Source organism: Micromonospora sp. M61 (assembly GCF_018070245.1).
GTDB lineage: Bacteria > Actinomycetota > Actinomycetes > Mycobacteriales > Micromonosporaceae > Micromonospora > Micromonospora zamorensis.
The window spans coordinates 1-47,225 of record NZ_JAGPYA010000056.1 but is presented as its reverse complement, the minus strand read 5'-3'; the positions used below and the strand labels follow the sequence as shown (position 1 = coordinate 47,225).

Here is a 47,225-nt window from a genome sequence, read left to right as displayed (position 1 = left end):
GGGGTAGCTCCTTCGGGGGTAGGAAACACCCGCACCGCCAAGGGGGGTCGGCGACGCAAGGGTGTGAGCACCTCGTCCGGCGCTGCATCAAACAAAGGGGAAAAGTCTTAGGGAGATCGGCACCAGTTAAGCCGGGGGGCTTGCGGGGGCCGGGTCGGCGACCTGCGAGCCGGAGAGCTCGGGCGCCGGGTCCATGTGTAACGACCGGGGGTCGGGGGTCATTCCCGGGTGGCTCCCCGACGTCCGCTCGTGCGATGCGGTAGTCGGGTGGTCGCTCGTGGGGACTGCAACGACCGGGGGCCCGGGGTCATTCCGGGGGCCGGGCCATCCCGTGACACCCGATGGAGCGCGGGTGCTGGGAAGGCTTCAACGATGCGGCCCGGGGCGGCATTCCAACCCCGCTACCAGCGGCTCCAACCCCGATTGGGCGGCAGGTTAACCGGTAGTCCTGCGATCGTCAGAGTGTGTAACGACCCCGCCCCGGCCATCATTCCGACCCACCGGTGCGACCGGTCACAGGCCAAACGCCCCGAAGGCCGCAACCCCTCGTACCGGGCCCATCGGCGCTCTCGCCTTACCCCCTCAGACCGGACAAAAGCCCCCAGCCTCGGGCGTGGTCGGCCCTCAGGACGCTAAATCGGGCTTGATCGACTCGGCTTCCTGAAACCCGGGGTGTCCGAGACGGCATGACACCGCGACTTCAAGAAACCCGAGTCGATCACGGAGACCTCAGCGTCGCAGGCGAGGGCAAACCGGACAAACCTCCGTGGGAGGATGCCCGACCCAGGCAATTGGCGGCCAGTTGGCCTGGGCTCGGCGAAGCACCGTCAACAGCCTGCGGCAGGGCGCAGGGATCGTCTTGAGCGACACCGGCTCGGGTGGGCGTTACCCTGACACCATGCAGGCCGTCTCCCCCACCGCGACCGGCGTGGCCTTCCTGGCCCGACCGGGTCGCCCTGCCGTGGTGGCGCGGACACTCGTCGAGCTGGCCGGGCCCACTCGCGGCGTGGTGGAGCTGCCGGTGCGGTTGATGTGGAACGCCGAGCGCACCTTCGACCTCGCCGACCCCGACCAACTGCTCTGGATGTACGAGAACGTGCTGCGCGAGACGACCCGCATCGAGGACCTGCGCGTCCTGATCAACGGGCGGACGCTACGCCGGGTGTGGCGACTGCTCAACCTGCCTCGGGGCGTACGGCAGGCGTGGGAGAGCCGGCACCGCGGCCTGCGCGCGGCGTGACCGAGCCTCATCTGCACGACTTCTACCGGGAGGTGGCCCGGGTGGCGCTCACCGCCGCCGGACCGTACCGGTTCGTGTTGGGTGGCGGGGTGGCCTGGGCGGCGCACGGGTTGGTCGCCCGCCCGACGGAGGACGTCGACCTCTTCGCGGACGTGGAGGGTGCCGCCGCGGCGGCCTCCGCGGGGGTGCGCGGGGCGTTGGAGCGAGCCGGCTTCCTCGTCACCGACGCCGACCCGGACAGTGAGCTGGGCGAGCTGTTCGACGGGTACGAGCAGGACATGAAGGACTTCGTGGTGACCCGGGACGGACGGCAGATCCGGCTCAGCCTCGCCCGGTTGGACCGCCAGCAGAGCCCGGTGGTGATGGACCTCGGCCCGGTGATGGACGTCCGCGACCTGGTGGCCAACAAGATCGCGGCACTGGTCAACCGGCGGGAGGTCCGTGACTTCATCGACGTGGCGGCGGCGTTGGAGCATTACGACGTGACCGAGCTGCTGGTGCTGGCACGGCAGGTCGACCCCGCGCTGGACCCGGACGACGTGCGCGCCGCCGGCCGCTACCTGGACCGCCTGCCTGAGCAACGCTTCGGACGTTACGGCCTGAGCGCCGCCGACATCGCCCAGGTCCGGCAGCGCTTCGCCGCCTGGCCGCGCTGACCCAGCCGCCGTCGGCGAACCACGCAACGAGACGGGCAACGCCCTTTCGGCGGTGAGCTGGTCGGCGGGTCCGCCCGCGCAACGAACCACGCACCGAGACGGGCCGCCGGCCCAGCGCAGCGCCCGGAGGCCGGATCACGACTCACCGGACCGAGCCGCGTCGGGGCGGGCGCCCGAGCAGCGCCCGCCCCGACGGCGGATCACTTGGTCGGTCGGCCGCCCGTGACGCCCAGGATCTCGCCGGTGACGTAGCTGGATTCCTGCGAGGCGAAGAAGACGTACGCCGGGGCCAGCTCTGCCGGCTGGCCGGGGCGACCCTCCGGGGTGTCGGTGCCGAACTGCTTCACCTTCTCCTCCGGCATCGTCGACGGGATCAGCGGCGTCCAGACCGGGCCCGGCGCGACCGCGTTGACCCGGATGCCCTGCTCGGCCAGGTCGGCCGCGAGGGCCTTGGTGAAGTTGGCGATCCCCGCCTTCGTGGTCGCGTAGTCCAACAGCTGCGGCGACGGGTCGAACGCCTGGATCGACGCCGTGTTGATGATCGCCGACCCCTCGGCCAGGTGCGGAATGGCGGCCTTGCACAGCCAGAACATCGCGTACAGGTTGGTCTTGAGCACCCGGTCGAACTGCTCGGTGCTGATCCCGAGGATCCCCTTGTCCTGCGACATCTGGTACGCCGCGTTGTTGACCAGGATGTCGATGCCGCCCAGGTCGCGGACCGTCCGGTCGACAAGCTCCTGGCAGTGCGCCTCGTCGGTGACGTCGCCGCGGACCGCGATCCCCCGCCGGCCGGCGTCCTCGATCAGGCGGATCGTCTCCTGGGCGTCGGCGTCCTCCTCCTCGCTCAGGTACGAGATCAGCACGTCGGCGCCCTCCCGGGCGAACGCCAGCGCAACGGCCCGGCCGATGCCCGAGTCACCGCCGGTGATCAGCGCCCGTTTGCCGTCGAGCTTGCCGCTGCCCCGGTACGACTCCTCGCCGTGGTCCGGCTTCGGAGTCATGTCGGCGGTCGAGCCGGGCGGTGACTGCTGTTGTGCGGGCTGGCCGGACTGCTGGCCGTACTGGCTGGTGGGGTCCTGCTGGGTGTGCTGGTCCTCGCTCACCGATCTCTCCTCGCGCCGCGCGGGAAGCGGGGGCTGCCCCGCGAATGTCGTCCCTGACCGCCGTACCCTGCGCCGGCCTGCGGAAACCGCAGCAGCACCTGGGGCTGGCGTGGCAGGAGTGTCCGCTGCTGGTTATGGTGCGCAAGGCGCTCACGAGGCGCGTCCACCCCCATGGAAAGGCACGTCATGACCTCTCCCTCCGGCCCGTCGCGTCGCCAGGTGCTCGTCGCCGCGGCGGCGGCCGCGACCGCCCCGCTGATCGCCGCCGCGCCCGCGCAGGCGGCCGGCGCGGCCCGGCCGCGCACCTGGGACCTCACCCTCCTGGGCACGTCGGACACGCACGGCAACGTCTACAACTGGGACTACTACCGCGACGCCGAGTACGACGACAGCAAGCAGAACGACATCGGCGTCGCGAAGCTGGCGACTCTGATCAACCAGATCCGTCGGGAGCGGCGCGGCAAGGCGACGCTGGTGCTCGACGCCGGCGACACCATCCAGGGCACGCCGCTGGCCACGTACTACGCCAAGCAGGAGCCGATCACCGCCACCGGCGAGAAGCACCCGATGGCCCGAGCGATGAACGTCATCGACTACGACGCGGTGACGCTGGGCAACCACGAGTTCAACTACGGCCTGCCGTTGCTGGACCTGTGGATCCGTCAGCTCGGCTTCCCGGCCCTCGCCGCGAACGCGGTCAACGCGAAGACCGGCAAGCCGGCCTTCCTGCCGTACGTCATCAAGAAGGTCTCCCTCGGTTTCGCCGCGCCGACCCTGCGGGTCGGCATCCTGGGGCTGACCAACCCCGGTGTTGCCATCTGGGACAAGGGCAACGTCGAGGGCAAGCTGCGCTTCGACGACATGATCGCGACCGCAGCGAAGTGGGTGCCGATCATGCGGGCCCGCGGCGCGGACCTCGTGCTGATCTCCGCGCACGGCGGTGACAGCGGCACCTCCAGCTACGGCCCGGAGCTGCCGAACGAGAACCCGGTAGCGCTGATCGCCCAGCAGGTGCCGGGGATCGACGCGATCCTCTTCGGTCACGCGCACAACGAGGTGGTCGAGCGGTTCGTCACCAACGAGCGGACCGGCGCGCAGGTGCTGCTCTCCGAGCCGTCGAAGTGGGGCCAGCGGCTCACCCGGATGGACTTCACCCTGACCCGCGAGCGCGGCCGGTGGACGATCACCAAGAAGGCCGCCAGCATGCTGAACACCAACACCGTGGTCGAGGACCCGAAGGTGCTCGCCGCCGTGCGGGCCCAACACCAGAAGACCATCGCGTACGTGAACCAGGTGGTGGCCCAGGCCACCGTCGAGATGTCCACAGTGGAATCCAGGTACAAGGACACTCCCATCCTGGACTTCATCAACCACGTCCAGGCCGAGACCGTCACGAAGGCGCTGGCCGGCACGCAGTACGCCGACCTGCCGGTGCTGTCCCAGGCGTCCCCGTTCAGCCGTACCGCGGTCTTCCCCGCCGGGGACGTGAAGATCCGTGACGTGGCAGGGCTCTACGTCTTCGACAACACGCTCGAGGCGGTCGTGCTCAGCGGCGCGGAGGTGCGCACCTACCTGGAGTACTCGGCGAAGTACTTCCGGACCCTCGCTCCGGGCGCCCCGGTCGACCCGGAGAAGATCAGCGACTCGCCGGCGGTGCCGGACTACAACTACGACGTGATCTCCGGCCTGGACTACGACATCGACATCTCCAAGCCGATCGGGCAGCGGATCACCCGCCTGGTGCTGGCCGGCACCGACACTCCGGTGGCGGACAACGCCCAGTTCGTGATGGCGGTGAACAACTACCGGCGCAGCGGCGGCGGCAACTTCCCCGGCATCGTGAAGACCCAGGTCTACAACGCGCAGCAGGAGATCCGTCAACTGCTCATCGACTGGGCGCAGGCCAAGGGGACGATCGACCCGGCCGACTTCTTCCAGCAGAACTGGCGACTGGTACGCGAGGGCGTGCCGGTCTTCTGACCCCAGCACATCGCTAACGGGCCGTGGGTGGCGACACCCGCGGCCCGTCGTGCGTTCTCAGCCCTGCACGTTCCAGCGGATCGGGTCCTCGGCCTCCTCAGGGCGGTCGCGCCCGGGGTCGGTCTCGGTCAGGGCGACGCGTTCGTCGGGACGCACCGCGAGCGGCAACTCGCCGAACCGCGCGTGGCGCAGGAACGCGTACTCGTCATCGGTGAACGGCTGCTCGGCCATCTGCACCTCCCACTCCCCCGCCATTGTCCAGCGGGTGGGCCACTGGACACCAGTGCGTGGTCACACCGCGTAGAGCATCCTAGGATCCTGGGTGAATGAAAGGGGCCCGGCGCGGGGCTGGCACCCGATCCAGCACCGCGAGGGCCGCCCGGATGGGCCGACGCCGCAGCATTTCGTCGAAGCTCGCCCGCCCCTGGCAGAACTGGACGAACATCCGCCAGCCCGGCGGCGTCGCCAGCAGGGCGTGGAACACGTCCGGGCGGCGGGTGAACACGTCCAACAGCCGGAAGCCCGCCCGCATCTCCGGCACAAGCCCCTCGGCGACCGCCCGCTCGTACCCGGACAGGTCACCGGCCGCGACCGCCGCACCGGCCAGCCCACCGGAACGCAACGCGAAGCTGATGCCCTCCCGGCTCCACGGCTCCAACAGCCCCGCCGCATCCCCCACGACCAGCACCCGGCCGTTGCGCAACGGCGAGTCCTCCTCCCGGCACCGGGTCAGGTGCCCGGAGTCGTGCTCCGCCGGCAAGCCGGTCAGCCCCAACCGGTCCACGAACCGCCGCAGGTACTCCCGGGTCCCCTCCCCCGCGCCCCGCCCGGCGATCACCCCGACAGTCAACCGGTCACCCTTCGGAAAGACCCAGGCGTACGACCCCGGCATCGCTCCCCAGTCCAGCAGCAACCGCCCCCGCCACCGCTCCTGCTCGGCCGGGGGCACCGGGATCTCCAGCTCCAGACCCAGGTCCACCTGCCGGTACCGGACCCCCACATGCCGGGCGGTCACCCCCGACGACCCGTCCGCCCCGATCACCGCGCGGGCCGCGATCGTCGCACCGTCGGCCAGCCGCAGGCGTACCCCCTCGGGGTCCTGCTCGATCGCGCGGACGGCGACCCGCTCCCGCATCTGCGCGCCCGCGGCGACCGCCGCCGCGCGCAGCCGGTCGTCGAACTCCTCGCGGCGCACCATGGTCACGACCGGGCTGTCGCTGCGGCGGGTGAACTCCCGACGGCCGTCGCGGGTGAACGTGACCCGGTCCACCCGGTCGTGCGCCGGCACCTCGATCCGATCCGCGACGGCCGCCAGGGAGGTGCCGATCAGGCCACCACCACAGGTCTTGTAGCGCGGATGCGCGGCTCGCTCGACAACAAGGGTGGAGACACCGGCGCGGGCAGCGGCGTGCGCCGCGGAGAGCCCGGCGGGGCCGGCGCCGACGACGACGAGGTCCCAAACGATCACGAAGGCAGCCTAGGGCACCACCGAAGGCCCGGACCGTACGCCACAGCCGACACCGACCGCCCGATCGGGTGTGCATCTTCGGTCACCCAGGGGGTAACCCGCGCACGGCAGCCGCCGCACGACGGCGGACGAACGAAGGAGGAAGCATGCAGCAGGTGCAACTGTCGGAGGCCGAGCAACGCGTGTACCAGGCGGTCACCACCCTGGAGGCACGCGGGCAGGTGCCGTACCCGGACCTCATCGCCGAGGTATCAGGGCTGACCCAGGAGCAGGTGGACAGCCCCCTGCACCTGCTCACCGAGAAGGGCCTGCTGCACCGCGAGGACTCGCCGATGGCCGGCCTCGACTTCGGCCCCCGGTTCTGCGCCCGCCAGATGGCGTGAGGGCACCGAACAATCCATGACGATTCGCCCCCCGATGCTCCGGGTAGCGATCAGCAATGCGTGATCGACGGTCAACGGGGGGCGCGATGAGTGCGGCGCAGACGCCGCAGCCGGTGACGGCGGCCGAGAACCGACGACGCTGGCAGGCGGTCGGTGTCGGGTTGGTCGCCGCGTTCATGACGCTGCTCGACGTGAGCATCGTCAACGTCGCGGTGCCCTCCATCGACCGGGCGCTGCACGCGTCGCCGAGCGACCTGCAGTGGATCCTCTCCGGGTACGCGCTCACCTTCGGCCTGGCGCTGGTCCCCGCCGGCCGCTTCGGCGACGCACGCGGTCGGCGCAACGCGTTCGTCTTCGGCATCTCGCTCTTCACTGTGACCAGCGCGCTCGCCGGCCTCGCCACCTCACCGACGTGGCTGGTCATCGCCCGACTGCTTCAGGGTGCCGCCGCCGGCGTCGTCAACCCGCAGGTCATCGGGCTCATCCAGCAACTCTTCCGGGGGCCCGAACGGGCGCGCCCGTTCGGGCTGCTCGGCGCAACCATCGGAATCTCCACAGCGGTCGGGCCACTGCTCGGCGGGCTGCTCATCGCCATCGGCGGCGAGGAACACGGGTGGCGGTGGGTCTTCTTCGTCAACGTGCCCGTCGGCATCCTCGCGGTGATTCTCGGCTGGCGTCTGCTGCCCGGCCGCCCCGCCGGCCAGGTCGGCTGGCATCGACTCGACCCCGTCGGTGTCCTGCTGCTCGGTGTGGGCGTCGTCCTCGTCCTGCTTCCGCTCGTGCAGGAGCAGCAGTGGCAGACCCCCTGGAAGTGGGCGCTCATCCCGGTCGGCCTGGCCGTGCTGGTCGTCTTCGGGCTCTGGGAGCGACGCTTCGCACGCCGTTACGAACCCCTGTTCGACCTTCGACTGTTCAGCCTCCAGTCGTACACACTGGGCTCGATCCTGGCGCTGGTCTACTTCGGCGGCTTCACCGCGATCTTCTTCATCTTCACCCTGTTCCTACAGATGGGTCTCGGTTACAGCGCGTTCATCGCCGGCCTGGCCATCACCCCGTTCGCCCTGGGATCGGCGGCTGCCGCCGTACTCGGTGGCCGCGTCGTCAACCGCTTCGGCCGACCACTGGTCGCCATCGGTCTGCTCACCGTGGTGATCGGCCTGGCCGCAACGGTGGTCGCGCTGAAACTCGCGCCGGACGCCCCCGCGCCCTGGGTTGCCGCCGGTCCACTGCTCGTCGCCGGCATCGGCAGCGGGCTGGTGATCGCCCCCAACCAGACGATCACCCTCTCCGAAGTTCCGGTAGGGCAGGCGGGCAGCGGCGCCGGGATGCTCCAGACCGGTCAGCGCATCGGCGCCGCGGCCGGCATCGCCGCCGTCGGTTCGATGTTCTTCTCGTCGCTGGCCGACAGCCGCGGCAACTGGACCAGCGCCTTCGAGCGATCGCTCCTGCTGGCCACCGGCATCATCGTGCTCGCGCTGATCTGCGCGCTGATCGACATCGTCCGCACCCACAACCACCACAAGAACTGACATGGGTACGCCGCTGGCCGGCACCCCGGGTGGGGGTGCCGGCCAGCGGTCGGGTCGTTCAGTGCTCGTGTTGGTGTCAGCTGTTCCAGTACTGGGCGACCAGGTCGGTGGCCTGCTGCTCCCACTGGGCGTACGCATCCGGGTAAGCCGAGACCTGCACCGTCTGCGCGGCGTCGGTCAGCGCCATGTCCTGCCACCCGTCAACCTGGCGCAGGCCCTTGAGGAACGCGGTGGTGGAGTAGGCGGGGTCGGTGATCTGCTCCGGCGTGCCCCAACCACTGGTCGGGCGCTGCTGGAACAGGCCCAGCGAGTCATGGTCATTGGCGTCGCCGAGGTGGCCCAGGTTCTCCAGCTTCGACTCCTGCAGGCTCGTCGCGATCGAGATCACCGCGGCGCGCTCGGGCAGGCCGGCCTTCTTCGTGGCGGCGATGATCGCCTTGACGTTCGCGGTCTGCTCATCATTGAGCGTGATGTGGGACTGGTCGCCCTGGGGCTTCGGGGCGGCCGACTGCACCGCCACCGCAACCGGCTTGGCATCCACGGCCGGGTTGGCAGCGTGGGCGGCGATCGGGCCGGCGAAGACACCACCGGCGAACGCGAGACCAGCAACAGACAACATGCTCTTACGGAAGATCGTGTTCATGGGGATAGCTCCTTCGGGGGTAGGAACACCCGCACACCGCTCGGGGGAGACGGTGGCGCAGGGTGTGAGCACCTCGTCCGGCGCTGCATCAAACAAAGGAAAAAAGTCTGGGGGAGATCGGCACCAGCCAGGCCGGGGGCTTGCGGGGGCCGGGTCGGCGGCCTGCGAGCGGAGGGCTCGGGCGCCGGGTCCATGTGTAACGACCGGGGGTCGGGGGCCATTCCCCGGTGGGCCCATCCGCCGACACCGGTTCGTGTGAAGCGGTGGCGGGGTGGTCGCTCGTGGGGACTGCAACGACCGGTGGCCCGGGGTCATTCCGGGGGCCGGTCCATCCCGTCGCACCCGATGGAGCGCAGGTGCTTGGCAGGCTTCAACGATGCGGCCCGGGGCCGCATTCCAACCCCGCCACCAGCTGTTCCAACCCCGGTGGGCGGGGCGGTTACCGGTGGTCCTGCGATCGTCAGGGTATTCAACGACCCCGCCCCGGCCATCATTCCGACCCACCGGTGCGGCCGGTCACAACCCAGACACCCCTGAAACGGACAAACTTCGCGTCAGCCTGTCCCCGGCAGCCCGGCAGCCCGGCAGCCCGGCAGCCCGGCAGCCCGGCAGTCCGGCAGTCCGGCAGTCCGGCAGCCGCGACAAAACCACCCGAGCCGGGCGTGATCCACTCGGGTTCACGGATAACGCGGTAACCGGGACGGGTTGACACCCCGACTTCAAGGAAACCGAGTCGATCAAAGAGGCCTCGACTGCGCCGAGCCGGCTAGACCCGGACAAATGACCCCGGACGGGCTGACGAAGAGCTGGCGCCCGTCGGAGTGGTCCGACGGGCGCCAGCTTCAGTGCGAACCGGGCGTTGCCCGGTGGTGCGGGTTAGTGCGCAGCACCGCCGAGGCGCTGGCGGCGACGCCAGGCCAGGGTCAGCAGCAGCATGACCGCTCCGGCGCCGACCAGGCCACCGCCGAGCTTCATGGGCGTACCCATGCTGTCACCGGTGACGGGCAGCGGCTGCTTCTTGTGCAGCACCCGCAGCTGCGTGCTGGCCGTACGGCCGGACTCGCGACCGGTCGCGGTGAAGGTCAGCAGACCCGTCACCGACGGCTTGTAGCTCCTGGTGAAACGACCCTGGGCGTCGGTTCGCGCCGTGAAGGTCAGGGGCGCGCTCGCCTGGTGGGCCACCGGGGCCATGGCGACGGTGCTGCCGTCGCTGCGGCGAGCCGGAGCCTGGCCGCCGGCCGGAGCGGCGAACGGGGTCACCGTCACCACGATGTCGACGGTCTCGTTCGGACCGAAGCCGGTGCCGGTCAGGATGACCGTCTCGCCGAGGTAGATCGTCGGCCGGTTGACGGTGAGCGACGCGGCGGCCGGTGGGTACGGCGGCGGCTGCGGCGGGTCAGTGGTCGCGGTCGCGCTGGGCGTCGGCTGCGGCTGTGCCGCCACCGCTGCCGTCGGCACGGCCACCACGGCCAGGCCGACCGTGAGCGCCATGATGATGCGGGATAGCCGCATGATTGGTTCCCTCCTACTGGTCACAGCTTGGTGCGGAATGAACTTGGGTGGTCCAGGGGCTGGCGGTGGGGGTCAGTCGCAACTCGGCCTGGCCGACGCCGGTCTTGGCCGTCAGCACGGTGACCTCCAGCGCCCTCTCGGCACCGGGGCCGACGTCGACGCTGGCCGTCGCCACCTGGCGGTGGCGTTCGGTGCCGCTGCCAAGCGCCGTCTCGGCCCCGTCGAGCCGGGCGTCGAGCACCGCCCCGCCGGCCGGGCTGAAGATCGACACCAACGTGCGGGCGGTGTACGGATCGCCGGCCAGGCCGAGGCCGAGGACCGACTCGCTAAGTCCGGACTTCGGCGCCGTCGAGCGCAGGGTCACCCGCAACCGGAGCTCACGGCGTCCGTCGGGTCGGCATTCGCCCACCGTGAGGTTCGCCGTCGGCCGCAGGTAGTAGCCGAGCTTCGCGCCGCTGCCGTCGTTGAGGAACACGCCGACGGTCGGCACGGTGTCCTGTTCCGGAAGCGTCCCGGCCATCCGGCTGTCGCCGAACGTCCGCTGTTCCTCAGGTCGGGCACTCCAGAACAATATCCGCCGTTCGGTGATAGCACGGTCAAATGCGGACAACAACACCCGTGGGTTGACATTCTTCTTGAAGAAGGCATCAAACACCGCGGCTGCTGATGAGGCGAAGAATTCGTCCTGCTGCTTCACGTCCAGCCGTTGGTAGCTGTCGTTGAGCAGGGTCTGCACGACCTTCTCGCTGGCGAGCGGGACCCCGCCGGGCACCAGAACCGGGCCGGTCGCCTTGAGCAGATAGGACAGCACCACCGGGTCCACGGCGAGCACACCGTCGACTGTGGTGCCCGTCTTACGGCGGAACATCTCGCGGTACAGCGCGGCCGCGGTCGGGAAGTGCGGGGAGAGATTGACGTCGGCCGGGTAGATGCCGGGCAGGTCGGTCCAGAGCGCGCGGGTCTCGGCGGGCAGCTTCAACGCCGGGGTGAACTGGCCGAGCGAGGCACTGCTGCCCTGCTTGCCCATCTTCACCTTGCCGTTCTCCGCCTCCATGATCGCGTACGCGCCGAACATGCCGCCGGTGGCGCGCAACTCGGCGAGGTTCTGCGAGACCAGCAGGTAGCGTCGCGGGCCGCTCGCGCCGAGCAGTGGCGGCAACAGACGGGCTCCCTGGTCGGCGGCCGAGGTGAGGCTGGCCAGGCGGTCGATCTCGCCGCGCAGGTCGATCAGCGCCTGCCGGACCTGACTGACCAGACTCTCGGCGGGCACCGCGGCCAGGTCTCGACGCGTCCGCTGCACCGACTCGTCCGCGCGGGTCAGTTCGGCGGAGACGTCGCCGAGCCGGGCCAGGTCCAGTCGACCACCGGTCGGCACCAGGCTGGTCAGATCCGTCCGGAGCAGGGTCGGGAACGCCTGCCGTGCCAGCTCGTCGATGGCGATGGCGATCTGCCGGACCGCGTCGAGGTCGTCGCCGGCGATCGGGGTACGCCGACCGAGTTGCCAGCTCGGGTCGCCCGTCGCCTTCCGGGCCGCGCCCGACTGCGACTGCAGAGCGGCGAGCGTCCGCAGAGCCCGGTCGGTGTCCCCACCGACGACCTGGGCGCTCAGCTCCCGAGCCAGACCGGCGGCGTTGAGCAGGTGGGCACGCGCCTGCCAGCCGCGGAAGCCGACCCACCCGCCGACCGCCAGCAGCAGCGAGCCGACCACCAGGGCACTGAGGAGGACACGTCGCAGTCGGGCACGCCGACGACGCCGGGACCGGCTCCGCCGCCGGGTCGGCCGTTCGCTTTCCGTCACACCACACTCCCGTTCGCGGAATCGGACAGATGGTCGATTCCCTGACGTTCTTAGCACGCGCCGGGGAACTTCGTACCGTTATTGCAAGTCTTGCCCTTTAAGCGAGGTTTTCTCGCGAGTTGCCGGCCGGCTCCGCGACTCGTCCTGCCGCCTCATGCAGCAGTCGCTCGATCCGGTCCACACCGGCGGGCAGCGACATCTCCCGCAGGTACGCCGCCCGGCCGCGCCGACCCATCTCGGCCCGGGTCGGCGGAGGAATGGTGGCGGCCAACCAGAACCGGTCGGCCAGAGCCGCCCAGTCCTCCGGCGGGCAGGAGAGCCCCGCTCTGGCTCGTTCGACAAGCTCGGCTGTGTCCCCGCCGGCCGACGCCACCACCGGTGCGGCACACGAGAGCGCGGCCTGGAGCTTGCCCGGCACCGTGCCCCGCAGCTCCGGAAGGTCACGCAGCATGACCAGCTGGTAGTCGGCGGCGGCGTACAGCTCGGGCATGTCGACGGGCGACCGTCGCTCCATGAAGCGGACGTTGTCCGCGCCCAGCTCGGCGGCGAGCCCCCGCACCCGCCGCTCTTCAGCGCCCGAACCGACCAGGACCAGATCCATCGTCCGGTCCAGTGCCGCCGCCGCCCGGACAGCGGTCTCCAGCCCTTGCCGGGCGCCGATGGTCCCGGCGTGCATCACCACGCACCGGCCGTCCCGGCGAACCAGCTGACGGGCAGCCGCGCCGGGCGTCACCGGATGGAAGATCCGCTCGTCGGTCCAGTTCAGCACCAGTCGGACCCGGGTCGGGTCGGCGCCCGCGGCGACCACCAGGTCCCGCATCGACGGTGCGGCTACCGCGATCCGCGCCGCGGCCCGGTAGATCCGGGTCATCGCGCTGCCCATCCGCACCGCCCAGCGACCCTCGCCCGTCTCGTCGACGCCGTCCGAGGCCCAGACATCCTGCACATGCAGCACCGCCGGCACCCGGCCGAGCAGCCGGAGCACCCCGGCGGTGGCGAACGTCGTCGCCGGCAGTTGAAAGACGTAGAGCGCGTCCACGTCGCGGAAGTACCGGCGCGCGGCCAGCGTCGCGCTGCCGGCGAAAGAGAGGTAGCTGGCCATCCGGGTACCGGTGGACGCGGCACGCCCGGGGTAGCGCGGCACCCGGCGGACGGTCAGCCGTTCGCTGTGCGTCTCGTGGTGCCAACGCTGCCGCCAGCCGGGATAGACGTGCCCACCGGGATAGTCCGGAAAGCCGGTGAGCACCCGGACCTCGTGCCCCCGCGCGGCCAGTTCCTCGGCGAGGCTGCCCGGGATGAACGCCGGCTCGGGCGGAAAGTGGTACGACAGGATTCCGATCCTCACCGCAGCGCCCCCGTCCGGCGTGGATCGACGTCGACCGGCGCGGCACCACGACCGGCAGGCGCCCGGCCCGCGTACGATGCCGACAACCCCTCCCCGCGCGGCCTCCGGCGTCGACGCACCGCCCTCGCGGTGCGGACACCCGCGTCCGCATCGATGAGAGGGGCACCGATGGCTGATCGCGTGTTGTTCGTCTGCCACGCCAACCTGTGCCGGTCGCCGATGGCCGAGTTCCTGGCCCGCCGACTGTTGGCCGACCGGCCCGTCACCGTGGCCAGCGCCGGCACCGACGCGATCGACGGGCTGGCGATGCACCCGTACGCGATGGAGATCGCGGCCGACAACGGCGCCGACCCGGCGGAGTTCCGGACCCGGGGGTTGCGCCCCGAGTACCTGGCCGACGCGACGCTGGTGCTGACCGCGACCCGACGCCAGCGCTCGGTCTGCACCGCGCTGACACCGGCGGCGCTGCACCGGACGTTCACCGTGCGCCAGTTCGGCCGGCTGGCCGCGGCGGCCGAGCCACTCGACGGATCGAGCGACGACCCGTTGGGCGCGGCGATCGCCGCCGCCGCCCAGGCCCGGGGACGGCTGCAACCTGCCGCCCCCGAGGCGGACGACCTTCGGGACCCGATCGGCGGCACCGCCGCCGACTTCCGACGCTGCGCCGAGGAGATCGAACGGTCGCTGCGACCCCTCGCCACGCTCATCGGGGCAACCGGGTGAGTTCCTGGGTGTGGTCGGGGACGCCGTTGACCCCGTCGGTGGTCGCGACGTGCCTGCCGGACGCGGCCCGGTCGGCCGGCACCGACGCCGTGGGCGTCGAGGCGACCACCCGGTAGGCCTCGTACTGGTACGCCTCGGCCTTGGCCACCTTCGCCATGTTCAGCACGCAGCCGAGCAGCCGGACCGAGACCGAGTGCAGCGAGCGGGCCGCGGCGGCCACCTGGGTCCGGGAGGTACGGCCCTGCTGGGTCACCAGCAGGGCACCGTCGGCCTGCACGGCGACGACCACGCCGTCGGTCACCGCGAGCAGCGGCGCGGTGTCGATGATCACGATGTCCGCCGACTCGCGCAGCGCCAGCAACAAATCCGACATCGCCTTGGAGCCGAGCAGCTCGCTCGGGTTCGGCGGGGCCGACCCGCTGGGCAGCACCAGGAGCGACTTGTCCCCCCAGCGCTGCACGACATCACCGACCTGCACGTCGCCGACCAGCACGTCGGTGAGACCGACACCGGCGTCCAGGCCCAGGTAGTCGTCGACCTTCGGGCGGCGCAGGTCCGCGTCGACCAGCAGTACCCGCCAGCCGGCCTCGGCGAGTGCGATGGCCAGGTTGCAGGAGAGGGTGGTCTTGCCCTCGCCCTGCAGGGCGCTGGTCACGGCGATGACCCGGGCCGGCTCGTGGACATCGACGAAGCGCAGGTTGGTCCGCAGTTTGCGAACCGCCTCGGCACGCGCCGAGGTCGCGGCCTCGCCCACGATCAGCGGCGCGGTGCGGGCGCTGGCCTCGAACGGGATCTCGCCAAGCAGCGGGCTGCCGGTGGCGCGTTGCAGGCCCGCGGAGTCGCGCAACCGTACGTCGGCGATGCCGCGCAGGATCGCCAGGCCGACGCCGAGGAGCAGCCCGATCAGGCCGCCGAGGGTGAGGTTGCGGACCGGCTGCGGCGAGACAGGGTTGGCGCTCACCCGAGGGCCGCTGACCACTTCGATTTTGATCGGCGCCTTACCTTCGGGCGTCGTCTCGACCTTCTGCACCAGTTCGACGAACTTCGCGGCGAGGGACTCCGTCACCCGCAGCGCGCGGGTCTGGTCGGTGTCGGTGACCGACGCCCGCAGCAGAACCGTGCCGGTCTCGGTCGAGGTGGTCACCCGGCGCTGCACCTCGTCCGCGGTCAGGCCCACCGGGGTCTCGGCCACCACGCTCTGCGCCAGCCGGTCGCTGCTGAGCAGGTCGGCGTACGACTTGACGCGCTGCTGGAGGAAGAGCCCGCCCTGGTAGGCGTCGCTGATGCCCGCGTTGGGGGTGGTGACGAAGAAGGTCACCGAGGCGACGTACCGGGGTTGGGCCCGCACGGTCAGGAACGCCGAGACGCCCAGAGCCACCATGATCGTGACCAGCGGTACCCACCAGTGCCGACGCACGTGACGCAAATGGCGGAGCAGGTCCATCAGGAGCGCCTCCGTGCCGGTCCGGTTACGCCAATAAACTTCACGAAAACCCCCAAGGTCGTCTCTAAACTCGTGAAACCATTAAAGCGGTTGATGCGCCTTATGTCCGGAGTTATGTATTTTCCGCAGTGCGAAGTGCATCCGGATGACCAACCCGACAAACACCCATTCGGCAGCGGCGACAACGCGGAAAAGGTCGAAAGCCGATCAGGTGGCGTCCGATCGGCCCAGCGCGCGCCGCCCGGCGCGAAGCCGGATAGGGTCGGTGAAGGTGTGCCGGGAAGTCTGGTCGGCGAGTGGATTCCTGCTGTCCTGACTCCCGAGGTGACCCCGCACATGACCTCCCGCACCCCGCCGTCCGAGCAGCGCCCGCCGAGGGTCCGGCTGTTCTCGCGCTCATCCTGGCCGCAGGCCCGACACCTGGCCGACGTGCTGCGTACCGAGACCGTCGGCGGAGCGCTGCTGCTGCTCGGTGCCGTGGTCGCGCTGACCTGGGCAAACTCGCCCTGGTCCGACTCGTACACCCGGCTCGGTGCCTGGGTGCCCTGGCCCGGCGGCGCGTCGGCGCACCTCGACCTGACCCTGGCCACCTGGGCGGCGGACGGCCTGCTGGCCGTCTTCTTCTTCGTCGTGGGTCTGGAACTCAAACGGGAATTCGTCGCCGGGGAACTGCGCGACCCACGCCGGGCGGCGCTGCCCGTGGTGGCCGCCCTCGGGGGAATGCTGCTGCCGGCGCTGATCTACGTGGGGGTCGTTCTGAGCGCCGGCGGGGACGGGTTGCGCGGCTGGGCCATCCCGACCGCGACCGACATCGCCTTCGCGCTGGCCGTGCTCGCGGTGGTCAGCTCACACCTGCCCCAGGGCCTGCGCGCCTTCCTGCTCACCCTCGCCGTGGTCGACGACCTCTTCGCGATCACCATCATCGCGGTCTTCTACACCGCCGACTTCCAACCTCTTCCGCTGCTCGCGGCGCTACTGCCGATCGGGCTCTTCGCCCTGCTGGTGCAACGCGGGCGCACCTGGTGGTGGGCGCTGATCCCACTCGCGGTCGCCGCCTGGGCGCTGGTGCACACCTCGGGTGTGCACGCCACTGTGGCCGGTGTCCTGCTCGGTTTCACGGTCCCGGTGCTGGCCCGCCGCCCAACGGTCGCTGGTGGCCAGCCGGCCGCCGCATCGGACGAGGGCGGGCTCGCCGAACGCCTGGAGCACCGGTGGCGCCCGGTGTCGGCCGGCTTCGCGGTGCCGGTCTTCGCGCTGTTCGCCGCCGGGGTCACGCTGCGCGGCAGCGACCTCGGAGCCCTGCTGACCGACCCGATCGTGATCGCCGTCGTCGCCGCCCTGGTCTTCGGCAAGAGCATCGGCATCTTCGGATCGACGTACCTGCTGGCCCGATTCACCCGCGCCGAACTGGACGAGGACATCAGCTGGTCGGACCTGCTCGGGATCGCCCTGCTGGCCGGCGTCGGGTTCACTGTGTCGCTACTCATCGGCGATCTGGCCTTCGGCGCCGGCAGCACGACCGACGGTCGGGTCAAGGTGGCCGTGCTGCTCGGGTCGGTGATCTCCGCCGGCCTGGCCGCCACGGTGCTCGTCCGCCGCAACGCGACGTACCGCCGGGTGGCGGAGCGGGAGCGGCTCGACGCCGACGGCGACGGTGTGCCCGACGTCTACCAGCGACCCGCAGGCGCTTGAACGGATGGCCGCGCGGGCCGGCGAACGGCCGACCCGCGCGGCGTGCCGCCTCCGTGCCGTACGACGGACCTCCGGTCAGCGGCGACGATCGGCGGGCGGCGGCTCCTCGGTCTCCTCGACCACCGCCTCGACCGCCGGGGCGGTGAGGTCGTCGCCCGGCACCGCCACCGCCTCGACGCGATCCTGCTCGTCAGGCTTCCCGCCGGGCGGCGGCTCGGGAGCGGTGGCACCGCCGGAGAAGCCGTACTCGTTCGGTTCGTCGTGCCGGCTCATGTGGTTATCCTCCCGTTTTCCCGGTTCCACGTCTCAAGGCCAACGGTAGGTGGTGATCGTCCCCGGCGCAGGGTGCCGGGGATTGTCGCCCGGACCACGGCGGCGGAGCGCTCATCGCCGCACCGAGCAGTTGCCGCAGGGCGATGATCGCGACCGCGCCGGCCAGGCCGTTCCAGCCAGGATCGCCGGCCAGCCGCAGCAGGCCGGCCGCGGTCAGCAGGTCCAACAGCAGCCGTACGCCGGTTCGCAGCGCTCCGGTGCTGAGCACGGTGACCACCCCGACGACCAGGGCCAGAGCGGTGACCACCGTGAGCAGGACGTCCATCACCGGGACTGCTCTGCCTCGGCCACCTGGCGCTGCTCCTGACGGATCTCGCGGCCCAGGAAGTAGTTCAACGCCGTTCGGATCGTGGCGATGGCCGCCAACTGGCCGATCTGCTCGAACGACGGCGACACGGCGGTCCGCAGCACGTCGGCCGCCAACTGGAACTCCAGGCCGAGGGTCAGAAAGCGGCCAAGGGAGAGCCGGATGGGCGTGAAGAGAGCGGCGGAGCGGTGTCGTAGCCCTTCGACCACGAACCGCACCGCCGCCCAGACCGCGCCAACGAAGATCACCAGTGCGCCGGCCACCTCCACCACGGCCACCAGCACCTGGTCGCCCTGACGCAACAGCTCGGCCGGCTCCACCCCGGGCCGTTACCCGCACTCGGGGCAGCTAGTCGACACTCAGGTCAGCTCGTTCACCGCCTCCAGGATCAACCAGAGACCGGAGATGGCGAACAGGATCGCGGCACCGTACTTGATGGCCTTCTCCGGCAGCCGACGACCGAGCATCCGGCCGACCAGGATGGCCAACGCGTCCGCCGCCACCATGCCCAGCGTGGAGCCGAGCCAGGTGCCGAACCAGCCGTACTTGGTGGCGAGCGTGATCGTGGCGAGCATCGTCTTGTCACCCAGCTCGGCCAGGAAGAACGCCACCGACACCGCCACCAGCGCGGTCTTGTTGGTCTTCTCAGCCTTTCGCTTTTCGTCCTCGGTGAGTTTGTCCCCGCGCAGGGTCCACGCGCCGAACCCGAGGAACGCCACACCGGCCACCAGGGAGATCCACTCGGTCGGCAACACCGCCCCGAGACCCGCGCCGATGGCGACCGACGCCAGGTGCACCACCGCCGTGGCGATGGTGATGCCGATCAGCACCGGGATCGGCTTGAACCGCGTGGCGAAGGTCAGCGCCATCAGCTGGGACTTGTCCCCCAGCTCGGCGACGAAGATGACGCCGAAGCTGACGACCAGCGCGGCGAAAAATCCCTCCATGACGTCCTTCCCGCTCATGCCGGGAGGAGGTACAGGGGCGCCCTCGACCCGGCTGCAACAGCCTGAGTCGAAGGTCTCGCCCGCCTCGGAGACCGAGGCCGCGTGGCCGGATGCGGAACGCACCAGTATGTCGACCACGACATTGGGGGCTACTCCCCTTCGCCCGGTCAGCCTATCCGATCATCGGCTGGCCGGTTCTCGGCGGGTGGACAGGCTCACCGGGCTCGCGCCAACGTGACCCCGAAGAGCCCATCCGGGTCGGTCCAGAACTCCGTCGTGTCGAAGCCCGCCGTGGCCAACTCCGCGGCGATCCCCTCCGGGTGGAACTTCGCCGAGACCTCGGTGCGCAGGTCCTCCCCCGCCGCGAAGTCGACGGTCATGCCCAGCACCCGCACCCGCATCGCCCGGGTCGCCCGCAACCGCATCTCGATCCACTCATGGTCCGGGTCCCAGAGGGCGACGTGCTCGAACGCCGCCGGGTCGAAGTCCGCACCCAACTCGCGGTTGATCACCCGCAGCACGTTGCGGTTGAACTCGGCGGTGACCCCGGCCGCGTCGTCGTAGGCGGGCACGATCACCGACGGATCCTTCACCAGGTCGGTGCCGAGCAACAGCCAGTCGCCGGCCTCCAACGCGGCGCGCATCGCCGTCAGGAACCCGGCCCGCTCGGCGGGCAGCAGGTTGCCGATGGTGCCGCCCAGGAAAACCACCAGCCGTCGGCCACCGGTGGGCAGCCGGTCCAGTTGCCGGGTGAAGTCCCCCACGATGCCCCGAACCCGCAGGCCCGGATAGTCGGCGGCGATCTGGGCGGTGGACCCCCGCAGCGCGCTGACCGACACGTCGAGCGGGACGAACGTGCCCAGCCCGCCCTCACTGGTGAGGGCGTCCAAGAGCAGCCGGGTCTTCTCCGACGAACCGGAGCCCAACTCGATCAGGGTCTTGGCCGAGGTCAGCGCCGCGATGTCGGAAGCCCGCTCGGCCAGCACCGCCCGCTCGGCCCGGGTGGGGTAGTACTCGGGAAGTCGAGTTATCTCCTCGAACAGCTCACTGCCCCGGGCGTCGTAGAACCACTTCGGCGGCAGCCACTTCTGCCCGGCGCTCAGCCCGGCCCGGACGTCGTCGCGCAGGCCACGCTCCAGATCGCGCTCTTCGAGGTAGATCTCCAGCGGTTCCGCGGTCATCGGTTCGCCTCTCTGCTCGATCAACTCTGCTCGATCAACCGTTGCGTGCCCGACCGGTGCGACTCACCGGGTCGGCAGGGGACGTGTCCGCACCTCGTCAGCGGTGGCGACGACCAGATGCCCCTCCGGCACCGCCCGCCACCCGGGATCGTCGTCGTGCGGCTCCGAGGCGAGCAGCACCGAACCGGGCCCCTCGCGGACCGACAGCGCGTGCCCGGCCACGCTGGCCACCGCCCGGTGACCGTCGGTGAGCAGCAGGTTGAGCCGCGACCCGGGGGCGGCCGCGGCGACGTCGGCCACCGTCTGCCCGACCGCGTCCGCCGGGTCGTCGCCGGCCCGCAGCCGATGCCGCACCAACGCCCAGAGCACCGCCGAGTCGGTGGCGGCGTCCAGGGTGAGCAGGTCACGGACCGGCAGGCCGGCCGCGAGTGGCACCACGGTGTCCGGCCAGCCACGAACCACCCCGTTGTGGCTGAACAGCCACCGCCCCTCGGCGAAGGGCGCGGCGGCGCCGTCGAGCACCGCCATCCCGACGGTGGCCGAGCGCACCGCCGCGAGCACCGCACCGGAGCGGGTCACCGACGCGAGCTGGGCGATGGTCGGGTCGCTCCAGATCGGCTGCGCCCGCCGGTAGCGCACCGGCTCACCCTCGCCCGGGTACCAGCCGACGCCGAACCCGTCAGCGTTGATCGTGCCGCCGCCGCGCATGTCCCGGGGCGCCCAGGACTGCCGCACCAACGAGTGCGGCGGGTCGAACAGGACCTCGGCCAGGGTGACCGGCGGCCCCAGGTAGGCCAGGTGACGACACATCAGCGCGCCCAACCCGCCGGGCCGCCGACAACGCAGTGGATCACCGGTGCGACTCGTCGGGCCGAGCGTCGCGGGCGCAGCGAAAACCGCTGAAGATCTGCCGGCGGATCGGATGGTCCCAGTTACGGAAGGTGCCCCGGCAGGCAGAACGGTCGGTGCCGAACGAGCCACCCCGCAGCACCCGGTAGTCGCCACCGAAGAAGACCTCCGAGTATTCGCGGTAGGGAAACGCGGTGAAGCCGGGATGCCCGTCGAACGTGCTCGACGTCCACTCCCAGACGTCACCGATGAGCTGGTGCACCCCCAACGGCGACACACCGGCCGGGTACGCGCCCACCGGCGCCGGCCGCAGGTGACGTTGGTCGAGGTTGGCGTGCGCCTCGGTGGGGTCGTCGTCCCCCCAGGGATAACGGCGCGAGCGCCCGGTCGCCGGGTCCCAACGGGCCGCCTTCTCCCACTCCGCCTCGGTCGGCAACCGCTTACCGGCCCACGCCGCGTACGCCTGCGCCTCGTAGAAGCACACGTGCACCACCGGCTCGTCGGCGCGCACCCGGCTCCACCGGCCGAAACGCTGGTAGGACCATTCGTCGCCGTCCCGACGCCAGTGCATCGGCGCCTCCAGCCCCTCCCGGAGCCGATGCACCCAGCCGGCCGGACTCCACCAGCGCTGATCGCGGTAGCCGTCCTCCGCGATGAACGCCGCGAACTCCCCGTTGGTGACCGGGGCGGCGTCGACGACGTACGCCGGAAGGTCGACCCGGTGCGCCGGACGTTCGTTGTCCAACGCCCACGGGTCGGTGTCGGTGCCCATGGTGAACTCCCCGGCCGGCACCAGCACCTCCCCACCCACCCGCGCGGACGGCTCCGGCGGCGGCGGGGCGTGCAACACCGCCGGCCCCGAGCGCAGTTGATGGGTGGCGAGCATGGTCTCGTCGTGCTGCTGCTCGTGCTGCACGATCATGCCGAACGCGAACCCGTCGGCGACCAGCGGCCGCTCGGTGAAGGTCACCGCGTCGAGCAGATCGTGCACCTTGTCCCGGACCGTGCCCAGGTAGGCGCGCGCCTCGGCGGGCGGCAGCAGGGGCAGCGCCGGGCGGTCCCGGCGCGGCTGCTTGAACGCGTCGTACAGCTCGTCGATGTCGCACCGGACCGGCTCGCGCCCCCCGACATCGCGCACCAACCACAGCTCCTCCTGGTTGCCCACGTGGGCGAGGTCCCAGACCAGCGGCGACATCAGCGGAGAGTGCTGGCGCATCAGGTCGGCGTCGTCGACCACCTCGGTCAACAACGTGGTGCGGGCACGGGCGCGCGCCAGCTCCACCGCGATCCGCTCGCGCAACCGCTCGCCGTCGACGTGCCCCATGGCGCCGGCGGGCACCGCCTCCCCCTTCACACTCACCGCGTCCCTCTCCGTTCGCGACTGCGGGGCTCGCAACCCCGGCTCACTCCTCGCGCTCACCGGTCGTCTCCCCTCTGGGCGGCGGCCAGCCGCCCTCGTACGCCTCGCTCGATGTCGTCGTGGGTGCCGGCCGGCAGGTCCAGCCGGGGCAGGGTGGTCAGGGCCAGGTCGAGCAGGGCGGCCGCGGCGGCGGCCAGCGCGGCGTCGGCCAGACCGTGCCGGGCGGCAGCCGACCAGCGGTGCGCCACCGGCGCGGCGATCGCGTACGCCCCGCGCAGCGTGCCCGGGTCGTGGAAGAGGGCGCTCAGCACCGCCAGCGGGAGCCGCCAGTCCCGGTCAGGTTGGGCGTCCAGGTAGCGCAACTCCAGGTAACCGCGCGGCCGCACCGGCGGAAAGAGGGTGCTGACGTGGTAGTCGAGGTCATCGGTGGTGGGTGGTTCCGGCAGCGCGCCGTCGAGCCAGTCGGCGAAGGTCACACCGGCCGGCGCGGTCCAGTCCGAGCCGTCCCGACGCCGGCACAGCAGCGGCGCGGCCAGCACGTACCGGATCCAGGCGGCGGTCGGGTCCTCATCGGCGTGGCCCGGCGTCCAGACCGGGCGGGTGCGGGCCGGGTCGATGGCGAGCCAGGTGGCCATCCGGGCGGAGGCCCAGCCGGTGCGCCGCCCGGCGTGTCGGGCGGCGGATGCGAACGCCGCGAGCAGCGGCGGCCCGACGGCGTGGGCCGCGGCCCAGCGGTCAGCGACCTGGTCCGGCTCACCGGCGTCCAGACAGACCTGGAGGCCGGCGGTGCTGTACATCATGGTGCGGCCGGCCGGACCGCGCCGGTCGAAGGCACCGCGCATCGCGCGGTAGCGGGGAGTTTCCAGCACCGGGCGGGGCCGTCGGTGTGGGTCGATGCCGCTGCGGCCGAGAATCAGCCCGGCGGTGGCCAGCAGGCCGGTGACCTGGGCGATGTCGGCCTCGGTGGCTCGGATCAATGCGGCGGTCGAGGCGCGGGGCGGGGTGGAGATCTCCAACTGGCCACCCGGCTCCAGCGTCACCATGCCGCCGTGCCGCAGAGGCTCGGAAGGGCTGGTGGGATCCAGTGTGACGGGGCTGTGCCGCCCCAGCGCCGCCCGCAGCCTTGTCGGATCGACGGGGCGGACGGGGTCGGCGGCGTCGTGCACGGTCCATTCCAGTTCGACGCCGGTGTGTGTCGGTGGACCGGTCTTGAAGCAGATCCGGGCGAGGTGCCGGCCTGCGGCTGCGGACTCGCGCAGAATGGCGCTGCGGTCCAGCTCGGGCGACGTCACCAACGGTCAGGCCCCCTCTCGTGTGCCGCCTTCGCGACACTGCGCCACCGTAAACCCACCCACCGACACCGTCGGGGGCGTGCACGGCGCCACCAACCTCTGTCTAACAGACGAATTTCCGACGCAGGGCGGAACAGACCGCCCCCGGCCGCCGGCCGATCACTGCGGGGTGGGGCGGCCCGAGGGTGGGGGTGGCGGGCTGACCTTCGCCGGTTCCGACCGCTTCTCCTCGGGCACCAGCCGCCGGCAGTACTCCTCGACCTGGCCGGCACTGCCCGCGGCCGTCACCAGCCTCTCGTAGGCCGGCGTTCGCAGCGCCTTGTCCCGCTGGTCGGGCTTCTTGGCCAGCCAGGAGCGGCACAGACCGTGCAACGACCCGCCAGGCGCGGTCTGCGCCGATGGTGTACCGGGGGCAGATGGCGTGCCGGGCGACGGCGGGCGGGGCGACGGGGTGCCGGCCGACGGGGTGCCCGGGGAGGAAGGCGATCGACCGGGCTCGCCGGACCGGGGAGAACCCTGGCCCGGGGTTGGTGACGTGCGGGTCGGCTCCGGTGCGCCCGGGTTTGGCACCCAGTCCTGACTGACGGCGGCGAAGGCCGCACCCGCCGTCGCGGTGACGGCCACCGCACCGATCCAGGCCGCCGCGCCAGCCGTCAGACGGCGACCGCGCGGCCGGTGCGGCACCGACGGCGTCGGGTCTGCTCGGGCCGCCAGGAACGCGGCAACGGCCGCGTCCTCGCCGGCCAACTCTCGCGGGAGGCCCGGGCCGGCGGCCGCGGCGAGCAGCCGCGCCACCGGCTGGGCGGGGGCGGACCCCGGGACGGACGTCGAGGGGGTGTGGGCCTGGCCCGGGGCGGTGTCGGAGCTGCCGTGGGCGGAGTCGAGCAGCCGGTCGGTTTCGGCATGGTCGGCCCGCCGGAACGGGTTCATCGGAAATCCCCTCACGTCAGCCGTCCGCCGGCTCGGTGTGCGGCGCCCGCAGGGCTGGACTGCTGGCGGGGCGGGGCGCCGGCACCCCCTCGACACCGACGGACAACCCGGCCGGACCCTCGCGCTCCAGCAGTGCCGCGAGCCGCCGCAGGCCCCGGTGGGCGGCGGTCCGAACGGCACCGGCCCGACGACCCAGCACACGGCCCGCGGACCCCGCGTCGAGCCCGATCACCGCCCGCAACAGGACGGCTTCGGCCTCGCGGGGAGGCAGGGTCGCGATCAGCGCCAGGGCGGTCTCGGTGCCGATCGTCTCGCTGGCCCCCTCGGCGGTGTCCGCGTCGCTGGCGAGGTCGGCGAGCGCCTGCACCGGGACGGGAAGTGACGGGCGGCGGCGCATTCGGCGCAGGTGGTCCATCGCCCGGTTGCGGGCGATGGTGACGGTCCAGGCGCGGAACTCGCCGCCGGTGAAGCTGGGCAGGTCACGGGAGATCTGCAGCCAGGTCTCGGAGGCGACGTCCTCGGCGTCCGCGCCGACCAGCGCGGTCAGATAGCGCAGCAGGCCCGGCTGGAGGCTGCGGTAGAGGAAGCGGAAGGCCTCCTCGTCCCCGCTCTGTGCCGCGCCGACCGCTTCCGACAGGTCGCCGGTCATCCGCAACCCGTGCACTGCCCGGGGCGCGTCGGCCCGATCCGCCGGGCAAAGGCAGACCACGCGGTACGAGAGGACCCGCCGACCAACTCCCGCACCCGCACCGCCCCCCGCCGATCTGATCGCGCCCGCTACCGGAAGTGGCCCGGGCGGGACGTCCGGGGCCGACGCCAGGGTGGGCGACGCGGCTCGACCGCGCGCCGAGATCGCCGGGCGGGCCCGAGCCGGGCTAACGCTAGGAGGGGGACCACCGGCGAGCAAGTCGGCACCGTGTCACGGAAGAGTGACAATTATCAACCCGGCGGGACGGCGCGTTGCCGTAACAGGCAGTCGCCGGGAGGTGCGCTCTGTGCCCGACGGCGGTTTTTTGCGACCATCCAGCGTTCCCATGCCGAAAGATGTCAGTTTTCGTCACACCCCGTCGCGGCGTGGTCACAGAGACGCAGCGTCCACAGAGGTCAAGCCGGATGACCCGACGTGTATGACCCGATCGACCGGCCGGCCGCGGCGCGCCGCGCGGCGCCGCTCTAGGTACGGTAATGCGGTGTTGTCATCGGAGGTCGTGCTCAGCGGTCGGTACCGCCTGGACGAACGTGTCGCCACCGGCGGTATGGGCGACGTCTGGCGTGCCTCCGACCTGGTCCTCGGCCGGCAGGTCGCGGTCAAGGTCCTGCTGCCGGCGCTGGTCTCCGACCCCGACTTCATCGCCCGGTTCCGGGCCGAGGCCCGGATCATGGCGGCGCTGCGGCACCCCGGCATCGTGCAGGTCTTCGACTGCGGCGCGGATGATCTGCCCGACGGCGGGCGGGCGGACTACCTCGTCATGGAGTTCGTCGCCGGCGAGCCGTTGTCCAAGCGGATCGAGACGGCCGGCCGGCTCGACGTGGCCGAGACGATGTCGATCGTGGCCCAGGCGGCGGCCGCGCTGAACGCGGCACACCGCGGTGGCATCGTGCACCGCGACGTCAAGCCCAGCAACCTGCTGGTGCACGAGGACGGCACTGTCGTCCTGGTGGACTTCGGGGTGGCCCGTTCCACCGACATCACCAGCATCACCAGCGCCAACGCGGTGCCCGGCACCGCCCTCTACATGGCCCCCGAGCAGGCCGCCGGCCGGCCGGTCAGTGGCGCCACCGACATCTACGCGCTGGGTGCGGTCACCTACTGCTGCCTCACCGGCAGTCCCCCGTTCACCGGCGACAACCCGCTCCAGGTCGCCGTGCGACACCTGGACGACGAACCACCCGAGCTGCCGCACGATATCCCGGAGGCGGTCCGGGCCCTGGTGTCCCGGGCCCTGGCCAAGGACCCGCTCGACCGGTTCAGCAGCGCCGCGGCGATGGCCGAAGCCGCCCGGACCGCGGTCACCGGCGGCGAGCCGCCGACGGCGATGGCAGCGGCGGTCCCGTTGCGCGACGCCGGCCCGGGCACCCGCACCGACGTGCCGGCCGGCGCGGCGGTGGCGAGTGGGGCGCAGGCCGGGCGTCAGCGTCGGCGAGGCCCGCTGGTCGGTGCGGCGGCGGCCATGCTGGTCGCGCTGGTCGGGCTCGGTGCCGCACTGGGCGCGGCGCGCAACGCCGCCGATGAGGACCCGGCGGTCAATCTGCCGACCACCTCACCGACGGTGCGGCCGAGCGGGCCTCTGGACCTGCCGGCCGCGAACGAGCAGGTCGCCACCGCCGACCCGGGCCGACCCGATCGGGGCCCGATCCCCAACACCTCCCCGTCGGCCCGGGTCTCCGCCACGCCGAGCATCCAGCCGAGCCAGACGACCACCCCGCCAACGCCGGCGCCGACGGTCACCACTGCACCGCCCAGCGATCCGCCGAAGACCAGTACGCCGAGCAACCCGCCACCCGCGCCCGATCCGACCCCCACCACGAGCCCACCGACCGCGCCGGAAGAACCGACGGGCGGCTGACCGCCCAGTCCCACCAGCACCGATATCCCCAAAACGGACTTACGTCGCCGAAGACGCCTCTAGGCTCTCTGCAGGTCATTTCCACCATCTGCCGCAGGAGCCTGGGTGAGCGCTGAAAAGCTGGTCGTGATCGGTCAGGGGTACGTCGGACTGCCGCTGGCCTTGCGTGCCGTCGAGGCCGGGCTGGACGTGGTCGGTCTCGACGTCGATGCCGATCGGGTGAAGCGTCTCGCTTCCGGTGAGTCGTTCATCGAGGACATCCCGACCGACCGGCTGGGCCGGGCGTTGAGCAGCGGCCGATACCACCCCAGCACGGAGTACACCGACGCCGAGGATTTCGACATCTGCGTCATCACCGTGCCGACCCCACTGCGCGACGGCACCCCCGACCTGAGCTTCGTCGAGCAGGCCGGCATCGGCATCGGCCCGTACGTCCGGCCGGGTTGCACGGTGATCCTGGAGTCGACCACGTACCCCGGCACCACCGAGGAGTTGCTGCGCCCGCTGTTGGAATCGGCTAGCGGGCTGACCAGCCCCGGTGACTTCCACCTCGGCTACAGCCCGGAGCGGATCGACCCGGGCAACCCGGACTGGCGGCTGGAGAACACGCCGAAGGTCGTCTCCGGTGTGGACTCGGCGTCACTGACCCGGGTGGACGAGTTCTACCAGCGCCTCGTGCACCGCACCGTGCCGGTGGACTCCACCCGCGTGGCCGAGCTGACCAAGCTGATCGAGAACACCTTCCGCCAGGTGAACATCGCGCTGATCAACGAGCTGACCATGCTCTCGCACCACCTCGACATCGACGTCTGGCAGGCCATCGACGCCGCGGAGACCAAGCCGTTCGGCTTCATGCCGTTCCGGCCCGGCCCCGGCGTCGGCGGGCACTGCCTGCCGATCGACCCGTGCTACCTGTCGTGGCAGGTCAAGCGCCGCCTCGGCCGGCAGTTCCGGTTCATCGAGCTGGCCAACGACATCAACCACGAGATGCCCGAGCACGTCGCGCAGCGGATCATGGCGGGGCTGAACCGGAGCGGCCGGGCCGTCAGCGGCGCACGACTGCTGCTGCTCGGTCTGGCGTACAAGAAGAACACCGGCGACATGCGGGACTCCCCCGCGGTCGACGTGGCCCGCCGCCTGCAGGCCCTCGGCGCCGAGGTCCACGCGGTGGAGCCGTACGCCGAGCCGCACCAGATCCCGGCCGGCGTCACAGTGGTCGGGCTCTCGGAGCGGGAGGTGAGCGCCGCCGACGGGGTGGTGGTGGTCACCGACCACGACAGCATCGACTACGACCTCGTGGTGCGGCACGCCCGCTACGTCTTCGACACCCGCAACCGGTGCGTCGGCCCGATGGTCGAACGCCTGTAGACCCGGCACCGCTGGCCGGTCCCGCCGCTGGGGAAGATGGCGGGGCCGGCCGGCGGATGTCCGTTCGGGTCGCGCGCGGCCGGGACCGCGTCGGTCACTGGTCGGCGAGCGCCTCGACGACCGGGCGGGACAGCGCCCGGCGGGCGGGCAGCACCGAGGCGAGCAGGGCGGCCAGGACCGCGACGCCGAGGGTCAGCCCGAGCTGGCCGAGCGGCAGCACCACGTGGAAGTCCCCGCCGAGGCGGGTCAGCAGTGCCATCGCGGAGGCGCTGACCCCGGTGCCCAGTCCCACCCCGAGCACCGCGCCGACCAGCGCCATCAGCACCGCCTCGATGGCGAGCACCGCCCGCATGCGCCCTCGGGTGAGCCCGACCGCCCGCAGCACGGCGTTCTCCCTGGTGCGCTCGACCACCGACAGGCTCAGCGTGTTCGCCACACCGACCAGGGCGATCACCACGGCCAGGCCGAGCAGCGCGGTGACGAGGACGAGCAGCATGTCGACGGTGCCGGTCAGCATCTTCTTGTACGCCCCCTGGTCCATCAGGTTCACCGTCGGGTAGCGGCCCAGCACCGCCTCGATCGCGTCCCGGGCCCGTTCGGCGCTCACGCCGGTGGCGGGGTCGATCTCGGCCAGGTAACCGCGCTGGGCGGGGAAGAGCGCGGCGAAGTCCTCGTCGGCCATGTCGATGACGTGCCCGACGGGCGCGCCGTCGGAGCGGGTGTCGTCGGTGACCACGGCGGCCACCCGGAACGACCGGCCCTGGACGGTCATCGGCGAGCCGACCTGCCAGCCGCGGGCCTGCGCCAGCTCACGATGGACCAGCACCTGCCCCGGCCCGACCCGGCCGGCGTCGCCGGCGAGCACCCGCTCCAGCGTCCGGCCGACCAGCGCCGGGTGGGCCGCGCGGATCTCGACGTCGGCGACGACCGTGCTGCGCTGCTCGTGCACCACACCCAACTCGGGGCGGGCGGCAAGCTCACCGGCGAGCGCGCCAGGCAGATCCTGACCGATACCGCTGACCACGAAGTCGGTCCCGATCTGGGCGTCCACGCTGCGTTCGATGCCGTCCTTGGTGCTGCGGGCGCCGACCATGAACGCCGACACCAGTCCGATTCCGATCACCAGGGCGGTAGCGGTCGCGGCGACGCGCCGCGGGTTGCGGACCGTGTTGGCGACCGCCAGCGCTCCGGTCGCCCCGAGCACGCGCCGTGCCGGCCAGCCGAACACCCGGGCCAGGGCCGGAACGAGCACCGGTCCGAACAGGACGATCCCGAAGAAGGCCAGCACCCCGCCGCCGGCCACCAGGATCAGTTGGCCGGCGCTGGCGGCGCCGACCAACGCCGCGACCCCGATGGCCAGCACCACCGCGCCGAGGGTCAGCCGTACCCGGCCAGCACTCCGGGCGGGCTGCACCGCGGCATCGGTGAGAGCGGCCACCGGGGCGACCCGCGTCCCCCGCCAGGCCGGCAGCAGGGCGGCGCACACGGTCAGCGCGGTACCCAGCAGCAGGCCGGTCAGGACTGTCGAACCGGACACGGTCAGGCCACCGGCGACCGGCACGTCCAGTCGGGACATCACCAGCCCCATCCCGCCGGCGAGGCTCACCCCGAGTAGCACCCCGAGCGCGGAGGCGACCAGCCCCAGCACTGCCGACTCCAGCACGGCGGCCCGGAAGACCTGCCCGCGGGTCGCCCCGATCAGGCGCAGCAGCGCGGTACGCCGGGTGCGCTGGGCCAGCACGATCGCGAAGGTGTTGGCGATCACGAAGCCCGCCACCACCACGGCGACCCCGACGAAGATCAGCAACAGCATCCGGAACTGGTCCACATTGCGCACCGCGTCCTCGACGGCCTCGTCGAGGATCTGCTGGCGACTCTTCACTGTGGCTTCGGCGCCCGCCGCGGCGCGCACACGGTCGGTCAGCGCCGAGACGGAGGCCCCAGGTCGGGCCGCCACCAGAATGCGGCCGTAGCCGCGCTCGCCGGTGAGTGCCAGCGCGTCCGGCCCGACCATGCCGACGAACGGACCGCCGACGTCGCGGGCGGTGCCAGCCACGTCGACGGTGCCGACCAGGGTGTACGGGCGGGCCGGGCCACCGGAACCGCCGACGCGGACCGGCGTGCCGAGCACGAAGCCCTCCTTGGCGACCGTCGGCGCGTCCAGCACCACCTCCCCGGCACGGTCGGGCAGTCGGCCGGCGACCACGTCGTACGAGCGCAGGGCGTCCTCGGTGGGAATGGCGGCGAGCACGGTGAAGCCGAGCACCGGGCGGCCGTCGACGCCGACGACTCCGGCGGTGTTGGTCAGCTCACCGGCTGCGGCGGCCACCCCGTCGACCGCGCGCACCTCATCGACCAGGGTCGGGGGCAGCAGCTCACGGCCGGCCGAGTAGACGCCCAGGTCGGTGTGGCGGTCGAAGGTGCCGGCCCGCTCGTAGGTGCCGGCGCGCATCCCGTCGACGAAGATCATGGTGCCGGCGACGAACGCGACACCGAGCACGACGGCCAGCGCGGAGAGCAGCATGCGCAGCGCCTCGGCACGCAGCGAGCGCAGGGTCAGGCGGATCAAGCGGGGCTCCCGGTGCAGGTGGCGGATCGGACCCCTCCGACGCTATGGCCGGTGTCGGTCCGTCCATCTCCACCTGTGCGCTCGACCTGCGTGCGTCCCGGGTCGCGGTGCACACGTCGGCCGCTACGACCCAGGTCGTACGCGGGGTCACCCCCCGGGTGTGACCAGCCCGCTCTCGTACGCCAGGACCACCGCCTGGACCCGGTCACGCAGCTGGAGCTTCGCCAGGATCCGCCCGACGTGGGTCTTGACCGTCGCCTCGGCCACGTGCACCCGGGCGGCGATCTCCGCGTTGGACAGCCCCTGGGCGACCAGCAGCAGCACCTCCCGTTCCCGGTCGGTGAGCTGCGTCAGCCGGGGGTCGGCGCTCGGGCCGGCGCCGAGTTGCCCGGCGAAACGGTCCAGCAACCGCCGGGTGATCGACGGGGCCACCACGGAGTCGCCCTGGGCGACCACCCGGATCGCGGCGAGCAGTTCCTCCGGTGGGACGTTCTTGAGCAGGAACCCGCTCGCCCCGGCCTGGAGGGCCGCGAACGCGTCGGCCTCGGTGTCGAAGGTGGTCAGCACCAGCACCCGGGGCGGGCCTGCGGGCCGGTCGGCGCAGAGCCGCCGGGTCGCCTCCACCCCGTCCATGGTCGGCATCCGGATGTCCATCACGACGACGTCCGCCTCGGTGCGGGCGAGCACCCGCAGGGCGTCCGCGCCGTCGATCGCCTCGCCGACCACCTCCAGGTCGGGCTGGGAGTCCAGCACCATCCGGAACCCGGCGCGGACCAGCGCCTGGTCGTCCACGATCACCACGCGGATCGTCATGCCGCGATCACCTCCGTTGCCGGCTCAGACGGTAGCGGTAGCCGCACCTCGACCTGCCAGCCCCCGACTGGCCGGGGGCCGGCGGTGAGGCTGCCGTCGTACACCGTCACCCGCTCCCGCATGCCGAGCAGGCCGTGACCACCCGACGGCGTGGGGCTGACCAGCGGGCGGCCCTGGCCGTTGTCGACCACCCGGACGACGACGGCCTCGGCGGTGTAGGCCAGACAGACCTCCACACCGGCGCCGACGCCGGCGTGCTTGAGCGCGTTGGTCAGTGCCTCCTGCACCACCCGGTAGACGGTCAGCTCCAGGCCCGGGGGCAGGGCCGGCGGCGCGCCGGTGACGGTGCTGCGGATGCGCAGCCCGGCGTCGCCGAACCGGGTCAGCAGGTCGGGCAACTCGGCCAGGGCCAGGCGCCGGTGCTCCGGGTCGGCGGCCACCACGAGCCCGTCGGCCCCATCGGCGCCGCCGCCCGGGCCGGCGTCGCGCAGGACGCCGACCAGCCGGCGCATCTCCTCCAGTGCCTGGCGGCCGGTGTCCGCGACCACCTTGACGGCGGTGCGCGCCTGGGCGGGGTCACGGTCGAGCATGAACCGGGCACCGTCCGCCTGGACGATCATCACCGCCATGCTGTGGGCGACCACGTCGTGCAGCTCACGCGCGATCCGGGTGCGCTCCTCGGCGACCGCCGCCCGGGACTCGGCCTCCCGTTCGCGTTCCAGGGTCATGGCCCGTTCCTCCAGGCTGAGCACGTAGAGCCGGCGGGTCCGCACGTTCAGCGCCACCAACCACACCGCGCCGGTGACCAGCGCGTACCACAGCGCGGTGATCCACCACTGGACGACGTGGGGGGTCTGCGCGGCGGCGAGTAGCACACCGACGGCGGCGACCGCGCCGGCCACCACGCCGTCGCGGAGCCGTTCGCCGTACTTCACCACGCTGTAGAGCGCGATCAGGACGGCGATGTCGTAGACGAGCGGGCCCCACCCGGCGATCACCTGGACCAGGGCGAGCGCCGCGACCACCACGGTCACCGCGCTCGGGTGGGTGCGGCGCAACACCAGCGCCGCCGCCATTGCCACACCGACCAGGGTGGCCGCCCAGCCGCCGGGCTGGTTCACCGCCGCGGTCAGGCTGACGAGCGCCACCAGGGCGGACACGGCCACGTCGAAGGCGACGCCGCGCAACGGCCGACCGAACATGGTGCGTCTCACGGTCACCCAGCGTACGTGCCGGGAGGCCGGGCTCAGCCCCCGAGGACCTCACGCATGCGGTCGATCTCGACGGTCTGCTCGGTGGCGACCGAGTTGGCGAACTCGTTGAGCGTCAGGTCGGAACCGACCTTGAGCAGGTTGGTGGCCATCTCGATGGCGCCCTCGTGATGCTCGGTCATCATCCGCACGAAGAGCCGGTCGAAGTCCGCGCCACGGGTCGCGGCGAGCTGCCGCATCGCCTCGGGCGTCTGCATGCCACGCATGGTGCCGTGGTCGTGCCCCTGGACCTCCGCCGGGAGCCCGCGAGTCTGGAGCCAGCCCCGCATCATGCCCATCTCCGGCCCCTGGCTGGCGCGAATGCGGTCGGCGAGCGCGCGGATGTCGGGGTCGGCGGCCCGGTCGGGGGCGAGTTCCGCCATCGCCAGAGCCTGCGCGTGGTGCGGGATCATCATCCGCACGAACCAGACGTCCAACGAGTTGTGCGGCGCCGGGCCGGCGTCGCGGACCTCGTGGGCCGCGCGGGTGGTCGCCGACTCACCCGGACGACCGGGCGCGATGACGGTCAGGTCGGTGGGCACGGGGCTGGCGGAGGGCGACGCGGGGGGCGCCGAGGTGACGGGCGCGGAGGCCGGCCGCGCGGCCCTCGTTGCGGTGTCGTCCCCGGAGCGGATCACGATGAAGGCCACCAGCGGCAGCACAAGCGCCAGTGTGACGATCGCCAGGGTTCGTGCACGCCGGTTGGTCATGGGCAACTCCCTGGGGTCGAGGTCATCGCGATGTTATCCATTGAAGAAGACACTTTCATGTGACACAGGTCACATCGACGTTCTTCTCCGGACGGTAAGGTGTCGACCATCGTCTTCCCCTTGCGAAGGGCCTCGCCGATGATCAGACTCCACAAGCCACGGTTACGACAACTCCGCATCGTGGCGCTCGCCGCGACCGGCTTCCTCGTCGCCGGCGTCCTCGTCGCCCCGGCGAGCAACGCCCAGGTGCTGCCCCAGGCGGCGCCAGCTGCCGCCCCCACCAACACGATCCCCGGCGTCGACGAGATCGTGAGCAGCCCCAACCTGCGTCAGATCGCCAACGTGCCGAAGGTCGCCCCACTGGACGCGACCAACAGCGACATCGCCTTCCAGGGCAAGTACGCCTTTGCGGGCAACTACAACGGCTTCGTCATCTACGACATCTCGCGGCCGAGCGCGCCAACGGTCGTGTCCCGGGTGCTCTGCCCGGGGTCGCAGAACGACATCTCCGTCCACGGTGACCTGCTCTTCCTCTCCACTGACTCGTCCCGCAGCGACGACTCCTGCAACAGCACCACGCAGGGGGCGGACGTGAAGGAGTCCTGGGAGGGCATCAAGGTCTTCGACATCAAGGACAAGGCAAACCCGCGGTACATCAAGTCCGTCGAGACGGCCTGCGGCTCACACACCCACACCCTGGTGCCGGGCAAGAGCGGCAAGACGGTCTACCTGTACGTCTCGTCGTACAGCCCGCGGGCCGAGTTCCCGGACTGCCAGCCGCCGCACGACTCGATCTCCATCATCAAGGTGCCGGTGAAGAAGCCGACCGACGCCGCGGTGATCGCAGCCCCGAACCTCTTCCCGGACGGCGGTTTCCCGGGCAGTGAGACCGGCTCGGCGACCACCGGCTGCCACGACATCACGGTCTACCCGGCCAAGGATCTGGCCGCCGGCGCGTGCATGGGTGACGGCATCCTGCTCGACATCAAGAACCGCGAGAAGCCGCGGGTCATCAACCGGGTCCGCGACACGGTCAACTTCGCGTTCTGGCACTCGGCCACCTTCAACAACGCCGGCACCAAGGTGATCTTCACCGACGAGCTGGGTGGCGGCGGCGCCGCGACCTGCAACGAGGCCGTCGGACCGACCCGGGGCGCGGATGCCATCTATGACATCAGTGGTCGCGGTGACGCTCGGAAGATGAACTTCCGCAGCTACTACAAGATCCCCCGCAACAACTCCGACACCGAGAACTGCGTGGCGCACAACGGCTCGCTGATCCCGGTGCTCGGTAAGGACATCATGGTCCAGGCGTGGTACCAGGGTGGCATCTCGGTCTGGGACTTCACCGACTCGGCCAAGCCGAAGGAGATCGCCTTCTGGGAGCGCGGTCCGCTGTCGGCCGACAGGCCCGTCGGTGGTGGCACCTGGTCCGCGTACTACTACAACGGCCACATCTACTCCAACGACATGGTGAAGGGCCTGGACGTCCTGGAGCTGAACGACTGGCGTACCTGGACTGCCAACCTGACCCGCTACAAGGAGCTCAACGTGCAGACCCAGCCCAGCTACCTGGGCTGGTAGGCACCGGGCACGAAACCGGGCCCGGCCCCTGATCCTCGGGGGCCGGGCCCGGCCGTGTTCGGGCACATCCGCCCGGTCTGTCTGGTTCCCCCGCACCGGGCCACCTCGCCCGGCCGACCGCGCTCCCCCGGCGATGGTGGGGCTGGTCACGACGGCGGTGCCAGCGCGGGCGGCAGACCGACCGTCATGCGAACGTCGTCAGACGTGAAGCTTGCCGCCGTCGCCGATGCGCCGCCCGCACCGCCCGAGCCGACCAGGCGCTGGCGACCCCACCCGCTGGACCTGGTCGCGGTCGTCCTCGCCGTGGTCGGCGCGGCCTGCGCACTGAGCGGGCTGCTGCCCCGCGCGGAGACCACCGCGACAGTGCAGCGAATCCTGCCGCTGCTGCTCTTCCTCGGCACCGTGATCGTGCTCGCCGAGCTGACCGCCGTCGCCGGCGTCTTCGACGTGCTGGCCAGCCGACTGGCCATCGCCGCCCGGGGCAGGTGGGCTGCCCTGTTCCTGCTCTGCGGCGGGCTGGCCACGGTGACCACCCTCGTGCTCAACCTCGACACCACCGCAGTGCTGCTCACCCCCGTGCTGCTCGCGCTGGCCCGCAACCTGCGCGTCCCCGCCGCCCCGCTCGCGGTCACCACCGTCTGGCTGGCGAACACCGCCAGCCTGCTGCTGCCCGTGTCGAACCTGACCAACCTGCTGGCCGCCGATCGGGTCGGACTGACACCGCTGGCGTACGCCGAGCGGATGGCGCTGCCGCAGCTCGCCGCGGTGGCGGTCACCATGGTGCTGCTCTGGTACGCCTGGTGGCGGCGCGAGCGGCCGGTCGGGGGACGGTTCGTTGCGCCGGCCCGGCACGTACCGGCCGATCCGGTGCTGCACCGCACCGCGCTCGCCGGCTGCCTGCTCTTCGTCGCCGGCATCGTCGCCGGGGTGGAGATCGGGCTCGCCTCCACCGTCGCGCTCGCGCTGGTGCTGCTCGGCTTCGTGGTCCGGTCCCCCGCCACGTTGCGCCCCGGGCTGGTGCCGGTGCGGCTGCTGCTCTTCGTCACCGGCCTGTTCCTGGTCGTGCAGACCCTCGGCCGGCACGGGCTGGACGACCTGGTGGGCAACCTGCTGGGCACCGACGGCGGGGCGCTGGGCGCGCTGCGCGCGGGCGGCACCGGCGCTTTGCTGTCCAACGCGGTGAACAACCTCCCCGCCTACCTGGCCGGGGAGTCGGTGCTACCGGCTGGCGACCACACCCGTCTGCTGGCCCTGCTGATCGGCACCAACATCGGCCCGCTGGCCGCCCCCTGGGCGTCACTGGCCACCCTGCTGTGGTTCGAGCGGTGCCGGGCCGCCGGGGTGAGGGTGCCGGTGACCCGGTTCGTGGTGACCAGCACGGTGCTCGCGGTCACCGGCACCCTCGCCGCCGTCGGCGCGCTGCTGCTGGTCAGCTGAGCGCTCGCGCCGAAGCAGGGCCAGGGTCACCCGGTCGCCCGCCGCACGACGAACATGAGGCAGCCGTACACCACGTTGCGGCTGTGCAGCTCACGGGCCGTCGGGTCGGCCAGCAGCTCGGCGATCACCCCCTCCGGGTCCGTGCCGTCGTGCAGCCGGCCGCCGCAGATGCGGCCCTGCCGGTCGTACGCCCGAAGGACCTGGGGTCGCCCCCGCCAGGCCGGCGGGTGCCCGCCCGCCGGGTCCGGGCCGGGGCAGGCGGTGGCGTGCGCGAAGACCGGTCCGATCTCCCGGTACGGGCCGGCGGCGCCCGGCGGCGCGTACCCGAAGAGCAGCAGCTCCTCATCCTCGTCGGCATCGCGCAGACAGCAGCGCAGGGCTTCGCCGCCACCGGCTCGGAGCGACTCGACGGGCCGGTCGGCAGCGTCCCGGCCGGTCCGGCGGACGGTGTCGAGCGCGGCGGCCGGCAGGGCGTGGACGCGGAACGTGGTGCTGTTCGTCATCGGTCCAGCCTGGCGCGGTGACGGCGGGAGTGCTGGCGGCGATCGGACCTGACGTTGGGCCGCGGTCACTCAGTCCCGGTGGACGGCGAGCTGGAGTTCGGTGACGCCCTTCTCCGGGGCGTCCGGGCAGTAGTCGAGGTACACCTCTCGGGCGAACCCGTCGGTGCGGTAGCCGTTGTCCTCGATCCACCGGGCGAGGACCTGCATGCTCTCCTCCACGTCGTCCATTGCACCGTGGTGGATGGTCGTCGCGGCGGTGCGCACCGCGGGCAGGTCCACCACCGCGACGTCGGAGGCGGCCTCCACCCCGACCCCCACGGTCACCCCGGCATGCACCACCACCGCGTCGCCGTCGTCGCCGGGGGCCGGCTCGTACCAGGCGATGCTCGGCCCCGCTGGCGTGATCCCCGCGTCGGCCAGCCGACGGAACAACTCCGGGTAGAGCGGTTGGATCACCGGGCCGATGTCCTCGCCCTGGTAGCTGGGCGCGACAGCGGTCAACTCCGCGACGCGGACCGGCACGATCTCCTTGAGTACGACCTCCTGGGTGGTCATCCGACCCTCCGACTCGATCAAACGGAGCCTCGCCTCGACGGCCGTCAACCGGGCGGTGTCGGCGGCCAACTGTTCCGCCAGCTGGCTTCGGCGCAGCCGCAGCATGCCGCGCAGCTCGGCCACGTCGACGGCGTCGTCGACGATCGCGCGCACCTGTTCGAGGGTGAGGCCCAACTCCTTGAGGGCGATCACCCGGTTGAGCCGGCGCAGCTGGTCGGCCCGGTAGAAGCGGTAACCGGTGTGCGGGTCGACGCTGGCGGGGCGCAGCAGGCCGATGCTGTCGTAGTGGCGCAGCATCCGCACCGACACCCGGCCGAGTCTGGCGAAGTCTCCGATGGTGAACATGGTCCCTCCACGCTCGTCCCTGACACCGTGTCAGAGTCAAGCGTGGCCCGCAGGGCGGTTCAGCGGCGGGCCGGGCGTGGGCCGACCAGCCGACGGACCATCGGCGCGGCGTTCCACTTGGCCGCGCCGACCAGGTCGCGGGCGTGCTCCAGGACCGTGTAGTCGGGCCGGGTCAGCCCGTCGGCGATGGCCCGGTCCAGGTCGTTACCGCAGCGGCTCAGGACACTGTCGAAGTCCCGGCGGACCGGCTCCTGCAGGTCGTAGCCGAACGAGCGGTGCAGCCGGGCGAAGAGCGGCTTGTACAGCCGCACCCGCTCGTGCAACCCCGACGAGTACGACATCGGGTTCTTCGGGCGGCGCAGGATGTAGTCGGGCAGCACGTCGGCGAACGCCCGCCGGACGATCCACTTCTCCTGCCCGTGGCGCAGCTTCAGATCCAGCGGCAGCCGCATCGCCAGCTCCACCACACTGAGGTCGAGGAACGGCAACCTCGCCTCCACCCCGTGCCCCATGGCTGCCCGGTCGACGCGCTGCAACTCCGTACGGCACAGATTGCGGATGCGGTGCAGGAACAGTCGGCGGGCCGCGGCCGGGCCGACCTGGTGATACATCCGGTAGCCGCCGAACAGCTCGTCGGAGCCGTCGCCGGTGAGCACCACCTTGATGCCCAGGTCACGGAGCCGTCGGAAGATCGGCACCGAGACGACGGCGTTGATGATGTCGCCGTACTCGGTCAGCTCGGAGATCCGGATCGCCTCGCGGACGTCGGCGAGCCGGATGTCGCGCGTACGCAGCTCGACCACCACGTGCGGCACGTCGAGGTCGGCGGCGAGCCGCCGGGCGTACGCCACGTCGGGGCTGTCCGCAGCGCCGACGGTGACCGCCACGCAGTCCGGGTGGATGTCGCGCACCTGCCGCAGGGTCAGCGAGCTGTCCAGCCCACCGGAGAGCACCACCCCGACGGTCAGGTCGGTTTCCACCCGCATCCGGATCGAGTCGCTCAGCGCGGCACGGACGAGCAGGGCGGCCTCGTCCGGGTCGTCGATGATCGGCAGGCCGTCACCGATGGTGAGCAGGTCGACGTACGGGCTGAGCCGCACGTGCCCGTCCGCCTCGGCCCAACCGTGGTGCCCGGGCGGCACCTCGGCGATCGGGGCACCGTGCCCGACGAGTGCCTTGACCTCGGAGGCGAGGTGCAGGCAGCCGGGCCGGCGGGACCAGTACAGCGGCTTGACCCCGATGGGGTCGCGGGCCAGGTACGTCCGGCCGGTGGCCCGCTCGACGACCGCGAAGGCGTACTCGCCGCGCAACCGGGTCACCGCCGCCTCGCCCCACTGCTGGAACGCGGCGAGCAGCACCTCGGTGTCGCTCTCGGTGCAGAAGGCCTGTCCGAGGCGGGTCAGTTGGGCGCGCAGCTCCCGGTAGTTGAAGATCTCGCCGTTGAAGCAGAGCAGCCAGCGCTCGTCGGTCGAGGTCCACGGCTGCACCGCCCGGTCCCGGTCGACGACACGAAGCCGGCGGGTGCCGGCGAGCAGGCCGTTCTCGGACCGGGTCTCGGTGACCTCACCGCGGGGGGCCAGCACGGCGAGCATCCGCCGGAACGTCGCCGGGTCGGCCTCGGGGCCGATGCTCAACGCGATGCCGCACACCGGGGTCAGACCCCCATCTCGGCCTCGTAGGCCCGGCGCAGGCGGCGCCGGGCGGTGGGCGCGAGACACAGGTGCCAGGCCTGCCCCTCGTCGATCACGTTCAGCTCCCCGGCCCGCTGCCTGTTCAGCAGCACCTCCGCGAGGGTGTCCCGCGCGCCGAAGCGCTCGAACCAGGCCAGCTCGACGTCGACGGAGTAGCCGAGGCAGTGCCCGCTGGGCAGCATCGCGGCGTACCCCAGGCGGCGCAGCCGGTACTGGTGCTCGGCGCTGCGGACCAGGCTGGTCACCCACAGCGGCGGGGTGGCCGGCGGCGCGGCGGCGGCGAACTCGCGTGCGATGTCGTTGAGCAGCGCCACCACCTCGCGTCGTGCCCGACGGAACAGCAGCCCCGCCGTACGCGGGGTGAGGTCCGGTCGCAGCCGCCGACGCAGCCCGCGCGCGGCCCGGCCCAGCATGGTGGCGGGCTGCTCCTGGTAGCGGAAGCCCAGCAGGTCGCGGCGGCGCAGCCACTCCAGGTCGACCAGTTCGGCGCTGCCGTTGACCTGGTCGTCGGTGAGGAACGTCGGGGCGTCCTGCCACCACAGCACGTCGATGCGGGAGAGCAGGTAGATCCGGACCAGCGCGGTGAGGTCACGCGCCGAGGTGCGGTCGTTCGGCTGGTAGCGGGCCATCTCCAGCAGCAGCGTCTCGCGGGCGCCGATCAGCCCCTGCGGGGTGGCGTCGAGGACGTCGGCGAGCGCCGGCTCACGCAGTCGTTCGTCGATGAGCACCTGTCGAGCTCGGGTGCTCGACGCGTCGGCCAGCGCGCCCACCTCGACCAGAAGCTCGGCGACGGCTGTCCGGTAGGCGGCGAGGTCCGGCTCGGGGGCGGGAACGCGGCGGGGAGTCGCGCCGGGGGGCCGGCGGCGTGCCGGCGCGGTGGGCGACACGGGCGAACCGGGTTGCTGTCCCGGGCTACGGCTGGGCACACGCATGACGGGGTCCCTTCTCCGGTCACGACACTGGGTGGTTCGCCCTGTAACACACCGTAATTGCCGAGACCGGAGTGGACCGAACAATCCTCCTATCTACCCCTAAGGGAGCCGACCGTCCGGTTGGACAGCGGCGCTCGGCCGCACCAGGCCCTGCACCTCGGCGTACGACGGCAGCCCTTCCGTCGTCGCGAGCCCGCCGGCGCGTACCTGGTCGGCGGCGGCGAGCGCGGCGGCCAGCGCCACCCGGAACAGCAGGGAGCCGGTGCTGACCCGGGCAACCCCCGCGGCGGCCAGCTCGTCCGGTCCTGGTCCGCCCGGCTGGTACAGCGCGTTCACCGGGGCGTCGATCCGCCCGGTGAGCACGCGCAGCGTGGCCGGGTCGACGATGCCGGGCACGAAGATCCCGTCGGCGCCGGCGGCCCGGTAGGCGTGGGCCCGGGCGAGAGTCTGCGGCAGCGGGTCGTCCACCCCCAGCCACCAGGTGTCGGTCCGGGCGTTGACGAACAGGTCCGGCACCGCCGCCTTCACCGCCGCGACCTTGGCGGCGACGCGCTCCGGCTCGGTGAGGGTGCCGTCGGCACGCCCGTCCTCCAGGTTGATACCGACCACGCCGAGCCCGGCCAGCTCCGCCACGTACCCGGCGACCGCCGCCGGATCATCGCTGAACCCGGCCTCGATGTCGACGCTGAGCAGCACCGGCAGGTTGGCCAGCCGGCGGGCCAGGGCCAGGGTCTCCTGCGCGATGGCCGCGGTGCCGTCGGGTCGGCCCGCCGCCGCGGCGACCCCGAGGCTGGTGGTGCCGATCGCCGGGTGGCCGCGCGCGGCGAGCGCCGCCGCCGAGGCGTGGTCCCAGGCGTTCGGCAGCAGCAGGGGTCGGCCGGTGTGGTGCAGGGCGCGGAAGTCGGCACGGCGGTCGGTCATCGGACGCTCACCTCCAGGTTCGTCGGGACACGCAGGGTCGGGTGCGGCTCGTGGCGCAGGTCGGCTCGGAGACGCCGGCAGCGTGCGCGCAGCACGTCGAACACCCCGGCGGCCAGGGCCAGGGCGTGCCGGTCGCCGGGGCAGCCGCGCTCCCCCGCCCCGAAGGTCAGCAGACGCGCCCCGGGCCGACCGGGCCGGAACGCCGCCGGCTCGCCGAACACCCGCGGGTCACGGTTGGCCGCGTCGAAGCGCAGCAGCACCGGGCTGCCCGCCGGCAGGTCCCGCCCACCCAGGCGTACCCCGGCGGTGGTGACGCGCCGGGTCGCCCGCACCGGCGGGTCGAGCCGCAGCACCTCGGCCAGCATCGCGCCGGTCTCCGCCAGCCCGGGCACACCGCCCGGCAGGCCGCCGAGCGGTGGCAGCAGGTGGTGGGCGGCGGCACCGATCAGACCGGCGGTCGCGTCGCACGCCTGGACCAGCAGGCCGATCAGGTTCGCCCGTACCTCCGGCGCGGCCGGCGGCGCGAGCGCCAGCAACGTCGCGACAGCCTGGTCGGCCCGCCGGGCCAACGCAGGATCAACCCCCGGGTGGTACGCGGCAGCGACGACAGCGACCGCCGTCCCGGCGGCTGCCGGATCGGCGAGGCCGAGCCGACCGGCCAGCACCCGCAGCGGCACCGGCCGGGCCACGTCACGCGTCACGTCGAGGCGGTCGCCGGCCCGGTCCAGGACAGCGACGGTCAGCCGGGCCGCCTCGTGCCGCAGCTCGTCCGGGTCCAACTCGGTCAGGGCGCTCACCACGACCGCCCGGCGCTCGGCGTGCTGCTGCGGTGGGCTGAACCGGCTGACCGAGGCGCGCAGCCAGGCGAGCGTGCCGGGCGGGCCGCTCTCGACGGCCGGCACCCGGAAGGCCGGGTCGGTGAGCGCCGCCCGCACGTCGACGTGCCGTGTCACCCACCAACCGCGCTCCGGTTCGAACGAGGGCGGGCCGCAGTCCGGCGTTCCGGGAGCGGGAGCGATGTCAGGCCAGCTGTCAGTCACGGCCCGACCGTAGAACCCGAACCCTTCGCTCCCCACCGAACAGTCAAGCCCGCACCGCGCCGCGCGAGGGTGGCCGCTGGCGGGGTGGGCGACAGGGTCAGGCTCGGCCGCTGGTGGGTGTCGGGGGCGACGTGGGGGTGAGGGTGTCGTCCGGGACGTGCAGGGTCTCGGCCAGGGCGACGCGACCGATCGGGGTGAGACGGATCGCGCGGCCGGCGCCCTGGGTGATCCAACCCAGGTCGGTGAAGCGGCGGCACAGTGCCGCCCCGAGCGCCCCGGCCAGGTGCGAGCGGCGTTCGGTCCAGTCGAGGCAGTCGCGGACCACCGGGCGGCGGGCGGTGCGCAGCACCTGCACGGGTACGCCCAGGTCGGCCGCCCACGCCCACCCGTCGGCGGTCAGCGCCAACCCGCTGGACCGGTCCAGCCGTCCGTCGGCCAGCAGCGCGTCGTGCATCAGCACACCGAGGCGCCCGGCCAGGTGGTCGTAGCAGGTCCGGGCGTACGCCAGAGCGGCGCTCGCGGTGGCGGCCCGCAGCGACCCGACCGGCGCGGGTGGGGTCGGCGCGTGCCCGGCCAGGTCCTCGATCAGCTGGGCCACCGACGGCCCGGCCAGCCGCAGGTAGCGGTGCCGGCCCTGCCGTTCCTCGACCAGCAGCCCGCCCCGGACCAGTCGGGTGAGGTGGTCGCTGGCCGTGGACGGGGCGACCCCGGCGCGGCGGGCCAACTCCCCGGCGGTCCACGCCCGGCCGTCGAGCAGCGCGAGGCAGATGCCGGCCCGGGTGCCGTCGGCCAGCAGCGCGGCGAGTTCGGCCATTCCCCGGCCCTCGGTGCCACCAGTCATGGCCCCATCATCGCCCCGGCCGTCGGCACGGTGAGCGGCCGGGTGCGGCACGCGGGTACGCGAGACCGCAGGCGTCGATCTCTTTACAACGTTGTATCCATCGTTGTAGAAACGAGGGCACGACCCCACGCCCACTCCCCAGAGGCAGGTCCACATGCGACACCTTCGCCGCGGCGGCGCGCTCGCCGCCGCGCTCGGTCTGATCCTGGCCACGTTGGCGCCCCCACCCGCCGCCGGCTCCGGCGGTCCGTCCCGCTACGACAATCCGATCTCGGTCGGGGTGGGCGACACGTTCGCCGACCCGGTCATCGTGCGCGGCGACGACGGCTTCTGGTACGCCTACGGCACCACCGACCCGCTGCGCGAGGGCGAGCACGAGTTCCACCGGGTGCCCACCGCCCGCTCGGCCAACCTGGTCGACTGGGCGTACGTCGGGGACGCGTTCGGCCCGGAGCAGCGGCCACCGTACGCGGCGCCCGGTGCGGCCTTCTGGGCACCTGACGTGCGCCGCGTCGGCGATCAGTGGGTCATGTACGTGACGGTCACCGACACCACCGTCTCCGCCGAGGGCAGCGACTACGCCATCGGCGCGGCCACCGCGCCCACCCCGACCGGCCCGTGGACCTTCGCCGCGCAACCCGTGGTGGCCCCCCGCCCCGGCGGGGGCGGCGGCTATCTGTGGACCATCGACCCCAGCCAGTTCACCGACGTCGACGGCCGGGGCTACCTCTACTACGGCAGCTACTACGGCGGCATCTCGGTCACCGAACTCAGCGCGGACGGGCTGACGGCCGTGGGCACACCGACGCAGGTGGCGATCGACAACAAGTTCGAGGGCAGCTACGTGCTGCGCCACGACGGCTGGTACTACCTGTTCGCCTCCACGGCCAACTGCTGCGCCGGCCCGGCCACCGGCTACTCCGTCCAGGTGGGACGCGCACGCAGCCCGCGCGGCCCGTTCACCGACCGCGACGGCGTCGCGCTGACCGCCTCCCGGGCGGGTGGCACGCCGGTCCTGACCCAGAACGGCAACCGGTGGATCGGCACCGGGCACAACGGCTTCCTCACCGACCTGTCCGGCCAGGACTGGATCGTCTACCACGCGATCGACCGCGCCGACCCGTACCTCGACGAGCCGTTCGGCATCAACGAACGCCCGATGCTGCTCGACCGCCTCGACTGGATCGACGGCTGGCCGACCGTGAACGCCGGCGCCGGACCGTCCGAGGGCGCCCGACCCGCACCGGTGACCACCGGCCGGGTCGATGACCGGTTCGACAACACCGGGCTGGCCGGCTGGCGACGTGTCACGGGCCAGTGGCGGGTCACCGACGGCCGGCTCGTCGGCAGCGGCGCGCTGACCAGTCGTACCACTGTGGGCGGTGACGTGCGCGCGGAGACCGACCTGCGGCTCACCGGCGCGGCCAGCGCCGGGGTCACCCTCGGTGACCGGGTCGAGGTCCGCGTCGACGCCGCCGGTGGCCGGCTCGTCGCCAGCGACGGCCGCCGTCGCGCGACCACGCCGCTGCCTGTTGGGCTCGACCTGGCCGACCCGCACAACCTGGCCATCGAGGTACGCGGACAGCAACTCGTCGCCGAGCTGAGCCCGGCCCGCCTCGGTGACCAGGTCGCCGTGGTGTCGCTGCGGCTGGACCGCCCGGTCGCGGGGCGCCCTGGGCTGGCCGCCGCCGGTGGTCCGGCCGAGTTCGACAACGTCAGCGTGGCCCGACTGTTCCAGCCGGCGAAGCGGGCGGTGCCCGAGCCCCGCGTCGGGGCGCCGCTGCGGGCGTACTCCGACGAGTTCACCGATGGGCTCGCCGGCGACTGGCGGTGGGTCCGCGAGGACCCGGCGGTCACCGCCGCCGACGGCGCGCTGCGCTGGCCGGTGCAGTCGGCCGACCTGACCGGCACCGGCAACACCGCCGGCGTGCTGCTGCGCGACGCGCCGCGCGGCGACTATGTCGTCGAGACGAAGGTGGCGCTGGACCTGGGTGAGGAGTCCGTCCGCAACTACCAGCAGGCGGGCCTGGTCGCCTACGTGGACGACGACCGGTTCGCCCGGCTGACCCAGGTGGCGATCTGGAACACCCGGCAGGTCGAGTACGGCTACGAGCTGCCCTTCGCCGGCCAGCCGGTCTACGGCGGCAGCATCGTCGGCACCCCGGCCACCACCACCTGGCTACGACTGGCGCACCACGTCGACCCGGCCACCGGGGAGCACGAGTTCCGGGCCGGTTCCAGCCGGGACGGGCGTACCTGGACGTGGGGTGCGGTGTGGACGTTCCCGGCCGACACCACTCCCCGGATCGGCCTGGTGGCGCACGGCGGCGCCGAACCGGCGGTCACCGCCGAGTTCGACTACCTGCGCTTCTACCGCTAGAGCGGCGGGCCCCCTGCCGACGTGCAGGGGGCCCTTCGACCCGGTCAACGTCGTGTCTGGTGACGCACTTGCCGGCTGCCCTACCCTGAAGGAGCCGCGGCGCCACTTCGGCAAGTCGAGGCCCTAGCGCCCGCACCCGGGCGGATGGAAGCAGCCGCATGAACTGGACAACGTTCAGAAGCAACCGCACCCCTCACCGACTCCGCGCCGTGACCGACCTGCAGTTCCCGGCCAGCGGGCGGCAGCAGCTACGAAACCGGCACCCCCATCTCAGCGACGACGACATCGCCCTCGTCGAAACCGCCACCCGGCAGTGGTTCCGGATCATCGCCCGCCAGGGCAGCGCGAAGCTGTCGGTGCCGTCGGTGGTCGTGGACGATCTGTGGCAGGAACTGACCCGGCATACGCAGGACTACGCCGCCTTCTGCGACGCCGCGTTCGGGCGCCCTCTGCCGCACCAGCCCAGGCCCGCGACAGGCGGAGGCATGACCAACACCGATCGCAGCGCCCTGCTCGCCACGCTGAACCACGGCCGCCGGGACGAGGATTGTGGTCCGACCGGCCTTCCCCTGCTGTTCCGGGTGGACCAGGAGGTGCGCGTCCAGAATGGCAACCGCTACCTGGCCGACTGCGGAGGCCGTGGCGAATGTTTCCCGGTATCCGACCGCGTCTGCCTGCAACACCTCGCGGGGCCGGGCAAGCGGCCCAAGCCGCGCGGCATCCGCGGTGACCTGCCCTTCAACGACGGCCGTCACGGCTACGCCGGCGGTGCAGGCGGCAGTGGCGGAGGCGAGTTCAGTGGCGGGAGCGACGGAGGGGGCGGCGACGGCGGTGGCGGCGGGGGCAGCAACTGAAGGCCCCTGACACGCCGCGACGGGCCTAGGCGGTGTCTTCAAAGGATTTTTGTTGTCGGATGATGTAGGGCGTGGGTCGTCGCTACGAGTTGTCTGACGTCGAGTGGGATGCGCTATCGCGGTATCTGCCGTCGGTGGTGACCGGTGGTC

General features: G+C 72.2%; 42 protein-coding genes. 13 read left to right on the top strand and 29 right to left on the bottom strand.

Going from position 1 to position 47,225, the window contains the following annotated elements; all coding sequences use genetic code 11:
• Nucleotides 1-898 precede the first annotated feature (898 nt).
• Nucleotides 899-1,240 carry a hypothetical protein gene (locus tag KBX34_RS26170; protein ID WP_210927535.1) on the top strand — a complete coding sequence of 114 codons (342 nt, stop codon included), beginning with the start codon at nucleotides 899-901 and terminating at the stop codon, nucleotides 1,238-1,240.
• A complete protein-coding gene (locus KBX34_RS26165) occupies nucleotides 1,237-1,896 on the top strand; it encodes a nucleotidyl transferase AbiEii/AbiGii toxin family protein (RefSeq protein ID WP_307871499.1) in 660 nt (219 codons plus the stop codon). Before KBX34_RS26170 ends, KBX34_RS26165 begins: the two co-directional genes overlap by 4 nt.
• Before the next feature lie 200 nt (nucleotides 1,897-2,096).
• On the opposite strand, the gene KBX34_RS26160 is transcribed toward KBX34_RS26165, so the two are convergent.
• Nucleotides 2,097-2,999 (bottom strand): SDR family oxidoreductase, encoded by a 903-nt coding sequence (locus tag KBX34_RS26160; RefSeq protein WP_088948263.1) that lies wholly within the window; start codon nucleotides 2,997-2,999, stop codon nucleotides 2,097-2,099.
• A 186-nt stretch (nucleotides 3,000-3,185) separates the two neighbouring features.
• Between KBX34_RS26160 and KBX34_RS26155 the strand changes: the two genes are divergently transcribed.
• A complete protein-coding gene (locus tag KBX34_RS26155; protein WP_210927533.1) occupies nucleotides 3,186-4,979 on the top strand; it encodes a bifunctional UDP-sugar hydrolase/5'-nucleotidase in 1,794 nt (597 codons plus the stop codon).
• Nucleotides 4,980-5,036: 57 nt separating this feature from the next.
• Here KBX34_RS26155 and KBX34_RS26150 read toward each other — a convergent pair whose 3' ends face one another.
• Entirely contained in the window at nucleotides 5,037-5,234 is a 198-nt protein-coding gene (locus KBX34_RS26150) for a hypothetical protein (protein WP_088948265.1), read from the bottom strand.
• A gap of 55 nt (nucleotides 5,235-5,289) precedes the next feature.
• Nucleotides 5,290-6,447 carry a geranylgeranyl reductase family protein gene (locus KBX34_RS26145; RefSeq protein ID WP_210927531.1) on the bottom strand — a complete coding sequence of 386 codons (1,158 nt, stop codon included), beginning with the start codon at nucleotides 6,445-6,447 and terminating at the stop codon, nucleotides 5,290-5,292.
• Nucleotides 6,448-6,593: 146 nt separating this feature from the next.
• On the opposite strand from KBX34_RS26145, the gene KBX34_RS26140 reads away from it, so the two are divergent.
• Both KBX34_RS26140 and KBX34_RS26135 read left to right on the top strand, forming a co-directional pair.
• Entirely contained in the window at nucleotides 6,594-6,830 is a 237-nt protein-coding gene (locus KBX34_RS26140) for a hypothetical protein (protein ID WP_088948267.1), read from the top strand.
• An 86-nt stretch (nucleotides 6,831-6,916) separates the two neighbouring features.
• The gene (locus tag KBX34_RS26135; protein WP_210927529.1) at nucleotides 6,917-8,359 is read left to right on the top strand and encodes an MFS transporter; all 1,443 of its coding nucleotides are present in this window, start codon (nucleotides 6,917-6,919) and stop codon (nucleotides 8,357-8,359) included.
• 76 nt (nucleotides 8,360-8,435) lie between these two features.
• Here KBX34_RS26135 and KBX34_RS26130 read toward each other — a convergent pair whose 3' ends face one another.
• The 4 genes from KBX34_RS26130 to KBX34_RS26115 all read right to left on the bottom strand — a co-directional run bounded on the left by KBX34_RS26130 (nucleotide 8,436) and on the right by KBX34_RS26115 (nucleotide 13,657).
• Entirely contained in the window at nucleotides 8,436-9,002 is a 567-nt protein-coding gene (locus KBX34_RS26130) for a hypothetical protein (RefSeq protein WP_210927527.1), read from the bottom strand.
• Between the two features lie 876 nt (nucleotides 9,003-9,878).
• Complete coding sequence (locus tag KBX34_RS26125; RefSeq protein WP_099853742.1) at nucleotides 9,879-10,514, bottom strand: hypothetical protein; 636 nt, start codon at nucleotides 10,512-10,514, stop codon at nucleotides 9,879-9,881.
• A 13-nt stretch (nucleotides 10,515-10,527) separates the two neighbouring features.
• A complete protein-coding gene (locus KBX34_RS26120; RefSeq protein WP_210795588.1) occupies nucleotides 10,528-12,312 on the bottom strand; it encodes a DUF4012 domain-containing protein in 1,785 nt (594 codons plus the stop codon).
• A 97-nt stretch (nucleotides 12,313-12,409) separates the two neighbouring features.
• Entirely contained in the window at nucleotides 12,410-13,657 is a 1,248-nt protein-coding gene (locus KBX34_RS26115; protein ID WP_210927525.1) for a glycosyltransferase family 4 protein, read from the bottom strand.
• Between the two features lie 168 nt (nucleotides 13,658-13,825).
• Here KBX34_RS26115 and KBX34_RS26110 point away from each other — a divergent pair, with 168 nt between their 5' ends.
• Nucleotides 13,826-14,380 (top strand): low molecular weight phosphatase family protein, encoded by a 555-nt coding sequence (locus KBX34_RS26110; RefSeq protein WP_088948273.1) that lies wholly within the window; start codon nucleotides 13,826-13,828, stop codon nucleotides 14,378-14,380.
• Here KBX34_RS26110 and KBX34_RS26105 read toward each other — a convergent pair.
• Complete coding sequence (locus KBX34_RS26105; protein ID WP_210795584.1) at nucleotides 14,361-15,824, bottom strand: polysaccharide biosynthesis tyrosine autokinase; 1,464 nt, start codon at nucleotides 15,822-15,824, stop codon at nucleotides 14,361-14,363. The genes KBX34_RS26110 and KBX34_RS26105 overlap by 20 nt on opposite strands.
• Nucleotides 15,825-16,160: 336 nt before the next feature.
• Between KBX34_RS26105 and nhaA the strand changes: the two genes are divergently transcribed.
• Complete coding sequence (gene nhaA, locus KBX34_RS26100) at nucleotides 16,161-17,516, top strand: Na+/H+ antiporter NhaA (RefSeq protein WP_210927523.1); 1,356 nt, start codon at nucleotides 16,161-16,163, stop codon at nucleotides 17,514-17,516.
• A 75-nt stretch (nucleotides 17,517-17,591) separates the two neighbouring features.
• Here the strand turns inward: nhaA and KBX34_RS26095 are convergent, their stop codons facing one another.
• From KBX34_RS26095 to KBX34_RS26050, 10 genes are all read right to left on the bottom strand, one after another.
• A complete protein-coding gene (locus KBX34_RS26095; RefSeq protein WP_210795580.1) occupies nucleotides 17,592-17,789 on the bottom strand; it encodes a hypothetical protein in 198 nt (65 codons plus the stop codon).
• A gap of 4 nt (nucleotides 17,790-17,793) precedes the next feature.
• Nucleotides 17,794-18,114 carry a hypothetical protein gene (locus KBX34_RS26090; protein ID WP_088948277.1) on the bottom strand — a complete coding sequence of 107 codons (321 nt, stop codon included), beginning with the start codon at nucleotides 18,112-18,114 and terminating at the stop codon, nucleotides 17,794-17,796.
• A complete protein-coding gene (locus tag KBX34_RS26085) occupies nucleotides 18,114-18,476 on the bottom strand; it encodes a DUF1622 domain-containing protein (RefSeq protein ID WP_088948278.1) in 363 nt (120 codons plus the stop codon). The genes KBX34_RS26090 and KBX34_RS26085 overlap by 1 nt, the downstream gene beginning before the upstream one ends.
• Before the next feature lie 39 nt (nucleotides 18,477-18,515).
• The gene (locus KBX34_RS26080; RefSeq protein ID WP_088951766.1) at nucleotides 18,516-19,103 is read right to left on the bottom strand and encodes a TMEM165/GDT1 family protein; all 588 of its coding nucleotides are present in this window, start codon (nucleotides 19,101-19,103) and stop codon (nucleotides 18,516-18,518) included.
• A 215-nt stretch (nucleotides 19,104-19,318) separates the two neighbouring features.
• Entirely contained in the window at nucleotides 19,319-20,284 is a 966-nt protein-coding gene (gene egtD, locus KBX34_RS26075) for an L-histidine N(alpha)-methyltransferase (protein ID WP_210795576.1), read from the bottom strand.
• A gap of 63 nt (nucleotides 20,285-20,347) precedes the next feature.
• The gene (gene egtC / locus KBX34_RS26070; protein ID WP_210927521.1) at nucleotides 20,348-21,094 is read right to left on the bottom strand and encodes an ergothioneine biosynthesis protein EgtC; all 747 of its coding nucleotides are present in this window, start codon (nucleotides 21,092-21,094) and stop codon (nucleotides 20,348-20,350) included.
• A gap of 40 nt (nucleotides 21,095-21,134) precedes the next feature.
• Nucleotides 21,135-22,457: an ergothioneine biosynthesis protein EgtB gene (gene egtB / locus KBX34_RS26065; protein WP_210927537.1), complete on the bottom strand. Its 1,323-nt coding sequence runs from the start codon at nucleotides 22,455-22,457 to the stop codon at nucleotides 21,135-21,137.
• Between the two features lie 92 nt (nucleotides 22,458-22,549).
• Nucleotides 22,550-23,788 carry an ergothioneine biosynthesis glutamate--cysteine ligase EgtA gene (gene egtA / locus KBX34_RS26060; protein WP_210927519.1) on the bottom strand — a complete coding sequence of 413 codons (1,239 nt, stop codon included), beginning with the start codon at nucleotides 23,786-23,788 and terminating at the stop codon, nucleotides 22,550-22,552.
• Nucleotides 23,789-23,944: 156 nt separating this feature from the next.
• A complete protein-coding gene (locus KBX34_RS26055) occupies nucleotides 23,945-24,715 on the bottom strand; it encodes a hypothetical protein (protein WP_210927517.1) in 771 nt (256 codons plus the stop codon).
• Nucleotides 24,716-24,731: 16 nt separating this feature from the next.
• Nucleotides 24,732-25,364 (bottom strand): RNA polymerase sigma factor, encoded by a 633-nt coding sequence (locus tag KBX34_RS26050; RefSeq protein WP_088948283.1) that lies wholly within the window; start codon nucleotides 25,362-25,364, stop codon nucleotides 24,732-24,734.
• Between the two features lie 541 nt (nucleotides 25,365-25,905).
• Between KBX34_RS26050 and KBX34_RS26045 the strand changes: the two genes are divergently transcribed.
• On the top strand, nucleotides 25,906-27,282 hold the full coding sequence (locus tag KBX34_RS26045) for a serine/threonine-protein kinase (RefSeq protein WP_307871498.1): 1,377 nt from the start codon (nucleotides 25,906-25,908) through the stop codon (nucleotides 27,280-27,282).
• 105 nt (nucleotides 27,283-27,387) lie between these two features.
• Nucleotides 27,388-28,650 carry a nucleotide sugar dehydrogenase gene (locus KBX34_RS26040; RefSeq protein WP_210795568.1) on the top strand — a complete coding sequence of 421 codons (1,263 nt, stop codon included), beginning with the start codon at nucleotides 27,388-27,390 and terminating at the stop codon, nucleotides 28,648-28,650.
• Between the two features lie 94 nt (nucleotides 28,651-28,744).
• Here the strand turns inward: KBX34_RS26040 and KBX34_RS26035 are convergent, their stop codons facing one another.
• The 4 genes from KBX34_RS26035 to KBX34_RS26020 all read right to left on the bottom strand — a co-directional run bounded on the left by KBX34_RS26035 (nucleotide 28,745) and on the right by KBX34_RS26020 (nucleotide 33,992).
• Complete coding sequence (locus tag KBX34_RS26035; protein ID WP_210927512.1) at nucleotides 28,745-31,219, bottom strand: ABC transporter permease; 2,475 nt, start codon at nucleotides 31,217-31,219, stop codon at nucleotides 28,745-28,747.
• Nucleotides 31,220-31,366: 147 nt separating this feature from the next.
• Nucleotides 31,367-32,032: a response regulator transcription factor gene (locus KBX34_RS26030; protein WP_099853774.1), complete on the bottom strand. Its 666-nt coding sequence runs from the start codon at nucleotides 32,030-32,032 to the stop codon at nucleotides 31,367-31,369.
• The gene (locus KBX34_RS26025; protein WP_210795565.1) at nucleotides 32,029-33,252 is read right to left on the bottom strand and encodes a sensor histidine kinase; all 1,224 of its coding nucleotides are present in this window, start codon (nucleotides 33,250-33,252) and stop codon (nucleotides 32,029-32,031) included. The genes KBX34_RS26030 and KBX34_RS26025 overlap by 4 nt, the downstream gene beginning before the upstream one ends.
• 26 nt (nucleotides 33,253-33,278) lie before the next feature.
• A complete protein-coding gene (locus KBX34_RS26020; protein WP_210927510.1) occupies nucleotides 33,279-33,992 on the bottom strand; it encodes a DUF305 domain-containing protein in 714 nt (237 codons plus the stop codon).
• 138 nt (nucleotides 33,993-34,130) lie between these two features.
• Between KBX34_RS26020 and KBX34_RS26015 the strand changes: the two genes are divergently transcribed.
• Complete coding sequence (locus tag KBX34_RS26015) at nucleotides 34,131-35,576, top strand: LVIVD repeat-containing protein (protein WP_210927508.1); 1,446 nt, start codon at nucleotides 34,131-34,133, stop codon at nucleotides 35,574-35,576.
• A gap of 186 nt (nucleotides 35,577-35,762) precedes the next feature.
• Nucleotides 35,763-37,013 (top strand): SLC13 family permease, encoded by a 1,251-nt coding sequence (locus KBX34_RS26010; protein WP_210927506.1) that lies wholly within the window; start codon nucleotides 35,763-35,765, stop codon nucleotides 37,011-37,013.
• 26 nt (nucleotides 37,014-37,039) lie between these two features.
• Here the strand turns inward: KBX34_RS26010 and KBX34_RS26005 are convergent, their stop codons facing one another.
• The 7 genes from KBX34_RS26005 to KBX34_RS25975 all read right to left on the bottom strand — a co-directional run bounded on the left by KBX34_RS26005 (nucleotide 37,040) and on the right by KBX34_RS25975 (nucleotide 43,841).
• Entirely contained in the window at nucleotides 37,040-37,516 is a 477-nt protein-coding gene (locus KBX34_RS26005) for a DUF1203 domain-containing protein (protein WP_210795562.1), read from the bottom strand.
• 69 nt (nucleotides 37,517-37,585) lie between these two features.
• Nucleotides 37,586-38,416, bottom strand: a complete 831-nt coding sequence (locus KBX34_RS26000; RefSeq protein ID WP_210927504.1) for a MerR family transcriptional regulator — start codon at nucleotides 38,414-38,416, stop codon at nucleotides 37,586-37,588.
• A 59-nt stretch (nucleotides 38,417-38,475) separates the two neighbouring features.
• Nucleotides 38,476-40,065: an asparagine synthetase B gene (locus KBX34_RS25995; protein WP_210927502.1), complete on the bottom strand. Its 1,590-nt coding sequence runs from the start codon at nucleotides 40,063-40,065 to the stop codon at nucleotides 38,476-38,478.
• A 5-nt stretch (nucleotides 40,066-40,070) separates the two neighbouring features.
• Nucleotides 40,071-41,039: a DUF5715 family protein gene (locus tag KBX34_RS25990; protein WP_210927500.1), complete on the bottom strand. Its 969-nt coding sequence runs from the start codon at nucleotides 41,037-41,039 to the stop codon at nucleotides 40,071-40,073.
• A 99-nt stretch (nucleotides 41,040-41,138) separates the two neighbouring features.
• Nucleotides 41,139-41,960, bottom strand: a complete 822-nt coding sequence (locus tag KBX34_RS25985; RefSeq protein WP_210927499.1) for an isocitrate lyase/phosphoenolpyruvate mutase family protein — start codon at nucleotides 41,958-41,960, stop codon at nucleotides 41,139-41,141.
• The gene (locus KBX34_RS34310; RefSeq protein ID WP_307871497.1) at nucleotides 41,957-43,000 is read right to left on the bottom strand and encodes a cytochrome P450; all 1,044 of its coding nucleotides are present in this window, start codon (nucleotides 42,998-43,000) and stop codon (nucleotides 41,957-41,959) included. The genes KBX34_RS25985 and KBX34_RS34310 overlap by 4 nt, the downstream gene beginning before the upstream one ends.
• A 97-nt stretch (nucleotides 43,001-43,097) precedes the next feature.
• Nucleotides 43,098-43,841 (bottom strand): helix-turn-helix transcriptional regulator, encoded by a 744-nt coding sequence (locus tag KBX34_RS25975; RefSeq protein ID WP_210927495.1) that lies wholly within the window; start codon nucleotides 43,839-43,841, stop codon nucleotides 43,098-43,100.
• 154 nt (nucleotides 43,842-43,995) lie between these two features.
• On the opposite strand from KBX34_RS25975, the gene KBX34_RS25970 reads away from it, so the two are divergent.
• Nucleotides 43,996-46,221 carry a family 43 glycosylhydrolase gene (locus KBX34_RS25970; RefSeq protein WP_210927493.1) on the top strand — a complete coding sequence of 742 codons (2,226 nt, stop codon included), beginning with the start codon at nucleotides 43,996-43,998 and terminating at the stop codon, nucleotides 46,219-46,221.
• A 209-nt stretch (nucleotides 46,222-46,430) separates the two neighbouring features.
• Entirely contained in the window at nucleotides 46,431-47,075 is a 645-nt protein-coding gene (locus KBX34_RS25965; protein WP_088948300.1) for a hypothetical protein, read from the top strand.
• Nucleotides 47,076-47,225 lie beyond the last annotated feature (150 nt).

Coding starts and splice junctions, on each gene's coding strand:
- nhaA (WP_210927523.1), top strand. CDS start 16,161: ATGACCTCCCGCACCCCGCCGTCCGAGCAGCGCCCGCCGAGGGTCCGG.
- KBX34_RS25975 (WP_210927495.1), bottom strand. CDS start 43,841: ATGACTGGTGGCACCGAGGGCCGGGGAATGGCCGAACTCGCCGCGCTG.
- KBX34_RS25990 (WP_210927500.1), bottom strand. CDS start 41,039: ATGCGTGTGCCCAGCCGTAGCCCGGGACAGCAACCCGGTTCGCCCGTG.
- KBX34_RS26125 (WP_099853742.1), bottom strand. CDS start 10,514: ATGCGGCTATCCCGCATCATCATGGCGCTCACGGTCGGCCTGGCCGTG.
- KBX34_RS26155 (WP_210927533.1), top strand. CDS start 3,186: ATGACCTCTCCCTCCGGCCCGTCGCGTCGCCAGGTGCTCGTCGCCGCG.
- egtC (WP_210927521.1), bottom strand. CDS start 21,094: ATGTGTCGTCACCTGGCCTACCTGGGGCCGCCGGTCACCCTGGCCGAG.
- KBX34_RS26130 (WP_210927527.1), bottom strand. CDS start 9,002: ATGAACACGATCTTCCGTAAGAGCATGTTGTCTGTTGCTGGTCTCGCG.
- KBX34_RS26080 (WP_088951766.1), bottom strand. CDS start 19,103: ATGGAGGGATTTTTCGCCGCGCTGGTCGTCAGCTTCGGCGTCATCTTC.
- KBX34_RS26150 (WP_088948265.1), bottom strand. CDS start 5,234: ATGGCGGGGGAGTGGGAGGTGCAGATGGCCGAGCAGCCGTTCACCGAT.
- KBX34_RS26110 (WP_088948273.1), top strand. CDS start 13,826: ATGGCTGATCGCGTGTTGTTCGTCTGCCACGCCAACCTGTGCCGGTCG.
- KBX34_RS26055 (WP_210927517.1), bottom strand. CDS start 24,715: ATGAACCCGTTCCGGCGGGCCGACCATGCCGAAACCGACCGGCTGCTC.
- KBX34_RS26020 (WP_210927510.1), bottom strand. CDS start 33,992: ATGACCAACCGGCGTGCACGAACCCTGGCGATCGTCACACTGGCGCTT.
- KBX34_RS25970 (WP_210927493.1), top strand. CDS start 43,996: ATGCGACACCTTCGCCGCGGCGGCGCGCTCGCCGCCGCGCTCGGTCTG.
- KBX34_RS26010 (WP_210927506.1), top strand. CDS start 35,763: ATGCGAACGTCGTCAGACGTGAAGCTTGCCGCCGTCGCCGATGCGCCG.
- egtB (WP_210927537.1), bottom strand. CDS start 22,457: ATGGGGCACGTCGACGGCGAGCGGTTGCGCGAGCGGATCGCGGTGGAG.
- KBX34_RS26135 (WP_210927529.1), top strand. CDS start 6,917: ATGAGTGCGGCGCAGACGCCGCAGCCGGTGACGGCGGCCGAGAACCGA.
- KBX34_RS26170 (WP_210927535.1), top strand. CDS start 899: ATGCAGGCCGTCTCCCCCACCGCGACCGGCGTGGCCTTCCTGGCCCGA.
- egtD (WP_210795576.1), bottom strand. CDS start 20,284: ATGACCGCGGAACCGCTGGAGATCTACCTCGAAGAGCGCGATCTGGAG.
- KBX34_RS26030 (WP_099853774.1), bottom strand. CDS start 32,032: ATGACGATCCGCGTGGTGATCGTGGACGACCAGGCGCTGGTCCGCGCC.
- KBX34_RS26015 (WP_210927508.1), top strand. CDS start 34,131: ATGATCAGACTCCACAAGCCACGGTTACGACAACTCCGCATCGTGGCG.
- KBX34_RS26105 (WP_210795584.1), bottom strand. CDS start 15,824: ATGGACCTGCTCCGCCATTTGCGTCACGTGCGTCGGCACTGGTGGGTA.
- KBX34_RS26140 (WP_088948267.1), top strand. CDS start 6,594: ATGCAGCAGGTGCAACTGTCGGAGGCCGAGCAACGCGTGTACCAGGCG.
- KBX34_RS26000 (WP_210927504.1), bottom strand. CDS start 38,416: ATGTTCACCATCGGAGACTTCGCCAGACTCGGCCGGGTGTCGGTGCGG.
- KBX34_RS26090 (WP_088948277.1), bottom strand. CDS start 18,114: ATGGACGTCCTGCTCACGGTGGTCACCGCTCTGGCCCTGGTCGTCGGG.
- KBX34_RS26005 (WP_210795562.1), bottom strand. CDS start 37,516: ATGACGAACAGCACCACGTTCCGCGTCCACGCCCTGCCGGCCGCCGCG.
- KBX34_RS25985 (WP_210927499.1), bottom strand. CDS start 41,960: ATGACCGACCGCCGTGCCGACTTCCGCGCCCTGCACCACACCGGCCGA.
- KBX34_RS26095 (WP_210795580.1), bottom strand. CDS start 17,789: ATGAGCCGGCACGACGAACCGAACGAGTACGGCTTCTCCGGCGGTGCC.
- KBX34_RS26050 (WP_088948283.1), bottom strand. CDS start 25,364: ATGACCGGCGACCTGTCGGAAGCGGTCGGCGCGGCACAGAGCGGGGAC.